This window comes from Paenibacillus sp. JJ-100, assembly GCF_948329825.1.
GTDB lineage: Bacteria > Bacillota > Bacilli > Paenibacillales > Paenibacillaceae > Paenibacillus.
Genome location: NZ_CAOJCM010000005.1, coordinates 57,672 through 115,342 on the forward strand (window position 1 = coordinate 57,672; position 57,671 = coordinate 115,342).

Consider the following 57,671-nt stretch of genomic DNA (forward strand, 5'->3'; position numbering starts at 1 on the left):
TAACATTAAAGTGAGCCACATATGGCAGAGAGAACGTATCGGTTCCATTCGTAATCTCAATATAACCTTGTGCCTCCGTTGCCGCAGTAACACCGCGAGGTACAGTTAACGTCACTGCGATTTCCTCTTCGCCATTCAAGGTGAATGAGGTCTTATCCACTGCAACCGACACTCCAGCTACAGTACGAGTAGGGTTAACGTTTACCGTATATTCGCCACCACTTCCACTCAAAGGCTGAATCTTAATCGTTTTGGTTACTGTTTTCTCATCTGTACTCATGAAGTTTCCATAGTTGATGCTGCCCGTGATGTTCTCTTTCTCAACAACCGAGCCGCTCTCGGTATACCGGGTCACATCCATGACTTTGAGCAAAGCCGCAGGATCAATCGACTTCACTGCCTGGATACGTCCAGCACCCTGATCGAATACGTCGTATTTCGCTGTATCCATAATTTTAGCATTGTTCATTAGAGCTACTTTGACATCAAATGGTGTCCAGTCCGGATGTTTTTCAAGTAACAGTGCAGCCAGTCCCGCTACGTGCGGTGCAGCCATACTTGTACCGCTCTTGCGATCATACGCTTGCGCATAATCGGCATCCGGTTCATCTTTGCCGTAGGCAGGAATCGTCGACAATATGCTGGAACCCGGTGCAACGACATCCGGTTTAATATCCAAAGTTACTTTCGCGGGCCCACGTGAACTGGAAGAACTCATTTCGTCGCCAGGCGTCTGACTACGCTCAAAATCATTAAAACTTACTTTCATAGATTGACCAGCATCCAATTCAGCCTTAAGCACTTCGCCAATTTCCTTCGACATGCTGAGTGTCGGAATCAGGTCGAAGTTGTCCCCAAGACTAACGCCAATTGGACCAGGAATATTGTTATATACAATAACTGCTACGGCTCCTGCTGCTTTGGCATTCGCAACTTTCTCGACAAATGCAAGTTCACCGCGCTGGATCAGAGCCACTTTACCCGTGAAATCCTTACCTTCAAAATCAGCAGGCTTACCTAGAGCTGCATACTCAACATCGTACCGATCTGTAAGAACCGTTTCGGGATCAGCCGCAAGACTCCAGCCCATCACATCGAGACGATATACCGATTCAGTAACAGCAAGTGGTGTCTGCTCCACTTCCGCTGGTATTGCTGGTGCAGTTGTTCCCTCTTCTGTATTAGATGATGCAGATGGTGATGCCGCCTCTGTTGCTTCTGTTTCTTCTGTAACTGTTGCTTCTGTTGCTGGAGCAGTTACTGTAGCATTCTCCGCATCAGGGTCATTACTGCTATTCGTTGCAGGTGGAACCTCTCCCGCTTCATCATCCGATACGATAGCCTCCACTCTATCTTCAGGCTCACTAACCATTGTGACGTCAGGACGCTGCGTTTCAGCTGCATTTCCCAGTTCAGGGATTTGCGAATCATTTTCTGGAGTTGGCTGTTGCTCTGGCGCCGTATCCTCACCTTCTGCACCTATCCAGAAATGGCTGTTCGCCGTAATCACCTGACTAGGACCTGTAGAGTTACCTACAGTAATGGCCATAGCAGATGCACCTGGTGAACCCAGCGTATAACGGTTAGGGCCACTGTTACCACTAGATACAACGGCTGTTACGCCAGATAGCATCGCATTATTTAACGCAACTGAAGTAACATAGCTCGGATCGTTATTCTCGGCACCGAGTGACAAGTTAATAACGTCCATTCCATCCGCTACCGAGCGGTCAATTCCGCCAAGTACCCAAGCGGTCTGTCCGCTTCCATACGGTCCAAGAACACGGTAAGCATAGATATCGGCTTCCGGAGCGATCCCGACAACACCGTAATCTCCTGCTTCGCGAGCAGCCACCGTACCCGAAACATGTGTACCATGTGACGTATAATATGAACTTCCGTTGGAGTTAAACTCAGGCTCGCCTGATGTTTTCCACTCCTGATAGGTGGCTTCATACGGATCATTATCGTTATCTACAAAATCCCACCCGCCCTTGTAAGCTTCACGTAGATTAGGGTGAGTGTAATCAATTCCTGTGTCGATGACGCCCACTTTCACACCTTTACCTTTATAGCCCAAGTCCCACACTTCAGGAGCTCCAATAAATGGTGCTGTATCTTTCATGTACGGATTCACTTCGTCTTTGTCTGGGCCCAGTGTCACTTCAAGGTCTGGGTATACACTGACAACGCCTGGTATTTGAAGCAATTGTCCCAATTGGTTCCCCTTGATCTCAAGAGCTACACCATTAAGAGCATATGCATAATTGTCCAACACTTCGTGTTTAATTTTTTTCTGAGTGAGGCTATGTACAAAGGACTGTTGTTGTTGTTCAACCTGATTCACAGCCTTTGATTCCATAGAGGAGGTGAATGATTTCCCTGAGAGGGTTGATTCGCCTTGCGCTACAGCAACTGGTTTATTGGAAAGTTCAACGATAACCCGTGTACTTTCTCCTCCAAGACCTTTCAAACTGTTATCCAGGAAAGGATCTGCAGCAATTCGAGATTCTCGTTCGGCAAGGATTTCTCGCCATTGTTTGGCTTCCGTACTGTTTAACGTGTTATCCAGCTGAATTACGGAATTAGCAGAAGTTGCTCCAGCCGCGGGCAGGATAAGGGAAAAAACCATAAGGATACTTATTAACATAGATATCAATCGTTTATTCAAGGTTATGCCCTCCTTCTTCGTATGAATACCTCACCAAATGGGATCATGTTGCCTCTCGCACTGCAATACGTTTCGACTAATTCACCGCCAATCTGCATATTGTTTGACCCCCGGTAGATTATTCTACCAAAATATCACATTTTCCTTCTAAATAATTACATTATGATATAAAAATTGCTTATATAGTTCTTAAGAAGGAGGAAAAAGCCACACCTCTCTAAACTGAAGAAAGGCATGGCTTTTCATCTTTTTTGTTTGATCCTACTCAACCTTAGGCTTAAACGCTAACATACGAAGACGCTTGTAATCGGCATAGATCACACCGTTTTTATTCAGCTTTGGACTCACGATCTGGCTAATTTCCACACACCACTCCTCAATCTGCTCCAAGCTAAATCCCCGGAAATAGTCACCGCCAAAATGAGTCAACCAGTCTATAATTCCACGATCACCATCTGCAAGTTTAGTAGGACGGTCATAATGATATGCTTGTCGAACGACAAAACCTCTATCCTCCAGAATGCTGCTGTATTGACCGATCGTTGGAAAATACCACGGATTACGTTCGGAAGCATTGATATTCGTGTGTCGATCCATCACGTCTTCGATCGCTTGTACAATGATCTGCACGTTCCCTTGACCGCCAAATTCGACTACGAATCGCCCTCCCGGCTTCAGTGCATGCCACACACAATCAACCACCTTCCGAGGGTTGCGCATCCAGTGCAGCGCAGCATTCGAAAAAACCGCATCATACAATTGTTCTGTTACAAATTGCTGACCATCCGCTTCCCAGAACTTCAACTCCGGAAACTTTCTCCTTGCCTGTTCAAGCATATCCGGGGATGCATCCATACCCGACACTTCTGCTCCAGATCGGGAAATTTCATGCGTCAAGTCCCCGGTTCCGCAGCCAAGGTCAAGAATGGCTTCGCCTTCAGCAGGTCGAAGCCAGGAGATCAGATCTTTTCCATATTCCGATACAAACGCCAGTTGATTATCGTATTCTTCAGCTTGCCACTGATTGATCGATTTCATCTGCTCCACCGTCGCTTTCACTGTTAATGTATTCATTGTGGCACAGATCGATTTATTACTAAAATACATATAATCTATCCCTTTTATAGGTAAAACCAATTAGAGAGGGATGTTAAGTCTTTAGAATCAAGACTGCGATGTATATGCTAACGAAGCTTATGCATTGACGAACCATTGGGGTTCTCATCCCTAGAACGCAAAAAAAAGCTTCCCGAAGGAAGCTTCTTTCATGACGTCCCAGGAGGGATTCGAACCCCCGACCGACGGCTTAGAAGGCCGTTGCTCTATCCTGCTGAGCTACTGAGACAAATATGTATTATAAAAAAAATCGGAACGTTCTCTATTATACTTCTGTTTTCAATATTTATCAACTGTTTAATAATAATTTAATCATCTATTCACCGATGAGGCCATCCATTTCGCTGAAAGGAATAATTAAATTGAGAGTCGAATAAGTTATTTGGCATACATATTGACGTTCTATGGAAGGGGAGATTGGTTATGAGGCAACTTTTATCATCATTATCGTACTTTAGCATTTTCTTTGCTCCGTTTCTATTTCCTATTATTGTCTGGATTGTAGCAAAAGATGAATATATTGCGGGACACGCAAAACGTGCTCTTTTCACTCATGTATTTCCGTTTATTGCGGCAATTCCACTGCTCTATTTCTTTGTAACAGCTCAAAGTTTAGGATCAGCCATAGGGTTCGTTATCTTGTTCTTTGTTATTTATGGCCTAAGTTTTGTATATAATGTGGTCAAAGGAATTCAAGTTTTGCGTGAATATTACTAACCTGCCGACAGCGGGATATAGGCCATTTTTATCAAAAAACCGCCATGCTATTAAAGTACACCCCTAGACGAGACTTTGGAATAAACTTATGGTTTATTCGATGAACCTCCAGAGGGTGTCCTTCGCATCATAGCGGTTTTTTCTATTCTTTCTTGCTCTTATGTTCTTCTTCTTACCTTCTTACTGAGTTTAATGCAAGATTAGTTATGGGCAAGTTGTTCAACCGTTAATTAACCTTGGCCAATCAAATACCGCTGGAGCGTAGGACGAAGCAATCCGAATGCAAACAGATCACGCTGAAACTGGGCTTTGTCCTCTTCTACTGTGATGCCTTCGCTATTTTCAAATGCCGTTTCTGTTGCATCTTCAAAGGCGGTATGCATGTTGTTGTTATACCAATCGATCGCTCCATCCGAATGATTGCGAACAATCCGTACCACTTGTAATTCATTCCCCGGTTGAGTGGAGGCCACATATACAAGCAATGACGGGTCTCCTGCATTCCCTGGCTGCACTTCAACCTCAGCACAAGATAATCCATCTACTTCAGTCAATCTGCGTATTTTCGCATCCTGAATGGCATACATCGATATCCATCTCCTTCGCTCTATTCATGTACTTTGTTTAATCTGATGCTTGGTCTCCGGTGTACCTAACCGATAAATTTCCCGATATACTTGCTGTAAAACTGCTTCATAAACACGGTTCACATCCTGTTCCGGTGTATCCGGCCAAGGAAAAACCATTCCCGGAAAGGCTTCTTCTTCCTTTTCCTGCATAAGATATAGTAATCCAAGTAAATGCTCAGCTTCCTGAGGAGTCGCCTGAATCACCCATTCATACGATGTAGCAGACGAATCCGTTAAGACGGAGCGTCCCGTGACAGAAACATAATAATTCATCCTGTCCATTCCATAGTCTCTCCTTCACAGAGCTTAAGGCTGATATCCCTAGATGTAGTTTCCGAAGAGGACAGACATTTTATGCCTACATTCGGCATATATTTGTTACGACTTCTGACGAAAAAGACACCATTTGCTAGCTGCTCTCGACACTTAGCAGCATACGGATGAACGACTCGACCAAGAAAGGATGAACAAACCATGTGCGGTATAACCGGCTTCGTACAGTGGAATCGGGATTTGACACAGGAATCGGAGCTGCTAGTCCGGATGACGGATAGCTTATCGAACCGCGGACCCGATGCTTCAGGTACATGGATTTCCAACCCTTGTGCGTTTGGACATCGCCGCCTCAGCGTTATGGATCCGGAGAACGGGGCACAGCCCATGCATGCGTTACAAGGAGACACCTCCTATACCGTTGTGTATAACGGAGAACTATACAATGCACCCGAATTAAAGAAGGAACTGCTCCAGCGCGGGCACCATTTCCGAACGCAATGTGACACAGAAGTACTTCTCGCCTCATATATCGAGTGGGGACCAGCGTGCGTTGAAAAGTTTAACGGTATTTTCGCTTTTGCCATATGGGATGGCGGACGGGAACAGGTCTTCATGGCCCGAGATCGTCTCGGGGTGAAACCTTTGTTTTACAGTAATGAAAAGGATGCCCTCATTTTTGGTTCGGAGCCAAAAGCTCTTCTTCTTCACCCAGATGTAGAGGCTGTAGTAGGACCTGAAGGACTCGCGGAAGTATTTATTGTCGGGCCTGCACGCACACCGGGACATGGGGTGTACTCTTCACTCCTTGAACTGAAACCTGCCCACGCCCTCATTTACAGCCGTAACGGTATAAAAACTTATGCCTATTGGAAGCTGGAGTCCGTGAAACACGAACATAATCTAGAAGAGACATCAGCTGAAGTGCGCCGTCTGTTACAGGACACGCTGGAACGCCAGCTTGCTTCTGATGTTCCTGTATGTTCCCTTCTTTCCGGAGGACTTGACTCCAGTGCTTTATCTGCTCTGGCAGTCGATTATTACAACCGGACGGGGCAAGGTCAGGTTAGCACGTACTCCGTTGATTATGTGGATAATGCCAAACACTTTCAGGCACACGCCTTCCAGCCCGGTGCCGATGGGCCGTGGATTCAACGGATGGTGGATGAGCTTAAAACCGATCACCACTGGATCGAGATTGAAAATGGAGAGCTTGTGCACGCACTGACTCAGGCTATGCTGGTAAGAGATCTGCCTGGCATGGCAGATGTGGATTCATCCTTGTATTTGTTCTGTAAAGAGATCAAAAAAGGAGCCACCGTCGCGATCTCTGGCGAAGCTGCAGATGAGGTATTTGGTGGATATCCTTGGTTTCACCGAGATGATATGTTGAACTCAGGCACGTTCCCTTGGTCTGTCGCCCCTGATATGCGTGCGGGATTGTTATCTCCAGACATTCGTGAGTGGATTAGACCGCTGGACTATCTTGCAGACCGATACTCAGATGCTGTTGCGGAAGTTCCATTATTAGATGGGGAAACAGGAAAAACAGCTCAAATGCGCGTGATGTCGTACTTGAATATCACACGTTTCATGCCTACACTGCTGGACCGCAAAGACCGGATGAGTATGGGGGCTGGCCTGGAAGTACGTGTACCATACTGCGACCATCGTTTAATCCAATATGTATTTAACATTCCCTGGGAAATGAAAATAACAGGTGGAAGAGAGAAAGGTATTCTGCGAAAAGCGCTGGAAGGTGTACTGCCTGACGATGTGTTATATCGCAAAAAAAGCCCATATCCCAAAACACATAATCCACAGTATCTTGCAGCAGTCAAACAGCAAGTGCTTGAAATACTTGATGATCCAACATCACCGATTTTACCGTTAATCGACAAAACGCAGATTCGAAGCCTTGCGTCCTCACCAGATGCCTCCTCGAATCTGCCATGGTTTGGACAATTGATGTCTGGACCTCAGCTGTTTGCTTATTTGACTCAGATCAACAGCTGGCTTCGAACATATAATGTTGCTATCCGATAACTAGCTTCCCTTTTGTCCTTAATTTAATCTATTAAACAAGACTGCCCATACACCGAATCCATGGTGTATGGGCAGTCACTTGTTTTTATAATTGAAGCTCTTTCATACGATTGCGATTAACTCTCCGTAGAGAAGATCAAGAAACTTTAAAACGAGCAACTGACTGTTGCAACATCTCCGCCATAGATGACAGATCATTCGCAGCCGATGCGATCTCCTGCATTGCGGACAACTGCTCTTCCGTTGTGGCACTCACTTCCTCAGTTCCTGCAGCAGCATTCTCGGTTACCTCCATAATTGACTTCATCGAGGCATTAATCTGTTCTACGCCAGCATTCATCTGTTCAATCGAAGCAGATACCTCCTGGGTCTGTCCTGCAACGCTACTCACCGATGTTCGAATCTCTTCGAACGTATATCCTGCTTGATTCACCAATTGAATACCTTCCTGGACTTCAGAGGATACCACACTCATAGAGTGTGCTGCATTTCTCATCCCCGTCTCAATAGAGGATACCAGCGTTACGATTTCTCCTGCTGACTGCGCAGACTGCTCAGACAATTTTCGGACTTCCGTAGCCACAACCTGGAATCCTCTTCCGTGTTCTCCAGCTCTCGCAGCCTCAATAGCCGCATTAAGGGATAGCAGATTCGTTTGCGCAGATATTTCAGAGATTGTATCCACCATTTTTACAATATCCACTGAGTGTTTATTCAGTTCTTTAATTACTCCCTCAAGGCTAGAAACAGTGTTTTGAATGGAGTTCATCTGTCCAACTGCTGAACGAATGGATTCACTTCCGGTGATCGTCTGAGCAGAAGCTTCTGCAGCGTGCTCGGACACAACGGTTGTATTTTCAGCCACTTGCCGAAAACCTGCTGCCAGTTCATTCATCGTTTGTAGCCCTTCGCTGACCATATGAACCTGCGCATCCGTTCCTCCTGCAATCTCCCCCATTGTCGTGGCTACTTGTTCATTGGCAATGACAGTCTGTTCTGTACTTGCAGTCAACTCCTCCGAAGAGGCGGCTACACGCTCTGCGCCGTCACCTACCTGATGAATCAACGTACGCAAATTCGCAGACATCACATTGAATGCCTCAGCCATTTCTCCGATTTCATCCCTGTTTCGTACCTTGAGTGGTTCTCCTGTCAGATCACCTTCAGCAATACGCCCTGCTGCCCGTGCAACCGACTGAACCGGCTTGGAAATTAATCTCCCCATTAGAATGGCAATGGCTAAACCAATAAGAATAGAGACCACGCCTATAATAGTGATCAACCGAAGGACACTCGCTGTCTGAAGATTAGCCGCAACCGTACCTTCATCCATCGCTTTTTGCTGGTGGTTTTCCATGGACTCCACAACTTCCTCAAAACTTTCAATAAGTGGAGGAGCTGTCTCTTCCATGAGCCGGGACACTTCTTCCACTTCCCCCTGCTTCGTCAGTGACATGATATTTTGTGCTAAATCATTATACTCGCTCATCATCTTTTCAGAGTCCGAAATATATTGTTTCATATTGGAACTTGTCACTGTTTTTTTCAAATCATTGCTCAAGTTTATGTAATCTTCATACGCTTGATTGAATTCACCCTCATTTTCCGCCGTAGGTTGCATGATATAGTTCCTCAAGGCAACCTGTTGCGTTTTCAGATCAATCGTCATATTTTTGATTTGCAGTAATTTTTTTGTGCGATCATTAATTAAATCGGTATATGTTCTCTCCAAGCTTACCAATTGAAAATACGAAATGGATGTAACTGCTACCAACAATAGTAGAACAGATGAAAAACCGATAAGCAATTTTTGACTAATAGACAACCTTTTTTTCACGTTAAATCCCTCCTGAGTTCAATGCAAGCAAGTTTTAATTAATTCCTTTCGCATTCAACCCTCCTTTAGTAAGTCCAAAGACCTATTTGGTGGAATGTGTAAAATATATAAACAAATACACCTTTTTGAAACAGGTCTTTACTCCTATCTATACTAACCCAAAACGAACTAAACTTGAATCAATAAAAATCTTAATTTCGAAATAAAAAGAGTCAAGACCCACTTACCGGATTTATAATACTTTTCCTCCCAATCATCCAAACAAAAAAGCACCTTTCAGTATAGCTTGTAAACCAACCTTTCGGTTCGACACAAGCTATTTCTGAAAGATGCATTTATGAATGAATGAAGGCTACTGGGTTTCGCTCCAGCATACCTGTACCAAACGTCTCTCTGAACGGAGAATCCTGCATATGAATATAACCGATATAACATCCGCATTTTTTCATGCGGCATGGTCTGTCTGCTGATAAAGCATGCAAACCGTCCCGGTAGAGATGCCCGATGATCCGTCGATCCTTATAACACCGTTTCACATGTCCCGACCCTTGAACATAGAACACGTCCGAACCCGCAGCACAGTGTTTACCCATACTCTCATAATCGCGCAAATTCCCTTCAAACAACGGGTCGATCCCCTTAAGGAACTCAATTTCTTCCGGAGCGTAATATTGGGGTCGATCTTTGAACGCATTAATCCACATATATACTTCACTCGGCAGGGCTTTTCTCATCGACTCTATAGCTGGAAATGCACTACGCAGTCCAACTGTACCCACACTAAATGACAGTCCCATCTCACGCAAAGTCATACATTGGTTAACAAAGGACGACTCCTTGGTCTCCCGAGGATGGTAGGTCGCCCAAAAAGCGGCTTTATCCACATGCAACTCCCGCGCCCAATCCAGTTTGACAGACAAGTTGGTCTGAATTGCCACCTTGTCCACATGAGCCATATGTGACAACTCAACCATCGCTTCCCGGTACCAGCGCCGCACCAAGGCTTCACCGTAAGGGTTGAAAAAAATAGAGAAACGGTGTCCCTGATCTTCCTGTTCTTTGACCCAGTGTACAAACTGGCGCAGTTGCTGTTCATCTATGCTTAACGTTTCTTTCGAATCGACTGTTTTGCTAAAAGGACAATACGGACAATCGTAGTTACAGGAGGATAACTTCCCCCGATAGTATAAGGTCGCTCTCATGAGAAAACAAACCCTTCCATCTGCTCACGAATTTCGGCAGATATAAGCCAGTCCCCAATGGCATCAGAGTATCCAAGCCCTTCCTCTGTCAGACGCAACATTCGTTCCTCTGCTTGAACATCGAAGTATGCCATTCCTTCTTCCAGCAATTCGTTCAACCACGGGTAGTCAGACATCACTTCTGTTCCAAATCTCTCCTGATAAGCAGACAACATAAGTCCCTCCCGATGCAGCAGTGCTTTTAATATAAAACGACGCCTTTGCTCTTCACGGCTTAACACAATACCATAATCTGCGACGTCATACCGTTCAGCGTTTACATAATCCGCAATGATGCTCTGTGTTGCCTTGTAGGTCACACCGTACTTGGAAGCATAATGTACCTCGCTCGTATAGGAGCGCGCACCACATCCAAGTCCAACCATGCCTTCTTCCTGACAACTGTATGGTAACAGTGCTTTGACAGAAGTTTGTTCCTTAGCGAATCTGCGCATCGAATATTGCGTATATCCTTTGCTTTTCAACAATTCACGTGCCGCTCGGTACAGTTCCATTCGAATATCAGGGCCTTGACGCTGGATGTCTTCAGGCTTCACAATCGTATTCTCGCGCGTGTACAAAGGATAGATAAATACTTCACCCGGATTATAGGCGAGGACACGTTCAAGCGAATAGATCCACGTATCCACAGTTTGACCTGGCAGACCATAGATCAGATCGAGATTTAGTAGTGGAAAATCATGTCGAACCAGCTTTTCCAGTGCTCGCTCTACCTCCTGCGGCTTTTGCGGACGGTAGATGGCCGATGCCTCTGCTTCAATAAAACTCTGTATTCCCATACTGACACGATCCACTCGCCGTTCTTTCAAAATACTCAACTTCCCGTCCGTAACGGTGTCAGGTGAAGTCTCCACCGAAATAGAAGCATGTGAAGGATCTAGTCCCATCGTATGTTCAGCAATGTCAAACAGACGATTCAGCTGTGTCTCATTCAACAATGTCGGTGTTCCCCCACCAATGGCAAACCTCGAATACGGTCTACGCGATGTAATCGGCGCCCACTGCTTCGCTTGACGCTCTAGCGCATTCACATACTGTTCATGGCTATCCTGCCGTTTGTCAGGCAGCGTGAACAGATTGCAAAATCCGCATCGTGCCGCACAAAAAGGGATATGCATATATAAAAAGTAGGTATCTGTATCTTCCTTTTCCCACAGAGATCGCAGCTCAATCGGCGGATTCAGCTCACGATAAGCTGTTTTATGTGGGTAGGAGTATAGATAAGAACGGTAAGGGAATTTTAGCACATCCCGAAGACGTGCTGTTGATCCGGAGCCAGATTTCGGAAGACCTGTTGTTATACGTTCTGTATACTCACTCATCGGCTTCCTCCTTATAATATAAATTCACGGTAAGGTACAGTCCAAACGACGTCGTGTGCGAGGCGGTGACCATGATACCCGTCCTCACCATAAGCGGTGCCATGATCCGAAAAAGCCAGGCAGAATGTTGGACGTTCTCGCGCTCTCATGGCTTCAAACAATGGGCCTAACGCCTTGTCCACATATCGTAATGCTGCGCGCTGCGTCTCCACCGAGTCCTCTCGTGCTCCCTCAACAAAGTAACGATTGGGGCCGTGAATGGCTGAAACGTTCATGAAAAGAAATAGTTTCTCATCAGGGGCCGTCTTGTTCAGCAGCTTCAAGGCATGGTTCACCTGATGCTCTGTCGACCTTGGATTGGTGACCCCAAAATTCATTCGCCAATAACTTTGCTGAAAATAACCAGGCAGCACTTTGGCCAGCGGATTCTTCTTTGTAAAAAAAATGACACCGCCGATGCAAATCGTACGATACCCCTCGGCGGCAAATCCGGAAACGATATCCGGAGTGTCAAACAACCAGGTATGCGGATGCGTTTTAAGTCCGGTATTTCGAGAATGAAATAATCGAATGTGAGATGACTTGTCTGTATTTGCAGGTGTAGGCATGAAACCGCCGAAAAAAGCATGATGTGCAGCATATGTAAAGCTCCCCGGGGTATGCCGTTTCTCCCATGATCCAGAGCCACACAGATTAGGGCAATGCGGCTCCTCCAGCTTGGCAACGTCATATCGCAGCGTATCCAGTGTAATCATTAATATGTTATGGGAGCCCACAATGGTGTTCATATCAGGCATGTCTAACAGGCTCCTTTCGCAAAAGCTCCATTTCCCATTCATAGGGGGTCAACTCTTGATGTTTAACTCGGTATAACAAATCCCCGAACGGATTCACATCCAGCACGTATGCCCGAGGATTCATACCGCTGGTAAGCATTACATCAATGCCTGCCGACCATGAGTCAGGGAACGCCTTCATTGTATCCAGTGCTGCCTGCTGAATCATCGACATCCTTGACTCATCCAGCCCCGCTTCAGCTGGCAGCATCCGCTCATTACGCAGATGAAGATTGGTGATCGGTGTGCGGCTAAGACGCATAACCGAATGACCTGCCTCTCCCGCTGCAATGAGTTGACGAATGTCATACACGCGTTGATGCAACGCTGCTTTGGGCATCCATCGTTCAATCTGTGCACCTTCAGCACAAAGCCAGTCCATCAACGTACGAATCTCAGTATGACGGGTATACGTTCGGAGTTTCCCCTCGTTATAAAAAACAGTTCGTCCCTGGGAGGTCTCCATACCCACGGTTGTCACGGCTATCTCCTCGCCTGTCCGTGGATTAACCTGATAAGCGACAATGCCCGAGGCAGCCGAGCCATAAGCAAGTTTGACAAATACCCGATGCATTCGCGAGACATTCATCGCTGAACGCAAAATCTCCCAGCAGTCAACAGGTTCAGACGACGGCAATATGGGCGGTACCTGTATCCCACGTTGTGCCAGATGCAACTGACATAATCTTTTATCAAACATCACGGCAATCTCAGCAGGATCATTCCAGAAGAGAACGTCGGGCCATACTGTACGCGCTTCACGTCCAATCCGTACAAGGAACTTTTTCCAACCTCGAAACCATTGGGCAGGTGCATAGATCCTCCCCCACTGCTGTTCCAATGTGAGAGCTGCCTCAGCAGAGTACATCTCAGAACCTACCTTTTGCGATTCAGCTGATAGATCATTGGGCATGAACAGCGTTGATCCGTTGAGATTCAATGCTGTATTCCCCGCTGCGTCATGGTAGTCTGCTGCTCCGAGATATAACAGTTCTCGTTCAACATTCCAATCTTCCCCTGGAGCATCGATCCGAATAAGCAGATTCTGTAGGTTTAACTTCACAATATCAGCCAGAGTGCCTCCCTGTCTCCAGGTACGGAGCAGCTTCTCATATGGCAACACAATTGCAGGTCTCATGCCCATTCGTTTTCTAGCTTCTTGCAGCCCTGTCGTTCGTCGATTCCCCGGATTCCCAATTAACAACAATGGCTGTTCATCCAACATCGGTTATTCCGTCAACATTGGAAAACGCCAGTCGTCTTCATCACTTTCCTGCTGGTCACTAATATCCACAGATAGACCTGACTGCTTCCAGCGCTGCATCATTTTGTCCGTCATGTAGTGATAGCTCAGGTTCAGATGTTTTAACTTTTTAACTTTGTCGCTTGTTAGTAACGCCTCCGCGCCCTCATCGGATAATGTGCCTTCCGAGAGATCCAACACTTGAATTTGATCCAGGATGGGTGCATCGGCAACTGCCTTTGCAATCTCATCTTGAATTTCGCTGTTTTTCAAACCTAAATACTCCAATTTAGGGAAGCGCCCTTTTTCAAGCAAAGGCAACACGTCTTCCAAAGCACCATCGAATCCGTAATCTTCAACACCCAGATACAGTTCGAGCTTGCGCAATTCAGGCAACTTAGCGGTGGCAATGGAAGACAACACGTCCTTAGGCAAGCCACCACAGATGATAATCAATTCTTCCAGCTTGCTGTGCTGAAGTGGTTCGATTTCCAATCCGCTACTCCCTTTGATCACGAACGAGGTCAGATTAGGGAATGCTTGCAGAATTGGTGCGAGATTCGTCTGAATAATCCAGGAAACTTCACATTCTTCGGACTCCATGTCTCCGATAAAAAGTTGTTTCAACGCCGGGAAACTTGGAGCCAGTTTGATCAATGTATCCTTGAACTCCTGCGGAGAATTTTCATAGGCTTGTCCCCAATCTCCAATGATCAGACTTTCCAGCTCTGCCGCTTCTGGCTTCGCTGCCAAATCTTGAAGGAGTGCCTCCATTCGAATCCCTTCTTCATAGTCATCGTACGATACAACCAGCTTCACTTCTTGCATGCATATCCCTCCTGTATAAGGTTCAATCATCAATTCACTAATTTGAATGTTAACCGATACTCAGCATAACTTGCAACATCTTCCAACCCTAGTCCCAAAGCCCTTCCTAATCGTGCAAACCACCTCTTCATCTACATAGGAAAAAGAACATACGTTCCTATTATTAAATGCCATATACATGAATATTAAATAGGTACATCGAAGGAACTCACACGCAGAACTCATAACGCATATAAAAAGACGCTAACGGAATGGTATCCTCTTCCACAGGAATGAATACCGCATTTCCATTAACGTCCTATATGCCTTAGCTGTCCCTCTTGTTTGCTTCACACGATAAGGTCAAGAATTGATACTCAGATGAGCTTATACCGATATGCTAATCTTAATTTTCTATCCTTTTAAACGGGAAACAAGCGCTCGCAGCGCATGCCCCCGATGACTGATGGCCTGCTTTTGTTCTAGCGTAAGTTCAGCCATTGTCTTCTCGTATTCCGGCACATAAAAGAGAGGGTCGTATCCGAAGCCGCCTTCACCCGCCGCATCAGCTGTAATCCAGCCCTCAGCCGCACCTTCAACCTCATACTTGTCTCCACTTGCCGGATCATACAGTACCAATGCACAGACAAACTTTGCCGGACTGAGCAGTGGCTGTTGGGAATCCTCACCGGATTTGAGCGCTGAAAGTGCATCTAGCAGCTTCGCATTGTTCTGTGCGTCGGTTGCCCCTTCACCTGCGTATCTTGCGGAATAAACTCCCGGCTCACCATTCAGCAACTCCACACAAAGTCCTGAATCATCTGCCAGAACAGGAAGCCCGAGGGCATCACCAACAACTTTTGCTTTTTTCCATGCATTCTCGGCAAAGGTCACGCCGTCTTCTACGACATCCGGGAGCTCCGGATAGTCGAACATGCTTTTGACCTCTTTTCCCAGTGGAGCAAAGGCATGAGCGAATTCCCGTACTTTCCCCGCATTCCGGGTAGCGACAATGATAACTGGACTATCCAGACTCATGTTACGCCTCACCCAATCCGCGCGAGCCTATTTTGAGTGCAATCGGTCCGAGAACTTCTTTTTGGCGCTCGATCATTTGCAAAATCCCCTGCTCACCAAGCTCCAGCATCGCGTTCAATTCACGGCGGTCGAATGGCGCTTCTTCACCTGTTCCCTGAAGCTCTACATATTTGCCGCTACCGGTCATCACCAGATTCATGTCCACCTTCGCTTTGGAGTCCTCATCATAGTTCAGATCCAGCACCGGCTGTTCTCCCACAACGCCTACACTTACGGAAGCAAGGAAGTCTGTAATCGGGAACACCTGCAGCTTGTGTTGCTGGGCAATCTTGTTCACTGCGAGTGCCAGAGCAACAAATGAACCCGTAATGGAGGTTGTACGTGTGCCCCCATCTGCCTGAATGACATCACAGTCCAGCGTAATCGTACGCTCACCAAGCGCCTGCAGATTCACGACCGAACGTAGAGCACGGCCGATCAGTCGCTGGATCTCCATCGTACGGCCGGTCAACTTACCCCGATTCGCTTCACGCTGGTTCCGAGTATGCGTCGCCCGAGGAAGCATAGAGTATTCCGCTGTAACCCAACCTTTGCCTTGTCCTTTCATGAAAGGTGGTACACGTTCCTCCACCGTAGCCGTACAAATTACCTTTGTATCACCGACTTCAATCAATACAGAGCCCTCGGCGTATTTATTCGTGTTAATTGTTAAATTCATCGGGCGCAGCTGCTCGCTAGTTCGTCCGTTAGATCTCATATTTTCTGCCTCCTACGACTTAAGCATCCTGTAATGTTGAACTTGTTCACTCATGCAACAATCAAGCAACAATCTTTTATATTTTACCAAAGAGTTTCCTGAAAAGCACCCTCAGGTCTCTTCGATTCTCCATCAGATTGGAATTTCATTAATATACTCCGGCTTGGACACTGGTGCGCTGTAATCGCGGTTATCATCACCTTTGACCGTTTTCTGTCCATTCCATTCAATCTGCACCTTGGCATCTTGACCCGGTGTATTCTCCGCAGTTGTCAGAACAACGGACTGCAACAATTCACTAGGTACAATATCCCCTTCTGTAAACATGTCATCCTTCAATGCAACCGTCACTGTTCCATCCTTAGATGTTTTAACAGACTGCAATTCCGTTCCACCTGTCATCACTTCTTCCAGCTCGCCATCTTTAGCCGGGCCTTTGATTAACTCATGTAATGCCGCCTGAACACGGTCTTCACCTGGCGTTACAAGTCGTGTTACGGGAACATAGTACTGTACACCAGCAGGGGATGCGGCTGAAAAATAAACCGTTACTGGGCTACTGTTCGTGGTAAAGGATTCGCCCAGATCCAGATTAATACCTACCGCACGATTCAGCGGTTCGGGCAGAGGAGTACTGTTCACAGGCATTTGGCTTAACTTTTTGCCATCGACCCAGATCTGTACATTTTTGACGTCTGGTGTACCTGTCAATGTCCACGTCACCGCTTCCAGCATTTTACGCTCATCTTTGGCATCATATTTGGCAAAGTTACCCGTGAACTCAACAACAGCCAGCTTATCGTCTGCGTGTATCGTTACATTCTGCACAATCGTACCTTGTGGCAATACACCCTTAAAACCTTCAGGTAACATTCCAGCATAGGCTCCGCCTGTTACTAACGTATCCAAAGCGGTCTTGGGGCTGCTTACATCCGTTCCAGACGGAAGTGTTAGCGAAACTGGGGCAAGCATTCCCTGTTGGTCTTGCAGATATACGGTTGTGAGTGGAAGAGATGGAAGCTTTCCATTACCTTCGGCCGCTTGAATCATAGCGGCTTCCTGGATACGTGGCGGCGGATCAATAGCTTCTGAAGATTGGGCACCAAACATACCGCAACCAGTCAGAACGACAGGAATACTCAATAAAGCGGCGGCTGATGCCTTACGTAAAGATGGAATCTTTCTCATGATCACGTTCCCCCTCATCATTTTTACAGTTTGTACTACCATGTATACGAGCCTTTGATCAAAAAATAACTACTTTTTACACAAGCCTTTACTGGAGTAGACCTGTTCATAGGTTACAAACATAAAAGCAACGCAATTGGGTTAATGACGTATGTAGGTAATAAACGCATTGCTATATAAATTGAACGATTTTTTTACACGTTAACGGAGAGGACAGAAAAACCTGGGGATAACAGCGATTGGAAGGTTATTCTGTCATCGGAGTGTTCCCGTGTAAATCTCTTCGTTCAATTTATATTAACATCAGAGGAGGAATCGCCCATGGAACATCTGGAGCAAGAGAAAATCCCTTATAGTCTGAATAGCCGCAAAGTTGCGGAAGCCACGAGGGAATGGTTGCATAAACGGGGCGTGACGATCCCTGAGATCGCAGAACTGGTTATGCTTCTGCAGAAAAAGTATTATCCTGGACTGACAATGGAGGAATGCATCGAAAATGTCGAGATGGTTCTGAAAAAACGCGAAGTGCAGAATGCTGTCCTGACCGGCATTCAGCTTGATCTGTTAGCAGAAAAGGGACAATTGCTCTCTCCCCTGCAAGAGATGATTGAAAATGATGAAGGTTTGTATGGCGTGGACGAAATTCTGGCCTTTTCGATTGTGAATGTATATGGCAGCATCGGATTCACGAATTATGGATATGTGGACAAGCTGAAACCCGGGGTACTCGAACGGTTAAATGACAAAAGCCATGGACCTGTGCACACATTCCTTGATGATATTGTAGGTGCTATCGCATCTGCTGCCAGCAGCCGAATTGCCCACCGCAAGCAGTCCGAGCTGGAAGAGGCGATGGGAGAGAAGCCTGTCAGTGACGATAAAATGTAGTGATGTTGATTTTGTGAAGTTCGTTTACTATTAAAAGATCAACATAAGTTCCTCTACTATACACATCAGTAAACTCAACACAAAAGCTTGCCCACAACTGGGACAAGCTTTTTCCTATTCTTCAATAGGTTTAACTTCAATCAACCTCAATGAAGACTACAATTACATGTTGTTGACGTTCAGATCTATATTGATTAAAGGTGACAGTGGCATCGCTACAAAAATGTATAGGATCTCTTTTCTATCCTTAAGGACTTAGAAAATCTATAACAACTTCCCTGCTACTCGTAACGTTTCTATATCAAGAAATGAATGGCAAATATTTAAATCAGTAAAGTGGAGTTGAGAATCACATTAAAAAGTTTATCATTACTATATTTACGATCTATCTTCTTTGTCTGCTTAATTTTGTGGTAGTAAAATTTTTTGGAAGTTTCGAGGCTGTTCAAAAGAGAATGGAGGATGTACTTCTGCAAAGAGAATTGTATGGTATATGGAACATTTCACTAGAACCATTCCAGTCCATTACTGCATCGGTTTCTTCTTACATTCGTGATCCAGGTTTCGGGGTAATCACTCTATTTTTAATTGGAAACATATTGATATTTGTACCATTAGGCTTTTTATTACCCTTACTATTAAAAAAACCTTCTTACATTAAAACCATGCTCATTTCATTGGGCGTCATTGTTAGTATTGAAACATTGCAGTTGGTGACTTGCCTTGGTATTGCAGATGTAGACGATGTGCTCTCTAACATGATAGGTAGCACAATAGGGTATGCTGCTTATTATTTTATAGAAAAAAACATGATTATAAATAAATACAATAAGCGAATCAAGCCAAGAATTCCCTCGGTGTGATTCGCTTCTTTTTTTAGCATACCGATGCCTACTAAAAAGAGAAATACATTTCCCAATCAGCTATATTAAAAACTTATTACAAAAAGCGGCCTATGCCGGCCGCTTTTCGCATCTGATTCTATTCATTTGGGATGGTCTTGTCTCGCAGTTTCGCAGTTCCAACCAGCCCATAGACTTCATTCCATTTGTGATGCGTCATCGATTCGGATGCGGACCGTTTGGGTCCAATCGTGATCTGGGGTCCTTTGTGTTCCCTCATCAGACCGCACAATATGGTGATGCCTATGACGCTGAGCCCAGTAAATACATACATCAAACGCATGATAACGTTCCCTGAACCACTTTCCGTAAGCATGCCATGAATCAACAAACCAGCGAACGTCGGGTACGATAGCACCCGGAACGTGGAACACCATTTCCGCCCCAGCTTGTTGCGAAGATCACTGGAAAACAATACAATCAACAGGCCGTAGAAGGCTAATGTTCCAAGTCCAAGGCTAATCCGATGGACCGAGGCGGTGAAAGGAATTAACAGCTCACGCCAAGTGAATGAACTATAATGATCTAGATATAGCGTGAGTAGATGTATCATTCCAACCCCAAAGGCAGGCCAGATTATCCGTGTACGCCACTGGAGCATGACGGCTCTGGGTTCGCCCTTTGCCATCGGTATCCTTCGAGCAACACCCAGAAATACGCCTACAAAAAGAAGAAAATAGGCCACAACACCGCTGATTCCAATGATATTCCACGTCGGCAGGTAATCTACGATCCACTGTGCCATAACCGGCTGCCCCCCATGTGTTAGACTTGTTTACCTTCTATATCAGACTGAAACGATGATCCGGGTCGAACCCGAGCCAGCATTCCGCAAGTGTCGCTGTATTGCCTCTAAAATAAATTTGACCCTCTTTAGTAATCCAGAGTACGTCGTGCCTGTCATAATGACGATTGAGCCATTTTACGGCCTCAACACTGCCCAAGATACATACCGTTTTGGCAATAATCTCGCACTGAGAGGTATGCTTCCCAACCACCGTACATTGCAAAATGTCTGTGTCCGCTGGTTCCATGGTCCGGGGATCAATTAAATGATGGACTGTACCTCTATGGTCACACTCCGCCTGCTTCGGAGAAATGCCAGATGTGGCAACAGCTCCATTCCGTATCCGAACTTCTCCGGAAAGGTCCTGCTTGTGTGGAATAGGGCTGGTCACCTCAATCCTCCAAAATGGATGATCGGCCGTTCCCCATACCTGGATATCCCCGCCTGCGTTAATCATTCCCGCATCAATCTTCATCTTCTGCTGAAGCCAGTCTGCAACTCGTTCGACAGCCCATCCCTTCACAATTCCTCCGAGATCAATCTCCGTTCCCGGGTCCAGATGAACCATTCGACTGCCCTCTCGTTGTATCCAGGTGGGCCGACTGTAGTCCAAGGTTTCTTGCTCTGCGTTAGCCGCGTCCATTTTTCTTGCACCGATCAGACGATCCAGCAATGGCCGATGAGATGCTCTCTTCGACAAACGAAGGGCTTTGGAGATGCCTGGCTGAAAAATGCCCTCTGTCTGCCCAATATATCCGTAAGCCAGACTAAGTACTTCATCCATCGCTGCCGACACAGGCATCCACCCTCTACTATGGTTCAGACGGTTCAGTTCACTGTCCACTACAAAACGACTGAAGCGCTGCTCCTGCATTTCAAACCAGCTTTTCACGAGAGTTGCCGCGTGTTCCGCTTGTTCTCTGTCTGCACAGAGTTGAACGTCAATGTTCGTGTTCATGGCACGAAACTCGAAATGAAGTGCACGAGAAACCTGCTCTGTACGACTCATGATGCACCCTTATGTGACTTACTATTGTTGTTGTTATTTTTATTATGGTTATGGTTAGTCCCGGAGTCTTTGATCTTCTCCTTTTGTGCCGACTGCTGACTCGGAGAATCCAAACGTTCACGATTCACGTGCTCATCTGGTAACGCTCGGGATGAATCCGTCTGCGTAGAGACTACCACTCCTGAATCTGCTTTATTCGCTGATGCATAAGCAATATCAAAAGCATCCGAAGTTCTTACATATTGAAAGAGCGCAGCCACGGTCAATGTAGCTGCCGCTGAAGCCTGCCATCTCCGCCACTCGTTCCGTTTACGTCTTGCCATCGCTCATCCCTGCTTTCTATTACGAATTTATATAGTTATATCTTAGGCAGGCTGGCTTAAAAGAAGATGAATATACCGTTAATAGCGGCTAAAGCTTTGGAATAGATCGTGATTATAAAAAAAAGAGCAAGGATACACTGGCATCCTCACTCCTGGTAATAATCCGTTTGATTATTCATATTCGTAAACGCATGGTATTTTCCCAAAAAAAGAAAGTTCTTGTTCACTTCAATTCTACTGATGATATTGAAAATAAATAATGCCGTCCGGCTGCTGCACTTGTCTCGCCAAGTCACGCCGGATGAGTTCCTGCAAGTGTGCCAGCGTCTCACTCATTGCAAAACGCAGCTGGTGGGTTCCTAGCCGTTCACCAAACAGGTGCAAACATATATCGTACGCATGAGCGGGACTATCCTGCAGACGTTCACTCAGCTTCGCCAGACGTTCTTCATGGTGAGCAAGCAGTTCCGCTGTACGCTCTGTAAAACGGGTAAATGGATTTCGGTGCCCCGGATAGGCTCGCTCCACCGTCAACTTATTCAAACGAGTCAAACCATCCATGTAGGACAGTAACGGCTCCGGATCGCTCCCCGGCTGCAAGCTGACATTAGGTGAAATCTGTGGCAACACCGCATCTCCGCACAATATTTCCCTGGATTCAGGTGCATAGAACGACAGATGCCCCGGAGCATGTCCCCCCGTCTCCACAGCGATCCACGTTTTGCCTCCCATCTGCAGCTGATCACCATCCGCAATGTGTGTTACCTCTGGAAGCGGGGTAATCTGTGAAATAAACGTATGCATATGTTCTTTAATTTCAACCGTCTTATACTCCGGCATCCCATGTGTACGATAATACTCAGGTAACCTTTCAGCTATGATCGCTCCAGGTCCCCACATATAATCCGCTTCCTCCTGGGAGCGCGCCGACATCAACACGGGTACACCGCTCATCTGCTGCATCCATCCAGACAATCCGAGATGGTCTGGATGATGATGGGTTAATACAATTTGGTGAATGTCTTGTAATGTCAAGCCAAGTCCCTCTAGTGCGTCACGCCATTCCTGCTCTGTCTCTGCTGTTCGAGGGCCGGGATCAACAAGGGTCACCTTGCCATCTGGTTCGGTTAAAATATAGCTATTCACCCATCGCAGCGGAAAAGACATCGTAATCTGTATACGATGCATGCCTTCTGGCATAGTTAATTGTTCAGCTCGTGTGCGTTTCATCGTCACCCCTCCTATATATGTAACCGACCAATCGTTCACCTTTACAGACGATGTCCTACAAAAATCATGCGTGGCGAAGTCTGTTCATCATATTCCTCTTCATCGTAACCACCATGAACCTGATCCACCTGAAGCCCTGCTTCCTGAATCATGTCGCTAAGCTGCTTGCGGGAATAGAGCTTGACACTTTCCTTATAGATGCGCGGTTCAGCCCCAGCTGCGATGTCTGTGATCCGAATCTCCTTTTGCACAAAACCATCCTGAATTCTACGAAATTCCTCAATCCGCTGCCCCTCATCCTCCCGAGCCGAGTGCGGAACCAAGTGTTTCTTCACGTAAGCTGTATTGATAAAATCAATAATAAACTGGCCTCCCGGCCTTAAAAGGTCATGGATGGCACGCAGCACTTTTAACTGCTCCACATCCTGTGGAAAGTATCCAAATGACGTGAACAAGTTAACGACCGCATCAAATCCGCCCTCCAATGGAGGTTTGCGCATATCGGCATGAACCCACCTAACCCGATGTTCGGTATCCAGTTCCCGAGCTTCCTTAAGAAGTACATCTGACAAGTCAACTCCTGTCACCTGTAACCCGGCGTCTGCAAGCGCAAGAGAATGCCTGCCCATGCCACAACAAAGATCCAGCACTTCCGCCCCCTCTCGGAGCTTGAGCCAATTAATCATTTTATGTACTTCCTCATACGCACCGTGTACATCCCGATGTTTATATACAAGCAGATAATCTTCTCCAAAACTCTCTTCGTACCATGCGGTCATGAAGCTTTTCGCCCTCCATATTGTCATCAGCCCATCTACGCCCCTACGTTGATCTGCTGGATACACCAGTGGATTAATCTTAATCACTACGCTTGTATGGGGCTGAGATTAGGTCATTTCAAGTTATTGTAACGTTTTATGTCGGAAACTCAAAATAGCCGTCTACCGCCTCATTGAATGCCTCCAACACGCACGATATAATGTTACACATGTCACACCCCTGCGAATCGGTTAAATATAAATAACAGGAGGTGTTCTTATGATTCGTATTGGACTCACCGGATGGGGTGATCATGATGACCTCTATCCAAACCGTACCAAAGCAAAGGACAAGCTCAGTCTGTACGGACAATATTACTCTACGGTAGAGGTAGACAGCTCCTTCTATGCCGTGCAGCCCCGGGACCGGATGGCCCGCTGGGTCGCGGAGACACCCGAGTCGTTTTCATTTATCGTGAAAGCTTACCAAGGAATGACCGGACATCTGCGTGGCAAGCCGTACTTTAACAGCACGTCCGAGATGTACAAAGCGTTTCGGGAATCACTGGAGCCTGTCATGGAGGCTGGCAAAATGCAAGCGGCCTTGTTTCAATTCCCACCCTGGTTTGAATGCAGCCGGGACAATGTGAATGAACTGCGGGAAGTGAAGCTCCGTATGGAAGGCATTCCGTGTGCCATTGAATTCCGCCACCAAAGCTGGTATGAAGACAGCATGCGTGAACGCACGCTTCATTTTCTTAGGGAACAAGGATGGATTCACAGCGTCTGTGATGAACCCCAGGCAGGGCCAGGCTCTATTCCTATTGTGCCGATCGCAACAGATTACCAGATGACGCTGGTTCGTATGCATGGACGAAATGTATCCGGCTGGCAGCAAAACGGTGCACCAAACTGGCGTGAGACACGTTATCTGTACCGATACAACGAACAGGAACTACTCGAATGGAAGGGTTATCTGGAACAACTGCAGGAGCAGAGTGAAGATGTATTTGTTATTTTTAACAACAACTCCGCCGGAGACGCCGCCGCCAATGCACACATGATGATGGAGCTGCTTGGCCAGCCTGTCACACCTTTCCCTGACCGCACTGAGCCTGAAAAAGAAGAAGGGCCGGAGCAGCTGGAGCTATTTTAGATATTTTATACAAAGATTATCTTCGAAGGATAATTCAATATCCTAACGTTAAATGGGTAGAGAGGGAGTAATTAATTTAATTATCTCCCTCTCGATTCAAGTATGATTTACACGGGGGTATTGAAACTTGAGAGTATAACTCATACGGGGATCGTGAGCGTATAGTTCATCTTGTCTTAGTCCCCCGATTCATTCGGCACTGGGTGCGAGGGTAAAAGAAAGACCTCGAGGATTGCTGCCCCAAGGTCTAATTACCAGAAAGAATACAATGTTTATCTATACTTCCCAAAATACTCATCTGAAAATTCACCATCAACTGTATACTCAACATCATAATAGTACTGTTGAATTTCTGTCTCTGGATGAAGTAGTTCAAGACAAACTCTAAAAAATGGATAAATCCGATCGTGGTTATTAATATATAGCTCTGTGCACTTATAACGAATAACATAATCTTTTAGCTTCATGTTATTTGTTAATTTCTGCTCCTCTTCTTTCAAAAAATTTGAATCACTGTTTAATAATAATTCTTCAAATAATTTGATTGATTTTTTTTTAACATCTTCAAAAATATAAGCATTATTAAAAGCTTTCTCAAGTTCTAATAGATTCACTTTTTACCTCCCATTACTTCTTCCCACTTGTAATATAATCAAACACTAAATTACCTTTATCATCCACTCTACCATATACCCTTACATGATTAGGAGCCTTCGCTACTTTTAACTTATACGTGTACAAGTTTCCTTTATGGCTCAGTTGCTCATTTTTAGAAAGGAAGATAATACCGTTATCATTCGAGCGAGTATTTGCAAGACCTTTTTTCATTGCACGATTAAATTGCTCATTAAGACCTAGTTTTTTTAACTCTTGATAGGTGTCTCGTTTAATCCAACGAGAATCAGGTAGACATGAATTATGCGTCCAAACTCTATGGTTAGATACAAAATACGAATGATAATCCTTTACCATAAAATTATAGACAGTCTTATGTTCTTTCTTAACCTCAATATTCTCAATGATCAATTCCTTATTGTCCGAGGTTAACAGGACATTCCCCACCACAAGGTTTCGTGCTTCCACCCAGCCTTTGCCGACAATCCAATACGGATGCTCATCAGTCGTCGTTATGACTTCGCCACCAACAGTAATATTATACGTTTCTTCAACATCGCGTTGGAAGAGCCATTCAACTTCCTTGTAAGCCATCTCACCAGTTTCATCATCCTTGGCGAGAACCTTATCTCCGACTTCAATGTCTTCGATATTCTTCTCACCTTTGTCTGTTAACACTTGGGTTCCCGCTGTGAAACAATTGCAATCCTTTGCAGCTTTTTTAATCAGTTTTTTTCCTGCAAATTTTATCGTTTGCTTCACTACCACTTTCGCTATTCCTGGTATTCCTCCACCAAGATCGTATACAACACTGTCGTCTTCAGATGCACAATCAAAACAGCCTGCAACCAGTTTCTTTGTTTCAGTATCATAATAAGCCATCTGTGCATCTAATTGGGCTCTTGCCCACTTTCGTTGTCCTGGATTTCCTTCATACCATAGTCTTTCCAGATAATCATATTGATTTTGGAGAAACACGATTTTGTTCCCACTAGGGTCCACATAAATCAACGGATTATTATGCACATACGTATAAAGATTCTGACTCAGAGGATTCGTCAATTCCCCTTCATACGTATCCTCACTGATGAACCGCCCAACACTAGGATCATACCAACGCGCTCTTAGGTACTGAAGTTCAGTTACGTCATCCCAATACTCACCGGCATAACGCAGAGCGTTCGGCACTGTTTCCTCTGTCGTTTCCGGATTGCCCCAAATGTCATACGTATATCGATTCAATATGTTACCGGATGCGTCCCGAATTTCGGTGACATCCCCGTGGCCGTTGGTTACGTAGGACTGGAGCTGGTTTTCTCCAGCGATCTGCCGGGCAGTCAGTTTGCCAGCAGCATCGTAGACATATCCAGTCGTGATCTGCACCGCTCCCTCGCTATTTACCGTGCCTTCCGCCAGCAGCAATCCACGATCATCATAGTAATAACGGGTGGTCTGACCTCCTGTGCTACGCTCGGTCATCAGACCGTCTCCATTGTAACGGTAGCTTACACTCTGGTCGTTAACCACGGCTCCCGTCAATTGGTTACGGGCATCGTAAGTATAGGATGCTGATGCAGGCGGACTCCACTCTCGTTCACTCTCCAGACTGCTCCGATTATCCCGCACATCATAGGTGTACGTTTCATTATACTGGCTGGACGTTTGAATCCGGTTCAGTTTGTCATAGGTGAATTGAGAGGCGATTCCCTGATCCGTTTTGCTGGTGATATTCCGGTTGTTATCATATGCATAGCTGTAACTCGGACCGTTTGTCCCATTAAACGTATGGGTGAGTCCATTCAGGTTCAGGCCATCGTAGGTATAGACTTCATTCCAACCCGACTCTGTACTTTTTTGTGCCAGACTATTGTTACCTCGGTACGTATAGGTGAAGCTTCCAAGGGGTGTCTCACTTCCACTTGTTAAGCTCAGCGATGCCGGAAGTACAGCGGCCCCTTGATATGTCATATCCAGGTTGAGCGTATAACTTCCTTGCTGGAAGCTCTGACGTGTACGCGCGCCTCGTGCATCGTAACCGAGTGTTAACGTTGCTCCATCCGGGTACGTCATTTTCTCCAACTCACCGACTGGTGTGTACTGATATTGGGTGCTTCCGATAGCATCGGTCATGCTTGTTCTCCGGCCCATGGCATCATAGGTGTAAGAGATCGTTCCGTCACTGGCCTGGTTTTCCATCAGGAAGTTCCGGCTGTTGTATACATAGGTGCGTTCTTGCCCTTTGCGGTCCAACATCTTCGTGACATTGCCATTCGCATCATACGTATATGTCGTGACTTGCCCCAAAGGATCGGTTTGTACGAGCAAACGGCCAATTTCATCATAACGTTTATGCATGATCTTACCATCTGCATAGGTTACTTGAGTCAGATCACCACCGAGGTTGTACGTATAACTTGTCTTTTTATCCTCTGCATCCGTTACTGAGACGAGACGGGACAAAGCATCATAGTCGCTGGTGGTCACGTTACCATTCCCGTCAGTGACGGAGGTGACATTGCCTACGCTGTCATACGTGTACGCGGCCAAAACTACGCTGTCGCCGGCCTTAAGTTCTTCCTTTTTGATCACTTGCCCCATCTCATTGTAGGTCTCGCGAATCCGGTTGTTTTCCCCATCGGTAATGGTCACCGTTCGCGAAGTATCATCATAAGTCATTTCGGTAGTGGACGTTCCATCCTGCTGACGAACAATTCGATTGAATGCATCATAGGAATAGGTCATCGTTTGTCCTACTGCATCCGTCTGGGCGATCATTCGGCCATACGCATCGTACGTATACGTCGTGCTGCCTCGTTCATCTGTTTCGCTGGCTAACCTGCCCAGCGGATCAAAACGATATATCGTTTGTCCAAGATCAGGTTTCGTTACCGTTATGGTATTATTCACATCATCGTAAGACAAGGTCGTCATGGTTCCATCCGGATTCTCCTCCGAAATGATCCGTCCCAGCTTGTCATAGCTTGTGGTCGTTATATTCTGATTGCCATCGGTATAACTGCTCATCTCCCCAAAGGAGTTGTAACCTGCTTGCAGCGTAATTGTCGAATTATTCCCTGCAGCATCCGTTACCTGAACCTCCTGCTGGGTAGGCAACATAGACTTGTAACCGAACTGCTGTCGAACGATCGTATCTGCTGTATCCCCCTTCAGTTGGTACACAACCGGGTTGCCGAAGTCATCGTATTGATAATCCGTCTGTTGCAGAAGATTACCTTCACTGTCCCTTATAACAGACTGTGTCAATGATCCGGTAACTGAATCGTAACTATAATTGGTTGTTGCTAGTTGATTATTACCGCCTGTTTCAGTCCTTTGAGTAAGGACAATGACTGGAGATAAGTCATACCCGCTTAAAAACTTCATTTCGTAGGTGGAATTAACCGTAGCTCCAAGGGGATTCGTTTGGGAGATGACCTGCCCCCAATCATTATATTGGAGTGACGTCACCGCTGCACTGGACCCCCCGCCTGTATCGTACGATCGTTCTTCAATCCTGGTTGGCACACTCCGATAAGCGGACTCATTATACATGTAGGATGTAACCCGCTGTTGATCACCTTCTATGGCACGGGCGTTGATTTGGGTGTTATAGATCACGTCCGGTTTGTTAAATGCGACAAATTGTTTCTTGAAACTGTAGTCCGTTCGGGTCAGGCCGTCCTCCACCGTTGTCGTGAACGTATTGTCTTCTCCATATACCGCGCCAATATCACCGCTATAACTCACATTGATTTGACTGGTTACTTCCTGTCCTTCTGGAGTAATGTAGAATACTTTGCGTTGCTCATATCGAGGCTGGGTTTCAACGCCCACTGAACCCAGCTTTCTCAGTACAGTCTCACCGAACGTGTATTGTGTCATCGCTTTGGTTGGATGCTCAATGGAAGCCAAAACGAGCCAGTCATTCCATCCCCAATAGACCTGCTGATTTTCTCCCGTATAATCCTTGAAGGAATCAATCAGATTGAAGAGCAATCCATTCCAACGAAGATATCCGTATTTTGTTATTCTACCTTCTGGATCGATGACGTGATCAAGTATGCGCTGAGTACGATTGTTGCTCGTCACATTACGTGTTTTATAAGTAACGACCCGATCATTAAAAGAGACTCTTACCTCGTTCGTGCCATATGAGAAATCCATGGTCTCAACTGGCTGCCCCTTCCCAGCCCGGGTCATCACAAAGCTTAGTACGGTGCCGTATTCGAAATTCGTGGTGTAATAAAATTCAATGGTGTTATTGTACTGATTAACCATCTGCAGAATGTTACCAGCCTGATCAAAATAATGAACAATACCGGTATTGTAATCGTTTAGAACATAATGTGCTTTTTCCCCTGAAACGTAGAGATCAGAGTGTACAGGTCCAAAGTCCAGATTATCCCACGGATATCCTGCTAAACCGCCTCTTTCAGAATCGGCAAATGTGCCAACGCCAGGAATGTGTACATACGTTCCACCACCTTCATGCTTCACATAAGGCAGATCCCAGGTCCAGCCTTTCCCAATCGGAAACTTTTGCTCCTCTGCTGTCGATTCAGTTATATTTTTAAAATCAGGGTTAACCCTTGCATCAATTCGGTCTTTACCCAATGAACTGTCATATTTGCGCCGCAACGTAAAATCAAAACCGTTTGGCCCGGGCATCACCAGATCTACCACACTAATGTTAAGTGAGCCGTCACTCGTGGATATGCTGTCATCCACTGATCCAATTCCATAAGGAGCCTGATCATATTTGATCGCTTGACGCTGTAAGGCAATATCATCATACCCGTTGGCCGCGAGCGCAAATGCTTGAGGTAATGCATACACCTCTTCTGTCACCGATGAAGGCTCTGATGTCTCACGATCATCATAAGTCACCTGTGTGACGGATGGCTCATCCACCCGGCCCAGTGAACCAGGTTTAATATCATGGGTCATAGCTTCTGGACCATCTTTTAAGGAATAGACCTGGGCATCTGGATATTTCTCCTGTATGTACGCTTCATAGGAACTTCCTTGTTCCTGAGCAAGCAAGCCCTGATAGATTTCATTCAATTTATAGCCTTTGCCAAGTTCAAAAATGACCCAATCCCGTTCGACTTTAAAACGTTCAGACACCGTTGTAATGGTAATCAGATCATTGGAATCGACTGTGCTTCCCAACGATGGGAGCAGTGCGCTATCACTGTAAACACCTTCTGTCACACTCCGGGTATCCCGCAGTGTATCACGCGATGCAGAAGCTACCGCACGCTGTATGCCAAGTTCCGGCGGAAATAATATGGATGCCAAAAAGGTGAAAACAAGCAGAATTGACAGCCTTCGTTTCATATCATCATTCTCTCCTCGTATGCGTTGTTCTTTCAAACAGGACTAATAAAGATTCGCCATGGATCGTTGGTCCCTTGTTTACACTTTGATCTCTATGGATTACGCCTCATCGTTTACCGATTGGCTACATCTTGAACAATTTTCAACAGATTCCCGTTCGTATCATACTGGTATATGTATACCTTCCCACTAGCTGTGGTCACAGAAGTTAGCCGATTGTTGGCATCATATGCATAGATTGTTTTCCCTGCTGCCTCTACCGGAAAAGCCATACACAGTAGCCCCAAGACTAACACACTTGCTCCCGCCCATTTCTTCCATTTCGGTGCTCTGGATTTGATGTTCAATGTACTTCCTCCTCTATCAATATGATTGGCAAACTCCTAAATTATAGTAATTTATTAGACGGCAATCTACAAAAATATGTATTTTAATCCATAATTCTTAGACAATTAATCCATTAGTACTAAAAAAAAGACCATTCGAGGCAATTTATCACCTCAAATAGTCTTCCAGCCCTTTTATATGAACTTCACTATATCTTCTCCATTCCTTTCTCTTCGCGACTGAAACTCTCCCTGTACTGCTGATGCATCTTATATGCTTCAACACCTGCCAGCAGCACAATGCCAATACCGTGAGTATCATTGAGATTCCAGCCGAGATCATCGCGGTAATAGAGGGTGGTAAACGAGTAACCTGACCCGCGACAGACACCATAGATGTTGCCTTTGTAATCAATAGATAACCGGGCCAAGCCTTCCCAGCCTTTTCGTACGGCCTCCCGATAAAGCCCCGGCTGCTCCAGCCAGCCTTCACGAATGCCGCGGGCGTAAGCGTAGATAAACATGGCGGTGCAGGAGGTTTCCTCATAGGAATCTGAACGATTCAGTACCTGATGCCACAGCCCATTCTTCCCTTGCATCGCCAGAACCCCGGCACACATTTCCCGATAGAAGGTTAGCAGATCTGGCCGTTTCAGATGATCCTGCGGGAGAATGGATAATAGCTCGGTTAAGGAAAAAAGCACCCAGCCGTTTCCACGTCCCCACGGAATGCCCGTTGCCTTACCCCGCACAAAATCATAGACATGGGACATGATCTGCTGATCAGGCAGGTACAGATACTTTTTGAACATCAGAAACTGATTCACTGCATCGTCCCAACAGGACATATCCCCCGTCAACTGACCATATCGCATTAGAAAAGGCGTGCTCATATACAGATCATCACACCACATCGTCTCCTGCCGCATCTCTCCGCTGCCGCGAACACGGTAAAATGCGCCATCTTGGAGTCGTTCCTGCTCATAGGCCATATAGTTAGCAATCCGGTCTGCTGTCTCTCTTCCCCCGCGAATCTCACCGAGCTCCATCGCTGCCAGCAGGGTTGAACCGAATGAGCCGCAGTCATCCAGACTGTCAATGGCCGACAACTGATTGTTAATGCCTGCTGCACCATAGACGGTCCGGTCCCATAATCCATATTGATCAAAAGCCGTACTTAGTCCAATATGCTCGCGCACATACTGGATATAATCTTCGCGTCCAAGCTCCTGACCTGTCTGGAGCAGACCCATCAGTGTGACCCCAAGGGGATAGTTCCATTTCCCATAATGGGTATTCTCAAGGTACAGACGAACATGCATTGCTGGCAGATCTACACGCCAATAGACACCCTGTGTCCCATCTTCAAATACGGTGTCCGTAACGGCAATATCTGCTGGAGCAGGCTCCGTACCCGGAATGAAAGGCCCAGTGTAAAGCCACACATCAGTGCATCCAGCTACTGGACGTGCCGGCCTCAACCTCCATCCTGCAGCAGCCGACGAATCACCATCAGCATCAGCAACAGTTTGCTCACCTTGTTCAGCTTCTGGATGCTTCAATGTAAAGCCCCAGTTCTGCTCGTCCGCTTGATCTAACTGGCCTTTTATGACGAGATCCCTTGTACCGTATCGCCTCGGAAGCTCCACACAAAAATTCCGGCTATCCGATGCAGCGTACATTTCTGTCCCATCCAGATAGAGTGCGAGGGCACCTTCATGATGACCCTGCAAAATAACCGGTGCCGTCCCCGGCACGGTAACATCAAGCTTGCACCATGCATAAGCAACAGCAGGCTGAGCTGTGCCATATATTCTGGCAAATGCTCCCTTACTTCGTTCCTCATCACTCCATGACTTGCGGGGATACCAGATGAGTCCTGTTTCTTCCTCGGTCATGCCATCACGGGGGAGAATCGATAGCAGTTCATCTACGGGCTCAGAGTAGAGCCATCCTTCCTGACCTTTGCGATCCATGCCGGGTGTTAGGAAATGCAGCGGGAAATTTTTGAATGAACCTGTACCAAAAATACCACCAAAGCCTACATCTGTTTTCACAAAACAGAGTAGCACATCATTCCATCCTTCCTTCACTTGCAAGGGAATCGGAGTTCGTCGCTCGGGAAACAGCTCCTGAAGCAGCTCCGACTTAAATATCTGTTCCCCGTTCACATAGATCATCACCGGACTATAACAGTTGAGACTTGTATTGAATGTTGCCTGCCCATCGCTCCACAGCTTGCCCCACACGTATACATACTGACCGCTTCGCGCTTCCTTGCATCGATCTGTCAGATCGAGTTCGTACCTGTAATCTCCCAATCTACGGAAGCCCTCCTCGTGACAGGCTCTAAATATGAAGGAGTGCTGCGGATGATCGCCAATATATCGCTGGGCCACTGTTTTCAGCACATCCGGGATGGAATCAAAATGATAGACCTTGTTTGCAATCGCCTCATGTTCATGAAAATACCGAATAGTCTTCAGCTCCTTTCCCATTCTATACTTGAATCCGCTCGCCAAGACGCAGTGTCTCCCCACCTCTGACCTCAAGTACCTGCTGATCTGCGGTAAACCATACCGACAACGCAGACGGATTATGAATGATTGACCTGTCTGCCGAGCATTCCAGCCGCTGAACGGCTCTCCAGTATGCGATAATCTCGCCATTGGTGGCGTACCAGATATCATCTCTGCCGCCAATCTGCTCACCGAACTGTTCGATGATCTCCCAATTATCGTTGTCGTTAAACTCATAGCTGTGACCCCAGATATAGAGCAGGAGTGGCGTGCCTGTTTTGGTGTGCTGAATAAAACGCTCGGTATAGGACGACAATGCATCGTTATGGTGACAGGTCGGATGCCATTCCAGTGGCTGCTCAGGTAAGGTAAATCGTCCGTGAGATTCGACAGTACGCGCATAGTCGATACCCAACCACGCCAACTTGGTGCTGAGCGCACGATCGTATCCTCCATTCGGATAGGCCATCCCGCGCACCGGGTAACCTGAAAGCCGCTCCAGCGCTGCCCGATCCTGCATGATTTCTTCAGCCAGCAGCTCATTCGGCACATATGGCAATGTCGGATGGGTAACCGTATGCACAGCTACCTCATGACCTGTATACAATGTGGCGACTTCCTCTGCCTCAATACGCCCGGCCTTGCCCAGCAAGCCTGAGTTGAGATTAAAGGTTGCTTTTAACCCATAACGATTACATATATCCACCAGTCTTCTGTCATGCACTACGCCATCATCGTAACTAAGCGTTACCGCTTTCATCACTCCACCCGGATACCGATCAAACTGGATACGATGCCCCACTTGCTTCCCCTCCTTCTTGTTGCTGTTTCTGTTTCTACCTCTGTTTCTTTTATGTCCTCACCACGGTTGTCGCTGCACGACGTCCTGAAGTCGATGTTCTTTTCCGTCAAAATACATACCTTCCAGCAGACCAATCAACGTATTGGTCACACACACTTCAATCTCGTTGTCTCCCGGTCGCAACCAGATTCCTTCGCCCTGCCAGCGATATGGAGACCAACAGCGCACACCGAGACTGTGCCCGTTAATCCGCACCTCTGTAACATCCTGCACAGACCAATCCCTGAATTCCACTTCAAAGCTGTGCACTTCTGTCTCGACTTGGTCCAGCCAGAACATGCGTTTATAACTCATCTCCCCGGCAAAGTGGGGATACAGCGGCAGTGGCTCTGGTCCGATGCGCTCTGCGACGTGCGGTTCAGGTACAAGTGAAGCTGCACCTTCATGATGATATTGAACCCCGAATTCCCCTCGCAGATACAGTGGATCAACAATCCCATCCTCATCTCGGGTGATCTCCACTCGAACAACTAGTTCATTAAGGCCCCTGTGGAGCATCTCTGCTACGTTACAGGCGATATTCGTATGATCCGTAATTTCAACTGGTATGAATTGTTCTCTCGTTACCGTATGACCGTTGATTTCCATCGTCCATGCTCCCGAAATGGCAGCACGATCCATGAACAGCAGACATTCCGGCAGTGCTGTCCTCAGCTCAAACGTTGCAGTATATCGACACTGGATCGGGTAGGCTACGGAAGCCTTTTTCGGTGTACCAAATACTTGTTCAAACTGAAGGGGTAGTGGGTGCTGCGCTGCAAAGGCTGCGGTCAGATCAATAAACGGCTTAACGCTGGTCTGCGGTATCTCCAGAAAATCACCGTTCACATTGGATGCCTGTACTTGAAACTGTCCGATACGCAAGTTATTAGACTGTACCGCCTTGATCCGCCAAGGTCCTTCACTAGATAGCACTATTTTATGGGTAGTTTCCGCTTCAGCTCCTGCATCTTCACATTCTGGAGACCTACAGCCAGCCCTCGATTGCAAAAGGAACCGGACCGCATGCGCTTCATATGGCGCTAACGTAAGGGGAATGCACCACTGGCCTTCAAGAGATGTAGTTGGAATTACCTCCTGTTGGCCAGTCTCTAGGTTTAGACGTTCAACAAGCAGTACGCTGTCTTTGTCGTTGGACACCCCCACGCTGTACCTCAGCTGAAGCTGTTCGCTATTGATCCTCATCTGCCCTTCATAACATTCTCCCTCCTGATTGGACAGGAAAACAATAAATTCTCTGGCAGATAACTGCCGAATCTGCATTAGCAGTGCTGTACTTTCCTCTACCATGGTCCAGCTGACTACCTCAGGCACAACCTTCTCCAGCAGTAGCGAAAGTCGTTCTAATGGAAGAGCATTCTCGCCTTCGCTTCCCGCCTCGTACGGAAGAAAATAAGTGTTACCCCGGTTCTCACCGGACTGACCATTTTGATCCGCTGTTCCAAAAAAGTCAGTCGCTTCCTCTCCCGCCGGGCTTCCAGGCTGGATAGCGATATGAGGCAGCATTCCCATCGAAATAACAGTGCCTCCTGCTGTAACCAATCGCTCGATCTGTTTCCAGGCAGCGGCCTCCAGATTGAGCATAGGTGGCAGAATTAACACCTCGTAACAGGCAGCACCGATCTGAATAACCCCATTTGTCACATCTGCTTCGGCCAGCAGTTCCGGGTCAAGGTGGTCGTAATCCCGTCGCTGCTGCAGCAGATGAGCCGTGATTCGCATCCAGTCCTGAATTAGCTGATTCAGCTTCATCCGTTCTGCTTCATCCTCGCCGCTATAATCGAAACCGTGCAGCGGGTTGCCCATCAGACTCCAGAAGGTGGTCGTTGGATCAAGCACGGCGATATGGATCATTGCTGTACCTGAGCTCATGAGGTAACTCAGGCGGCCTGTATAATCGCCCAACTGTCTGAAATGCTTCCAGTACGGATTCTGTAGAAACTGGGAGGGTGGTGCATCATGCTTGGTCAGGCCACCAATGGTATAGAAAAACGCATGAAAGTTATAAAAATTAGTGCCCATGGCAGCCATTCGGTCAATCATCCATTTGGCATCCTGCAAAGTCATCGACCAGCCGACACTGTGGAAGCATTCAATCATATTACGGCTCCGTCCCAGCTGACGGGCAAGTGAACTGACCATTTTCGGATTATCACGCAGTCTCTGACCATACCGCTCCAGAATCCATGACAACGAACGGCCCATTTTCTCATGTGCCGAATCCCCTCCGGGCATATGGCTGTACAACTGGGTCGTCATCCGCACCCCCGGCACCTCTGCTGCATACTGAATACCTGCCGCTTCACACCAGTCATGCACCTGCTTGTGATATGATTCCCGTAGTAACAGATGCAGCGACTGAAAATAGTCATATCGAATCACAGCGGCATTCGGCGCATCAGAATATAGCAATGCGGGCAAAGATTCGAGCAGGCTGTAACCACAGCGTTCACCGAAATAACGTGGCAACTGCGGTGACCAGGGCAGCCTGCCCAGCGGGGCAATTTCATCCGAGAACATGCCCTGTATTACACCGCTCTCAAAATGTTCCCCCACAGCATGCTTATAACGTTCATGAGTCAGCTGGATAAAATGGCTCATCGCCTCCCTGTGACACGGGTCCACAAAATGGCCGTAATACTTAAAGTCCTCAATCTCCTTTTCCTGAAAAACAATGAGCTCCCAATCTCCTTCCGGCACATCCCATAGCAGGCGAAATGCGGTTTGGTACGTGAAGAAACGTTTGCGGTTATACGATGTGAGCCCCGTCTCCTGGTAAACCTGATCCGTCTGGATGTTACCGATGAAACGACGCAGGTCAATGGATGAATGCCACTCACGCTTACCCTGTACATCCCGCCGAACCGCCTTCGCCAGTAGAATACGCCCCCATGGGAGCTGCTTCTGGGCAACTTCCCCCCCACGAGCAACCACATGATGATGGATCAGTTCACGCTGCTTCGCTTCCGGAAAATCCAGTGTCACCTCTCCCCCAGCCATCCCGCTTGGATATGGATATTCGTCATACAACCAGACCTGCATGCCACGAGTGGCGGCTTCGCTAACAGCGATACGCACCTTGTCAAACCACGCTTCGGACAGATAGGGAACTTGCAGACCTTGACGGGGGCAGATAAAGAACCCGCCCACGCCTTGTGCATGCATCTCTGCAATCTGCCGTCTGATCTGCTCTTCCTGCATCTCTCCGTTCCAAAACCAAAAGGGATGCACCCGATACTGTGGTCCGGGATGTTCAAATGCATTACGGTTCCACTCCATGTCATTTGCCTCCCTGTTTGTTATAACCAGCTCATTCTTCATTTCAAGGCAGCGTACAGCTCATTCATTTCCTTCACATACTCGTCTCCACCGCTGCTTTTCCATAAAGCCACCGCATCTGCAAATCCTTTTTCATCGATCTGTCCTACAATATATTTGATCCGGGCATCATTAATGATATTGTCCAGCTGCGGTCCTTTCTGAGCATATATATCCGAGATCAGCGGCTCGCCTGGATTAGCGACAACGATCTGCTCATTGGCTTTCTGTACCTGTGCCACCTTCTCCCGGACAGGGGTTGGCTCGACGCGAAGCGTTTTGTCCTCAGGAATGAACATCAGCATCTGATTCAGCCCTTGTACATCCCGCAGTGCGAGCTTGTCGGTTGTTGGAAGCACATAATCTCCTTTTTTCTCATACTGCTTGCCCTCAATACCGTTCCCCAGCAAAGCCTGCAATTCAGGCTCGTTCAATTGATCCAGGAAATGCAGCACCTTCTTGAGCTCTTCTTCGGTTTTGACACTGCTTTTGGAGATCGCAATCATACCCGAATACCCCGAAGTTGGCATATCCCGCAGCCCCTTGGGCCCCTCCATCGCCTGCAGCACATCTACGCGTCCTGTTGCGTTCGGGTCCTTCTCCAAAATCTTCTGATCCATACGCTGTGCATTATCCGCTACATCCACCATGACACCCGCTTTCCCGTTCACAAACGGATCAGGCAGCTTCGTCGGGTCCATCACGGCAAAGTCCTTGTTGACCAGACCTTCGCTATAGATTTGTCTGAAAAATTTCAGTGCCTCCATATACTCCGGGGTCTCATGTGCAGGGATCAGACCGCCCTTCCCGTCATCGCCCCACTTGTTCGGAGCTCCGAACCAAATCTGCATATTATCCCACGGGCCAGTAAATTTGCTCGCGACCAGACCATAGGTGTCGTCTTTACCGTTTCCATCCGGGTCATCCTTCGTAAACGCTCTGAGCACATTGTAGAACTCTTCAATGGTTTTGGGTTCCTGCAGCCCCAGCTTTTCCAACCAATCACTTCGAATCGTCACACCGTTGCGCCCCAATGCACGTGCCCGGTAGATGCCGTATGTTTTGCCATCAATGGAAGCATTGTTCTGGATGATCTCATTCATCTTGCTCAGGTTCGGATAATCCTTCAAATACGCGTCAAGTTCCCAGAATGCCCCTGTCCGGGCCGCATTAATGAAGCTAGGCGACTTGCCCAGCACTACCATAATCTGAGGAAGCTTGCCCGATGCCAGAGTAATGTTGAATTTATCCTCATAGGAACTGCTTGGCACCCACTGGAGATCAACATCGACTTGAGTGAGCTCCTCCAGCTTCTGAATTACCGGGCTGTTCGCTGGCGGATTCTCCGCTTCAAAGTTTGGCAGCATAACGGTAAACTGTTGCTTCGTGCCTGCTCCCGATGTTCCTGATCCTTCCTTGGATTCAGTGGAGCATGCTCCCAAAACGGTGCCGAGTACGAGTGATGCTGAGAGCAGCCAAGCCCCTTTTTTCAACGCGTTCATGTGTACCATACGTTCTCCCCCTTGGTTTTAACCTTTGATAGAACCTAACATGACCCCTTTAGCAAAATGCTTCTGCAAAAACGGATATACCAGCAAAATAGGGATGGTGCCTACAACGATTACCGCCATTTTGATGGACTGCTCGGGCGGCTGCACAAAGTTCGGGTCCATATTCGCCATATCACCAACGCTAGCCTGAGATAACAGTACAATCTGTCGCAGCATGACCTGCAACGGCCATTTCTCACTGTCCGAAATGTACAACAGCGCCGAGAAGAAATTGTTCCAATGGCCTACAGCGTAGAACAGGGCAAAGGTAGCAATGACCGGTTTGGACAGCGGCAACACGATCCGCCACAGGACACCCAGATCCGAACAGCCGTCGATACGGGCCGCTTCCTCCAGCCCGGGCGGCATTTGTTGAAAAAAGTTTTTGACAACAATCAAATTAAAAGCGCTAATTGCGCCAGGAAGCATCAAGGCCCAGTACGAATCGAGCAGCCCCAATCCGCGAATGACAAGGTACGTTGGAATCATGCCGCCGCCAAATAGCATGGAGAAAATGACCATATTCATCAGCACATTACGGCCCCAAAAGTCACTTCTGGACAGCGGATAAGCCATCGTAAGTGTGAAAAACAAATTCACCAGTGTACCTGCGACGGTAATGAACACGGATACACCAATGCTGCGAAATATAGTAGAGGACGAAAAAATATACTCATAAGCACTGAAGGAGAACACCTTCGGGATCAGAAAAAAGCTTCGTTCTGTAATTTCAGCCTCCGTGGCAAACGAATTCCCTATAATATACAAGAAAGGAAGCACAGTTAAGATACCCAGAAGGCCCAGCATGACATAGTTGAACACATCAAATACCTTACCGGCAGAGCTGTTGTATAAACGGCTGTTCACAGGCGTTCCTCCTTCCAGATGATTTTGACACTATCAATAAATGCCTGGATGACCGAACTTTTTCGCCAGTTTATTGCTGCCGAGCACTAGAATGATGCCCACCACCGATTTAAACAGCCCAACAGCCGTACTGTAACTGAATGCACCTTGGGTAATGCCCACGGTGTATACATACGTATCGAATACATCAGCCACATCACGGTTCAACGAATTGGTCATCAGGTAAATCTGTTCGAACCCGGTATCCAAAAAGTTGCCCAGCCGCAAAATCAGCAAAATGACAATCGTCGTACGGATCGCAGGAAGTGTAACATGCCACATACGCCGCAGCCGTCCTGCTCCGTCCACAATGGAAGCCTCGTACTGCTCCGTATCGACACCTGCAAGAGCTGCCAGGAAAATGATCGTGCCCCAGCCCATCTCCTTCCACATCATTTGAATGATAATCAGAGGCCGGAATGAGCCCGGGCTGGAGAGCACATCGACAGGCTGGCCTGTAATCCAGGCGATCAGATCATAGAGCACACCGCCCTGCGGGGTGAGAAACACATAAGTGATGCTTGCAATAATCACCATGGATACGAAATGGGGCACATAGACCAGCGTCTGAATGGTTCTTTTGAAGAAGGTCACGCGAATTTCATTTAATAACAGGGCAATAATGATTGGTGCCGGGAAAAAGAAAATCAGATCATATAGTGCCAGAAGCAGTGTGTTGCGAAGCAAGCGAAAGAAATCCGGGTTAGAGAAAAAATTGGTGAAGTTCTCCATCCCGACCCACTCGCTCTGACGAATGCCAAGGAAGGGCTGATAATCCTGAAAGGCAATGACGATACCCCACATCGGTAAATATTTGAAGATCACAAAATACAAAAAACCGGGAAGCACAAGCACATATAACCATTTGTTTCGTTTAATTTGCCTCTTCCAGTTGGACTCTCGTTTCACCTTTTGTAAGGTGACGTCCGCCTGAGTAGCGATCGCTGCCTGACCAGCTTCATGTCTGTTCATGTTCCCGTTCATGGTTCCCCCCCTTGTGTCTGTGATTTAAATTGTAAGCGTTATCAAAGTTCTGGTAATCAGACTATACAGCAAGCGATTTGCAGGCAACCTTCATTTTTTGCTGTGACTGTATAACTGTTGATAAAACCCGCTATAGCGCCATTTTGGGGGTAGCTTGCACATTTTATAACGGAACGCATTGCACTTTTTTGCCGATTTCTCTTTCTTTGTTTTGAGTAAGAAAAGATGAAAAACCGGTATCTGCGTCACGCAGATATCCGGCGAGGAATAAAGCAGCTATATCCTGACATCCTTCCGCTAATAAGCACTTCTCATTGAACCTCTCCCCTTTAAAACCATTGCTCCCGGTACTGGGATGGGGTGATGCCCTCCTGTTTTTTGAAAATACGATTAAAGTAACTATGTTGGTATCCAACCGCTGCCGCGACATCGTTGATCCGCATGGTTGTTTCACGCAGCAGTTGTTTGGCTGCATCCATGCGAATACGTGTGACATAATCAATAAAGTTACTTCCTGACACTTGTTTGAAGGCTTTGCTTAAAGCGTATGGGGTCATCTGCTCGATGTCTGCACAGATTTCCAATGAAACATCGCTTGCATAATGCTGTTCGATATATCTCATCGTGCGCTCAACAACTTGTTTCAACGGCTCTTGGGAGCGTGAGTGCATCTCTTGTATATATGGTAAAAAAACATCCTGAACCATCCACTCCCGCATCTGTGCCGGCTCGCGGATCGCAGACAATTGTTCATACATGTTGCTACCACCAAACAATGTATAAGGTGTAACCCCTGTCTGCAGCATCATATGTTGGACACTACCAAGTAATTGCATCATCATCTGATGGACCTGAAATTCAGTGCGTCCCGCACCCGTAATCTCAGACATAAAGGTTATAAGCGCTTGCTCCGCCTCAGATAGATTCACCAGCCGCAGCGCCTGAATGATCTCACGTTCCAGCCCCAGCGGATATGAAGCGCCCTCATCGTTACGAAAACACTGCTCATCCTCCAGATCGAGAATCTGACTACCCTCTTCTACGCGGCGGTATGCTGCGGCCTGCTCCATCTCCACAAGCTGTCCGGGCAATTCCAGCAGCGCATTCACGGGCCTGCTGACCATCAATGTCACCTTCAATTTTAGTGTGCGCGCAATGACGTCTACCAGTTCCTCTGCCCATACGAGGGTCTGGGCTTTGATCGATTCAGACGCAGGAGCGATAATCAGCATCGCCGAAGAGAGGTTGTGAAAATTCATCACACTGACCTGACTGAAATACGCTCTCGCAACCTCCTGAATGATATTCACTGCGGCAAAGGTTACTAACCCCTTATCCTGACTCCCGAATCGACCCTGCAACTGGTCATATCCCGTAAAATACATCTGTACCAGCAGAAACTGCTTGTCTTCCAGTTCAAAGCCCAGATGAGACATTCGCTGGTGCAGATCCTCTTCGCTATAAGCATACATATGTCCCTGGATAAGCTGTAACATGAAGCTGTTCCGCAGATGCGGAAGCTGCTCCTGCAGCTGGCGATGTGCCGATACACTCCGCGACGTCAGCTCGTGCCACTGCTGCTCCAACAGTTCGAACTCATCCCACTTGGTCCCCACGGTTTCTTGGTCGCTATCCCTGTCACTTCGCACAGGCATAAGCAGATGCAACATACGGGCAACCGGGGAATATATCTGACGTGAGGCGAACCAGGACAGAAGCAGCCCCAGTATAAGACTGCCCGCACTGGCAGCCACGATGATCTGGGACACTAGCTTGACGGGAGACGTGACCGCATCCAAAGGTGCAGCCGAAACATAGGTCCATGCCGAATCAATCCGATCCAACGTCCCGTACGAAACAGAGTAGGTCTGATTCTCATAACGAAATAGAAAGGAACGACTGTCCTTGTGAAGGTTCATCTCTTCTTTGAGCTGTTGTTCAAAAGCAGCATGCGGCCTGTTATTGCCCGAATCGCCTGATGTGAGTGTACGCCCTCTTTCATCCATCAGGAAGGTTACCCCATCATCATATGGAGTAAGCGTTTTCAACAAACTCGAAATTTTTTCATTATCCAAGGTGACGATCAGAGCACCAAACGGGTGAATGCTTTCCCCGGGTATTTTATGAACGAGCACCAGTGGATTTCTCTGAGCCGTATTCAGAGATTTCTCTTGGTCTTTGATTAAAGACTGCTCTTGATCTGTATTTAGGCCCTTATCTTGATAAGCCGCTACTCCTGTGTTTGTCTCTTTCTTGCTGCCGGGTCGCCAATCCGTCCAATAGACATGGTTGCCCATGGTCAGATAACGTTGATAAGCTGCTGGAAGCGAGCTGTCTGTCAATTCGGTATACTCGCGGTCAAACAGAATTGGCTCGGGTTCCTCCAGATACAGTTGTACGGATTGTATTAACGGATGAGAGCCCTGCAGTACATACAATGTCGTTACGATCTCCTGCGTTTCCTTAAAATAATAAATAAAATCCAGATTCCGCAGCGCATTGCCAAACCTGGGTTCAAATGCCCAATGAGATAAGTTCATCTCTAGGTAAGCGAGCTGGTCGTCCACATTTCTGGCACGGTTCTCAATCTGGCTCTGATGCATGCGATTAAATTCATTTTCCATCCGTCCAACGACCAGCTGGTACATCACGATACCCGTAATCAATCCAGGAATACTGACGATCAAAAGAATGAGTATCAAGCTGTTTCGGTAGAAACGGCCCTTGTGCCTTGTCATTCGCCATTCAGGCCAATCCTTGAGTCTGACGGTCATGAAGTATTCTTCAACTCCCTGTTCAATAGTTAAGTAAAGTTGTACGCCGCATGCCTGTCTTCTATTTACTATCGTTATGATCATCCAATCTTCACTGAGAAAAAATGGATAACATCCGTTTTCTGTATTATACGCACAATTCTCTTTTTATTGAACACGTTTCAGATGGTCATTTTTTTAACCAATGTTTTATTAACATGACAAAATGGATTACAATAGACTGAAAGCAGATTTGAAGGAGGCCTTTTAGATGAAAGAACAAGCATATTTGGAGCAAAACCGGGACAAACATCTGGCAGAACTGAAAGAATGGTTATCCATTCCAAGTATTTCTGCCATTTCTGAACATAAAGTAGATGTTAATCGTGCAGCACAATGGGCAGCCGATGCACTCATACGTGCAGGGATGGAAAATGTAGAAGTTATCCAAACGGCTGGTCATCCTATTGTATATGGAGATCATCTGCATGCTCCGGGTAAACCGACCGCCCTGATCTACGGACACTACGATGTACAACCTGTTGATCCGCTGAACCTATGGGAGACACCTCCTTTTGAACCAACGATTCGTGACGGCAAATTGTATGCCCGGGGTGCGACGGATGATAAGGGGCAAATTTTTATACATATCAAAGCCGTTGAAGCGCTGCTTGCTGAAAATAAAGAGTTGCCTATTAACGTGAAATTCTGTATCGAAGGTGAAGAGGAGATCTCCAGCCCGAACTTACCAATCTACCTGAACGACAATACGGACAAATTGCGGGCGGACATGGTGCTCATCTCGGATACATCCCTTCTGGAAAAAGGAAAACCGGCCATCTCCACGGGCCTGCGCGGCCTTTGTTCCATGCATGTGGACCTGTTCACCGCCAACACCGACTTGCACTCAGGCTCCTTCGGCGGTGGTGTACCGAATGCACTTCACACCCTTGTTTCCCTCTTGGCTTCACTACATGATGACCAAGGTCGCGTGAGTGTGGATGGGTTCTATGACGGTGTTCTACCCTTGTCCCCGGAGATGAGAGAAGAGTTCGTGAAGCAAGGCTTCAATGAAGAACAGCTTCGTCAAGATCTCGGACTAGAACAATTATATGGCGAAGAAGGATATTCCTTCGTAGAACGAGTAGGCGCTCGTCCGACACTGGAGCTAAATGGTGTATGGGGCGGCTTCCAGGGCGAAGGCAGTAAAACGGTTATTCCCAAAGAAGCTCACGCCAAAATTACGTGCCGTCTGGTCGCAAATCAAGATCCGCAGCATGTACTCGATTCCATTGAAGCTCATCTGCGTGCACATGTACAGCCAGGTGCGACATTACAGATCAAACAGATCGAGAAAGCTTTTGCGTTCAATACCGATCCATCTGACCCAATCCTGCAAAAAGCTGCAGATGCCTATGAAAAAGTATATGGCGTGCGCGCTCTTTTCACCAAGGATGGCGGCTCCATTCCGATCGTAGAGAAGCTTTCCCGTGTGCTGGGCGTACCTGCGGTTTTGATGGGCTTTGGTCTGCCCGACGAGAATCTGCATGCTCCGAATGAACATTTCAACTTGGAGAACTTCGATAAAGGGTTGCTGACCGTAGTGGAGTTTATGAAAAGCTTGGCTTAACGGTTAAAACGGAATGTGGGGCGCGTGTGTGGACGTTCCGGTGGCGAATCGTTCTTCCGATCGCTGTTATTGCCAGATTTCATTGAATTCCCTTGTTCCAAGGAAGAAATCCGGCAATAAAGGCGAGCGCTACGCTTCTCCAGAATCGATTTCGCCTCCTCCACTACGTTAGCGCTCCCGTTGTTCATTTTAAAGATGAAGCCTACCTTTTTGGGAGGTAGTGCAATAAGAAAAATGGAATGAGGGGCGCGTGTGTGGACGTTCTGGTGGCGAATCGTTCTTCCGATCGCTGTTATTGCCAGATTTCATTGAATTCCCTTGTTTCAAGGATGAAATCCGGCAATAAAGGCGAGCGCTACGCTTCTCCAGAATCGATTTCGCCTCCTCCACTACGTTAACGCTCCCGTTGTTCATTTTAAAGATGAAGCCTACCTTTTTGGGAGGTAGTGCAATAAGAAAAACGGAATGTGGGGCGCGTGTGTGGACGTTCCGGTGGCGAATTGTTCTTCCGATCGCTGTTATTGCTCGCTTCAATAGTGTAAAAAAATTAAAAAAACGATGGCCTACACGGTCATCGTTTTTTTATATTTTCGTTTGTACAGGAATTCTAGTTCCTACGCGAACAAAATATATAAACTACAAAATCGCCTAACTGGCGACCTTCTAGTTGGTTCTCGGAATGACGTTGTCATCTCCCAGAGGCATATAAGGTTTGAATCAAACGAACAAAGAGGCCTAAAAGGCCTCTTCGTTGAGTACAACTTTACGGACGGAATGTCGTGAATTTCAGCATGTGCACCAGTTTGGAGAAATGTGTAATTTCCAGATCTACGTCTCTGGTATCTGTGCCTGCCATGGCCAAGTTAGCTCGCAACGTTCTGCGCGTATTCATCATACCTTCAATGAGCTTCATGACCGTATTGCGTCCACGATGGTCCACAATCATGTATTTTTTGCGTACATCGAGCTCGATCCATAGGATGTTGTTAAACGTAGTGAACAAATGTTTGCGGTACTGCTCCATATCCGTCTCATTGTAATGCTCGCCATAAAAAGCATAATATCCGTGAATGTGCAGTTTCTCCGCAAGCACGGGGATAAACGGATCATGTTCCAGCATGGCTTTACGTTCCATGTTCATGCCTCCGTAATGATCCGAAGATCTCATTTTTTGAGATCTATTTTAACATATTGTTCACTGCATTTCCTCTCAAACGCCGATTTTTCTACCCTTCACCCATACCGTATCAATGTCCAAGTTCTCGTTCAGCAAAACAATATCTGCCTGCTTCCCTTTCGCGAGTGAACCTGTGCGGTGATCTATACCAAGTAGGCGTGCAGGCGTCAGACTGGCTGCCCTTGAAGCTGCTACCAGACTCAGCCCTACTTCCTGTACGAGATACCTGAAGCCGCGAACCATGGTCAAGGTACTTCCAGCCAAAGCCCCGCCTTCCTTCAAACGAGCCTCGCCGTTCTTGACGATCACGGGCAGGTCTCCGATTTTATATTCACCGTCGTCTAGCCCGGCTGCTGCCATCGCATCCGTAATCAGCACAAGCTGATCATTTCCTTGTTTCACTTGAGCAAGGATTGAAATTGCGGCTGGATGCACATGTATACCATCTGCAATAATTTCAGCACTGATGCGAGGATCACTCAGCACAGCTCCCGCTGTTCCCGGATTACGATGATGCAGCGGTGTCATCGCATTAAACATATGCACCGCATGATGCAGTCCGTATTCTACTGCACGCTGCACATCCTCATAGGTAGAATCTGTGTGGCCAAGGGCGGCTGTAATCCGCTGCTCTCGGAGCCAGGAGATGACCTCCAGCGCGCCTTCACGTTCCGGCGCCAACGTTACTTGACGAATAAGGCCAGGGTACTGTTTCTCCCATTCCTGTAGCCAGCTGACATTCGGGAGCACGATGTGATCCGGATTTTGCGCACCAGGCCACTTCGGACTGAAAAAAGGTCCTTCCAAATGCACACCCTCAAGCTGGGCATATGGCATGTCCCCGGAACGGTAGCGGTCTACTTCTGCCAGAACATGATCCAGACGCTCCTTCGGAGCCGTCATTGACGTTGCCAGCATCGCCGTTGTTCCCTGTGAACTATGAAAAGAGGTGATCTTGTCCAGCACTTCTGGACTGGCATCCATGAAATCTTCTCCGTTGCCACCATGTACATGGATGTCAATAAAGCCAGGCACAATCAGGCCCGCCCTCTTGGCAGGAAGTGACCTCGCTTCTCGGCGAATCAGTTCAGGTAGACCTTCCGATATGCCGGCATATACAATTTTCCCCGCGCGCCAAGCGATCAGACCGTCTTCCAGCAATTCATTCGCAAGAAGCAGTCTGCCGCGGAGCAAGGTTACCTTTTTTTCCAATTCACCGCTACTATTCATAGGGTTGGCTTCGTTCATCGAACCAGGCTCCCTGCCGCACGATCCAGCAAAACAACCACATTCGGATGACACTGTAGCAGCGATGCTGGACAGGATGTTGTGATCGGACCCATGAATGCTTCACGGATAATCTCCGCTTTTTCCTCTCCACGAGCAATGAGCAGGATCTGTTTCGCTTTTAAAATCGAACCCACTCCCATCGTAATCGCTTGCGTTGGAACTTCATCGATGCTGTCAAAAAAACGGGCATTGGCCTGTCTTGTCTCTTCCTTCAGGTCTACCACATGAGTGATTGCCGTCAATTCCGTTGCCGGTTCATTAAAAGCGATATGGCCATTATGACCGATCCCTAGGATCTGCAGATCCACAGGCCCCAGATCCTCCAGACGCCGCTCGTAATCCGCACATTCTGCTGCCAAGTCTGACGCCTCTCCATTCGGCACATTCGTCCGAGACAGATCGATATCAATGTGATTGAATAACTGCTCATTCATGAAACTGCGATAACTCTCACGATGCTTTGTAGGCAAACCTACATACTCATCCAGGTTAAAAGAATGAGCCTGAGCAAAGCTAACCAGACCTTTTTGATGCATTGTAATTAATTGTTTATAAATACCTACAGGTGAACTTCCTGTGGCAAGTCCAAGGACTGCACGAGGTTTCGTTTGCAGCAAACTGGCGATCAGGCCTGCACCTGTCATGTTCAAGTCTTCTTCATTTTCAAAAATATGAATATTCATCTGTTAAGCACCTCCGAAGTAATGGTAACGATAGGACTGTACATTGTGATACGACTGCTCTAGCTTAGGGATAAATTGATTAAAGTCCGCACTTAACATACCTGTGAACAAAATATCAATCACATGCAGTAGCGCAAGACGTGAAGCCATGTCCCCGCGCCGCATCCCCTCTTCAAGAGAGGAAGTAAAAAGTGGAATATCCGACACTGACGCCAGGGTGTTACTACCGTAAGAAGTCAGCGAGATGGTGGAAGCTCCGGCTTGTTTCGCACAAGTCAAGGCATCGATTGTCTCCGGAGTTTCACCTGAGTAGGATACGGCCATTGCCACATCTCCGTGCCTCAGTGAAGAAGCAGATGTAATCTGCATATGTGAATCGGAAAATGCGGTACAGCTTTTACCGATTCGCACCAGCTTCTGATAGAAATCCTGTGTTACGATGGATGAGGTAGCAACACCGTACAGATCAATACGGCTGGCCTGACATAATAGCTGCACCGTTCGTTCCAGCCTGCCTAAATCCAGTAAACGTGTAGTATCTGCAATGGAAGCGATATGATTCGCTTCGATGGCTTCAACGATTTTGGATAACGAGTTGCCTGCGACTATATCCTGATAGGCCATGTCGTTCGGTGAATGCGACAACTCGGCGGCGAGTTTCATTTTGAGGTCAGGAAATCCTTTGAAATGGAATGATTTGCAAAAACGGGTCACTGTCGCCGTGCTCGTCCCGCTCTGTTCTGCCAATTTGTTAATCGTCATTCTTGGCACGTCAGACGGCGATTGTAAAATCACTTCGGCAATGCGTCGTTCTTGTGACGGCAAATGGTCCAATTCTTGTTGCAGCGCATGTAATATGGCTGTCATAGACACCTCTTTGGAGTGAAATTTTTTTTTGATAATCATCCAATTCTAAAGAAAATAATTTTCACGCCTTTATTGTAGCCAAGATCCTCTAGTAAAGCAAGTGGATTTTCGCTTGAGCTGCTATGAGCCATAATGTGTACTAAAACAGACCTATTCAGATTCAGATTACGCCCAACCACTGGACACAGTAGACATTAGTTATGCCTTCTTGAATGGAAACGAGGGCATAAATATAAATTCACATTATAACAAAAAAGTATTACATTTTAATATAAGCCATTTTTATTACATTTAATATAAAAAATATATTTTATACCAAATTGATGAAAATTGCAATTATTGATCATAAAGAAATATGACACAAAAGTTGTAGTCTACTGCATTTGATACTAAAAGGAGATCATAAATTGGAGTTTTTCACAAACATAAAAGCCTTTCTCCATGCTTCATACGGAAGGATAGAGAAAGGCTTTTGTGTTGTCTGTTTAACTGTGGTTCGCAACTAAATCTTCAGTTCTCCGAGCTTGATTAGCTCTACAACTGCCTGCGAACGACCCTTAACATTGAGTTTCTGCATCACATTGGAGATATGGTTACGCACCGTTTTCTCGCTGATGAATAACTGCCCTGCGATGTCACGCGTTGTTTTGTCCTGAACCAGTAATTCGAATACTTCGCGTTCACGGTGGGTCAACAAAAATTTACTTTTATGATGATCGATACCCTTCAATGTTCACCCCTCCTTGCTCGGGTTGTGTTGGTGTAACAAGGTTAAGGGGATACAGTCAACTCATCTTATGTAAGGTCAAGGGCGTTGGTTCAGTTTTAAAAGAAAAATGGGCTGCCTTTCGATTCTGTCTTGTCCACGGTTATAACAAATATGCCTTTGCCGTAGAAGGATCTCCACTGACAAAGGCATATTCACAATTACTTCGTCTTATCGATTCATACGATTCAGCATGCCGCCACCATCATGATTACGATTCATCACGCCATCATTCAGAATACCGTCACGTTGATTCGTACCGCCAGCGTTGGTTGGGAAGATGCGCTCGACCATCGACTGGAATGTATCGATCATGCCACTTACCGGTTTACCGTTTCGCAGATCGGCCGCATAGTTTTCAACTTGACCTACGAACTCCGGATTAGCCGAAACATATACGTTCTCCACGTTTGGTGCAAATTGCTTGATTTTCGCTGCAATTTTACCTTTGATCTCTGCCGGTGTGTTGTCATCGGAACTATCCATCATACGTGGACGCTCACTACGAGTACCATACTGGCTTTCGTTCATTGAACGCGCTCTACCATTCTCGGTCAGACCACGCATCATTCCAACTGTGCCCGTACCCATTGTGCCATAAATGCCACGATCATTGCCCATATGGCTACGGTCTGTTGCTGAACCGGTGTTCAGCCCTGGAGCAATTCCGCTTGTGCTGTACGGAGACCTTGTACCTGTGTCCCCATGTACACGCAAACCGCCCATATCCTGATTCATGCTTCCACCGCGCATCGTATCACTAGCATAGTTCCGCATTGTACCATTCAGACGGTTACTCGTATTCCCTGTCGATTTGCTGCCCAGCTTACCTGCATGTCCATTCGCCAGACGTACAGCAACATAGGCGTTACGATCTGTTAACATGACATGAGCGGACTCGACTTCTTTCATCTCTGTAATGCGCTTTGCCAGCTCATCACTTGATCTCAGATCAGTCACATTGTGCATCCGGTAACTTCTCGCACGAATACCATCCATACCGTTAGTTTCAACGCCATAACGATTAATCCCATGTGCTTGCTCACGAACACTTTGTGTATGCATGTTGTTATCGCGATTCCCACAACCTGTCAAGCCGGCCATTACAAAAATTGCAGTAGACAATGATAACGTAATCGCTGTTGCCTTTTTGACTGTTGGCATGTAATGTTCATCCTCCAATGTGGTTGGTTTGGTTCACATAGATAGGATGTGCCTCTGGTCTGATCGATATGCTGAAAGGATATGGTACTTCAACCTTTGAATGGACTTGCTTTGGGACATTAAAAATGATTCAGAACCTTTTTGCGATGCTCATTTTGCCGACTCTGTGGATTCAGCAGACTCCGAGGACGTATTCGATGATTTAATCGTATCGGAGAACTTTTCAACCTCTTCCACATTGGCGGCATCTAATCCGTAGGCCCATTGGCCATCCGGGGTAACCACCCAGATGAGATTAGGCTCCGCAGAGGTAGTCATCATACGATACACCGCTGTACTCCCCTCTGTACTCTCCTCGCCTTGCAGCTCAACCAACAATGTGGAGCGAGGTATAGCCCCCTTCAATTCAGACGCTTTACGCACGTCGTCGGCAGCGGTAAGATTTTTAATCTGGCTGATCAGGGATATCGCCTCTTCTGCCTTAACGGAATTACCATTTAACGTCCATGTACGACCAGATGCCGTGTTCCCTTCTGCGGAAGCCTTTAGCATCCAACTTGCTGCTTCGCCTTCCCATTCCAGCGTGCCTACATTGGATTCATCCAGATTAAACGGAGTTGTATCCATTAACCCCTGGCGTGTGAGAGCCATATTGGTTACAGCTTCATTTTTCACCGCCACCACAGCCCCTGAATTAACCTGTACATAATGTGTATCCCCCGTTGGTAACTGGCTGCCAATGACAAGTTTTAATTCTCGTCCATCCTTTAATCGGATATCCAGACGTGTAGCTGTATTGTCCAAACCGTACTTGCCCATATCCTTTGGCGACTCTTCAACAACCATCTCCTGATCCGCACTACTCAGCGCGTCAAGCCAACTGCTTACGCTGTATTCATTCAGCGGATAGTCCTTCGGTTCAGTCATATGCCAGTTACCATCCTGTACTTCGAGTGTTGAAACGACAGTTTTATCTGCACCGGGCTGCTCTTTGCTTCCTTCATGCAGCGTGATTGCTTGGATATCCGCAGATGAAATATTTAGAAGCTTGGCTTGCACCGCCTCTTCTTCCCGAAAATAATTCTGATTCGCGGCATACACCCAACCTATAATTAAAATAGCGACGACTACTATTGTTGGTATTAATTTTTTCATACCCGTCTGCGCCTCCACCACAAGAATACACCGATGACTACAAAGATGAGCGGGAACACCACAATCGCTGCAAAAAAGATCGTTCTCGCCTGCTTACCATTCAGATATGCAAGCTCAAAACCTTCTTGTATACGTGGTCTGATCGTGAGATCATCTTCTTTTTCACTCAAATAATTTACTGTGTTCAAAATAAAATCCCGATTGCCGCCACTCGCAATTTCCGAATCCTGCATGAAAATAGAAGACCCCAAAATGATCGCTTTCGGCTTGCCATCCTTCGTATCTACGGCATAGCCAAGTTCAACAGGACCTTGGACGTCCACAGCCGTATCATTATTCGTTTCATTTTGGAGCAAACCGCCAATATCCTTCTCCCCGTAACTGTCACTTGAGGAGTACATCAACGGTGATAACTTATATTTATCCTGTTCCTTGCTTGATAGTGCAATCGATAGGGACAGCATAGGATACAATTTGTTTTCAGCAAGTTTATCGGTGATGGCATGGCTGCCATATTCCGGAACAACCCACAATGGTCCCATCGTGCTGGCTTGTTTATTGTCCACCATAACCGCATGCTCATCCACCACACCATAATCTGCGATTAGAGCATCAATGTTTTTCCAGCTGGATTTCATATCTTCCGCAAATCCAAGAGAGACCAACAACTTACCTCCATTTTTCATGTATGTGCGAATGGCTTTCAACTCAGCATCACTCACATCACGCTGCGGCCCGATGATCGCAAGTACATCAGTATCTTCTGGAACTTTACCAGCCTGATTCAGTTGCAACTCCTCTGTTGTGACATTGTTCTGCTCCAATGACGATCGCAAAGCACCCATCTGGTTCAGACTTAACTCTTCATGTCCAGTCAAGAACACCATTTTTTTGCTTTCTGTAGTGGAGAGATTCATCAGTGCCTGAGTCAACTTCTCTTCGCCCGTAAACTGATATGACCCATCCGTTCCGTCCCCATATGCAGTAAACAAGCTAGCAATGTCAACAACCTTATACCTGTCTCCCTGTTCCAGTACAATAGAGCTACCTGTAATCCCGTACTTGGAGGCAAGCGCAGGTTCCTGCGTCAGGTTATACTGCTTCATTTTCAGCTTATTGCTGCGTTTGGTGTATTCCTCGATCATATCCGTCACTTCGCGATTCAAGACAGTATTGTTTGCATTTTCAACGATTAATACGAGGATATTGACGTCGTCTTGGACATTTTTGATGGCCGTCAGTGACTGGTCGGATAATGTATACTGTTTATTTGAAGTCAGGTCGAGCTGGAAACCGCCAAGTGAATTCAGGAACAGGGTTAGCAAAATAAAGATGCCAATGACCGCGACAGATAAAACGGTACTATTGGTATGACTTAACCATTTTTTCATGTTCTCACCTCCACCGTTTCCGTTCTACAATTTGAATACTTAACAGTAAAAACACACCTGTAAGTGTGACATAGTACAGCACATCAGGTCCGCTGAGCACACCCTTGGTAAAGCTGTCAAAATGTTTCGTCAGGGCAAAGGGATCAAGCCATTTCTGCAATGCAGACCCCGTCTTACCTCCGAATGAATCAATCATCCACAAAACGAGCAACATAATAAAACCTGCCACCGCAGATACCATTTGATGTTGAGATAACGTAGAGGCAAACAGCCCAATCGCCATCATGCTACCGCCCAGGAAAAACAAGCCTAGCGCAGACAGCCCGACGGACGTCAGATCCAATGTTCCATAGAACGACATGATGAATGGATACACCAGACTGCAAAGTATGAGCACGAGCAGTATAACAAGTGAAGCCAAATATTTTCCGAAAATAATCTCGGTTACTCGTGTCGGCGAAGTCAACAGCAACTCGTCCGTTCCCTGCCTGAACTCTTCTGCGACGAGACGCATCGTTAACAGTGGCACAACAAAAAGCAGCATGGACAATGTATCCCCCAGTACAAGACGATAGTCCACAATGCTCGGCTGATAGTATACAAAGCTCGAATAGAATAACAGGCTGGTCATCAGCACATATACGGCAAAAGCAAAATACGAAGTTGGCGACAGAAAATAAGCCTGAAGCTCCTTGTTACAGATCGCTAGCATCCGTTTCATTTGCTTCCCTCCTCTGAGTCGGAAGTGGAATCCGAAGAAGCTTGCGGCTGAGTATCGTCCGTATCCTTGTTCTGTACATGTTGCTCCATAGAGGCCGCGGTCTCTTCCGTTCCTGTTGTCTCTGATGTCGTTAATTTCAAGAAAATCTGTTCCAGACTGAGATTCTCACGTTTCATCTCCAGAATTGGCAAGCCTGCACCCGACAACAGATAAAATAGTTCTTCACGGAAATCCTCTGACGTTTCCCCTGTAAGCCGCACTTGAATCGTAGATGGTGCATTAGATATGGCATCATCCAGCCTCCCCGACTCATTTATCGTTGCTCCTGTACTACCCTCAGAAGCCGATGGCGTAGAAGCACTCGCAATGACTTCCGTTTGCGCCTTCTCCCATGGGGTCAACACTTCCAGCAGCTGTTGCTCCGTTGCCTTTACTTCAAGCGAAACTTTGAAACGGTCCCCCATAGCAGATCCAAGATCCTGCGGAGAACCATCCAATACAAGTCTCCCCTGATTAATAATCAACATTCGATTACAAAGTGTACTGACCTCAGGCAAAATATGCGTGCTAAGCAGCACCGTATGGTTTTCACCAAGTTCCCGAATCAAGTCACGGATTTCAATAATCTGATTCGGATCAAGTCCAGACGTCGGTTCATCCAGCACCAGCAGATCAGGCTTATGTATAATCGCCCCAGCTAGACCCAGCCGCTGCTTGTACCCTTTGGACAATCCACGAACCAGTTGTTTTTCCCTGCCTTGCAGACCCAGCCTGCTGACCATCTCACTAATCCGGAGTTTGATCTCTCGTGCCGGAACGTCCCGTAGATTTGCAACAAATTTAAGGTATGATTGTACGGTCATATCCGGATACAGCGGCGGGGTTTCTGGTAGATACCCAATTTTGGAGCGAACACTCCGTCCTTGATCATGCACCGATACTCCATCAACCAGAACCGAACCAGCAGTAGGATGCAGATAACCTGTAATCATACGCATCGTCGTTGTTTTACCAGCACCATTGGGTCCCAAAAACCCGACGATCTCGCCTCGCTCCATGGTGAAATCCAATTCGTGTACACCGCGCTGGCCTTCGTACACTTTGCTCACCTGTCTCACTTCGAGCACGTTCTTCATCCTTTCCCGTTAAAAAATACCCGTGTGGCAACATCGAAAATACAACACGGGAAGTTCCTTGTATGATACGAGATGTATCCTAGCCCTAGCTTAAGATGACTTAAAATACAGCTTAATTTTTTTTGTCTAAATTGTGAACTTTCAATATTATACCCACACCTCGCCCTGGTGTCACACGTACCATACAATACAGGAGAATGAGCTCCTGACCAATAGTCAGAGGGTGAACCGTGTGAAAGTATTGTTTACATTTTACGTTCCCAGTGGCGGGGTCGATACCCTTAACAGGCTGCGGACCGCTGTACTGAAGCGCCATGGTATCGAGGCCCATCTATTGTATCTGAATACAGGTTCGGGTCTGCAAAATAGCAGCAATACACGTATTTTCACCGCATCTAGCGATCAGGAAATTCATCATCTGATTCATACTCAGCATTATGATGCCATTGTCACCACTTCCGATATTGCCATGCCTGGTCGTTTGAGGGGCCTCGGATATACAGGTCGTATTATTTTTGAGGCACAGGGACTTGGTACACGGGAACAAGCACTGGAAACGATCCAAATGGCCGTCCCTTACCTTCAGGCTCACTGTGATGCCGCTGTTCTGCCGCCAACCGATCATCTACTGGATATGTTCATTCATATTTGCCCATGGCTCCATCGCTTTGTCATTCCCAATATGCTGGACACAGATACCTTTGCCCCACTCTCGGTGGACACTCCACCTTACCCGGTTCTTGCGTGGGTTGGACGTTTAGAACATAACAAAAACTGGCGGGAATATCTCGAAATCTGCCGTGCGATTATCAAAAAGAAACCAAAAGCTCGACTATGGCTCTTCCATGACCCCACCCTAGCTAATCCTGAAGATGAAGTCATGTTTCGACATATGCTCGCCGAGTATGGATTGCAAGACCGCATCGGCATCTTTGTCAATGTTCCCCACTCGCAAATGCCAACCTTCTACTCTATGGTTGCAGCATCAGGGGGGATCATGCTCTCGACTTCTTTAATGGAAGGTTTCGGTTACGCCGTAGCCGAGGCGATCAGCTGTGGATGTCCTGTACTCAGTACGGATTCGGATGGCGTTCGTTCATTTATTACGCACAATAAAACCGGTAAATTTTATCCGATTGGTAATGTAAAAACTGCAGTCCACGAGGCCATGGACCTCATGAACAACAAGAAACTACGCGAATATATTCGGATTCAAGGAAGACAGCATATGAACCTGTCCTTCTCACCAGATCGATACGCTACCTCTTTCCGCGAAATGATGACGGCCTTGAGGATTTTCCACTGAGCCGGTATAAGTGACATCGAAAAGAGGACATTCAAAAAGGCAGTCCAGAGCGTAAGCGCTCCTGAACTGCCTTGGATCGAATTTCTTTTAATGCCCCATCATCATCGCTGGGTCTGGCTGCTCCCCAGTCTGCAATTCCGGTTCAGCCATGCGCTTTGGTTTACGCAAAATCAGACTTAACAGGCAGCCAAGCAGGGCAATACAGGCAGCAAGGAAAAACGTATCATTGAACCCACTAACCATCCCATGCACGATATCCATCTTTCCGGTGCCCGTGGTGTTACTAGTCACACGAGAGGTTAGGAACCCGGTAAGACCCGCAACGGCAAAGGAAACAACCACCTGCTGCGCAGCAGCTGTCAGTGGGGTCACACGCGCAACCAGTTTACGCGGTGCTGCGTTCAGTACATGTGTATT

General features: G+C 46.9%; 47 protein-coding genes and 1 tRNA gene (2 of these 48 cut by a window edge). 7 read left to right on the forward strand and 41 right to left on the reverse strand.

Annotated elements, in window-relative coordinates; translation table 11 throughout:
- The 3 genes from PQG66_RS18470 to PQG66_RS18480 form a co-directional block, all read right to left on the reverse strand.
- Positions 1-2,671, reverse strand: the 5' portion of a protein-coding gene (locus PQG66_RS18470) for a S8 family serine peptidase (RefSeq protein ID WP_272039269.1). It extends 1,334 nt beyond the left edge of the window; the window shows 2,671 of its 4,005 coding nt (coding positions 1-2,671); the start codon lies at positions 2,669-2,671; its stop codon lies beyond the left edge, outside the window.
- Between the two features lie 261 nt (positions 2,672-2,932).
- On the reverse strand, positions 2,933-3,745 hold the full coding sequence (locus PQG66_RS18475; protein ID WP_272039270.1) for a class I SAM-dependent methyltransferase: 813 nt from the start codon (positions 3,743-3,745) through the stop codon (positions 2,933-2,935).
- Positions 3,746-3,942: 197 nt separating this feature from the next.
- A tRNA-Arg gene (locus PQG66_RS18480) sits at positions 3,943-4,016 on the reverse strand.
- A 194-nt stretch (positions 4,017-4,210) separates the two neighbouring features.
- Between PQG66_RS18480 and PQG66_RS18485 the strand changes: the two genes are divergently transcribed.
- Positions 4,211-4,504 carry a DUF4870 domain-containing protein gene (locus PQG66_RS18485; RefSeq protein ID WP_272039271.1) on the forward strand — a complete coding sequence of 98 codons (294 nt, stop codon included), beginning with the start codon at positions 4,211-4,213 and terminating at the stop codon, positions 4,502-4,504.
- A 230-nt stretch (positions 4,505-4,734) separates the two neighbouring features.
- On the opposite strand, the gene PQG66_RS18490 is transcribed toward PQG66_RS18485, so the two are convergent.
- Together PQG66_RS18490 and PQG66_RS18495 are read right to left on the reverse strand one after the other, a co-directional pair.
- Positions 4,735-5,091: a hypothetical protein gene (locus PQG66_RS18490; protein ID WP_272039272.1), complete on the reverse strand. Its 357-nt coding sequence runs from the start codon at positions 5,089-5,091 to the stop codon at positions 4,735-4,737.
- A 24-nt stretch (positions 5,092-5,115) separates the two neighbouring features.
- Positions 5,116-5,415 carry a hypothetical protein gene (locus PQG66_RS18495; RefSeq protein ID WP_272039273.1) on the reverse strand — a complete coding sequence of 100 codons (300 nt, stop codon included), beginning with the start codon at positions 5,413-5,415 and terminating at the stop codon, positions 5,116-5,118.
- 192 nt (positions 5,416-5,607) lie between these two features.
- Between PQG66_RS18495 and asnB the strand changes: the two genes are divergently transcribed.
- Positions 5,608-7,452 carry an asparagine synthase (glutamine-hydrolyzing) gene (asnB, locus tag PQG66_RS18500; RefSeq protein WP_272039274.1) on the forward strand — a complete coding sequence of 615 codons (1,845 nt, stop codon included), beginning with the start codon at positions 5,608-5,610 and terminating at the stop codon, positions 7,450-7,452.
- Positions 7,453-7,588: 136 nt separating this feature from the next.
- Here asnB and PQG66_RS18505 read toward each other — a convergent pair whose 3' ends face one another.
- The 9 genes from PQG66_RS18505 to PQG66_RS18545 form a co-directional block, all read right to left on the reverse strand.
- Positions 7,589-9,289, reverse strand: coding sequence for a methyl-accepting chemotaxis protein (locus tag PQG66_RS18505; RefSeq protein WP_272039275.1), 1,701 nt, complete (start codon positions 9,287-9,289; stop codon positions 7,589-7,591).
- Positions 9,290-9,624: 335 nt separating this feature from the next.
- On the reverse strand, positions 9,625-10,491 hold the full coding sequence (locus PQG66_RS18510; RefSeq protein ID WP_272039276.1) for an STM4011 family radical SAM protein: 867 nt from the start codon (positions 10,489-10,491) through the stop codon (positions 9,625-9,627).
- Positions 10,488-11,873: an STM4012 family radical SAM protein gene (locus PQG66_RS18515; RefSeq protein WP_272039277.1), complete on the reverse strand. Its 1,386-nt coding sequence runs from the start codon at positions 11,871-11,873 to the stop codon at positions 10,488-10,490. The genes PQG66_RS18510 and PQG66_RS18515 overlap by 4 nt, the downstream gene beginning before the upstream one ends.
- An 11-nt stretch (positions 11,874-11,884) precedes the next feature.
- Positions 11,885-12,670 (reverse strand): STM4013/SEN3800 family hydrolase, encoded by a 786-nt coding sequence (locus PQG66_RS18520; RefSeq protein ID WP_272039278.1) that lies wholly within the window; start codon positions 12,668-12,670, stop codon positions 11,885-11,887.
- A complete protein-coding gene (locus tag PQG66_RS18525) occupies positions 12,663-13,934 on the reverse strand; it encodes an STM4014 family protein (RefSeq protein WP_272039279.1) in 1,272 nt (423 codons plus the stop codon). The genes PQG66_RS18520 and PQG66_RS18525 overlap by 8 nt, the downstream gene beginning before the upstream one ends.
- Before the next feature lie 3 nt (positions 13,935-13,937).
- On the reverse strand, positions 13,938-14,780 hold the full coding sequence (locus PQG66_RS18530) for an STM4015 family protein (protein ID WP_272039280.1): 843 nt from the start codon (positions 14,778-14,780) through the stop codon (positions 13,938-13,940).
- Positions 14,781-15,173: 393 nt separating this feature from the next.
- Positions 15,174-15,797, reverse strand: a complete 624-nt coding sequence (locus tag PQG66_RS18535; RefSeq protein ID WP_272039281.1) for an XTP/dITP diphosphatase — start codon at positions 15,795-15,797, stop codon at positions 15,174-15,176.
- Position 15,798: 1 nt separating this feature from the next.
- Entirely contained in the window at positions 15,799-16,554 is a 756-nt protein-coding gene (gene rph / locus PQG66_RS18540) for a ribonuclease PH (RefSeq protein WP_272039282.1), read from the reverse strand.
- 132 nt (positions 16,555-16,686) lie between these two features.
- A complete protein-coding gene (locus tag PQG66_RS18545; protein ID WP_272039283.1) occupies positions 16,687-17,742 on the reverse strand; it encodes a GerMN domain-containing protein in 1,056 nt (351 codons plus the stop codon).
- A gap of 321 nt (positions 17,743-18,063) precedes the next feature.
- Here PQG66_RS18545 and PQG66_RS18550 point away from each other — a divergent pair, with 321 nt between their 5' ends.
- Together PQG66_RS18550 and PQG66_RS18555 are read left to right on the forward strand one after the other, a co-directional pair.
- A complete protein-coding gene (locus PQG66_RS18550) occupies positions 18,064-18,630 on the forward strand; it encodes a phosphatidylglycerophosphatase A family protein (RefSeq protein WP_442955128.1) in 567 nt (188 codons plus the stop codon).
- Positions 18,631-19,013: 383 nt separating this feature from the next.
- A complete protein-coding gene (locus PQG66_RS18555) occupies positions 19,014-19,493 on the forward strand; it encodes a VanZ family protein (protein WP_272039502.1) in 480 nt (159 codons plus the stop codon).
- A gap of 118 nt (positions 19,494-19,611) precedes the next feature.
- Here PQG66_RS18555 and PQG66_RS18560 read toward each other — a convergent pair whose 3' ends face one another.
- From PQG66_RS18560 to PQG66_RS18580, 5 genes are all read right to left on the reverse strand, one after another.
- A complete protein-coding gene (locus PQG66_RS18560; protein WP_272039284.1) occupies positions 19,612-20,277 on the reverse strand; it encodes a hypothetical protein in 666 nt (221 codons plus the stop codon).
- A 37-nt stretch (positions 20,278-20,314) separates the two neighbouring features.
- Positions 20,315-21,328 (reverse strand): FAD:protein FMN transferase, encoded by a 1,014-nt coding sequence (locus PQG66_RS18565; protein ID WP_272039285.1) that lies wholly within the window; start codon positions 21,326-21,328, stop codon positions 20,315-20,317.
- A complete protein-coding gene (locus PQG66_RS18570) occupies positions 21,325-21,651 on the reverse strand; it encodes a hypothetical protein (RefSeq protein ID WP_272039286.1) in 327 nt (108 codons plus the stop codon). The genes PQG66_RS18565 and PQG66_RS18570 overlap by 4 nt, the downstream gene beginning before the upstream one ends.
- Before the next feature lie 234 nt (positions 21,652-21,885).
- A complete protein-coding gene (locus PQG66_RS18575; protein WP_272039287.1) occupies positions 21,886-22,881 on the reverse strand; it encodes an MBL fold metallo-hydrolase in 996 nt (331 codons plus the stop codon).
- Between the two features lie 41 nt (positions 22,882-22,922).
- Positions 22,923-23,660 carry a class I SAM-dependent methyltransferase gene (locus tag PQG66_RS18580; RefSeq protein WP_272039504.1) on the reverse strand — a complete coding sequence of 246 codons (738 nt, stop codon included), beginning with the start codon at positions 23,658-23,660 and terminating at the stop codon, positions 22,923-22,925.
- Between the two features lie 259 nt (positions 23,661-23,919).
- Here PQG66_RS18580 and PQG66_RS18585 point away from each other — a divergent pair, with 259 nt between their 5' ends.
- Positions 23,920-24,795 (forward strand): DUF72 domain-containing protein, encoded by an 876-nt coding sequence (locus tag PQG66_RS18585; protein WP_272039288.1) that lies wholly within the window; start codon positions 23,920-23,922, stop codon positions 24,793-24,795.
- Between the two features lie 272 nt (positions 24,796-25,067).
- On the opposite strand, the gene PQG66_RS18590 is transcribed toward PQG66_RS18585, so the two are convergent.
- The 10 genes from PQG66_RS18590 to PQG66_RS18635 all read right to left on the reverse strand — a co-directional run bounded on the left by PQG66_RS18590 (position 25,068) and on the right by PQG66_RS18635 (position 44,073).
- On the reverse strand, positions 25,068-25,409 hold the full coding sequence (locus PQG66_RS18590; protein ID WP_272039289.1) for a hypothetical protein: 342 nt from the start codon (positions 25,407-25,409) through the stop codon (positions 25,068-25,070).
- Between the two features lie 13 nt (positions 25,410-25,422).
- Entirely contained in the window at positions 25,423-30,750 is a 5,328-nt protein-coding gene (locus tag PQG66_RS18595; protein WP_272039290.1) for a polymorphic toxin-type HINT domain-containing protein, read from the reverse strand.
- A 113-nt stretch (positions 30,751-30,863) separates the two neighbouring features.
- Entirely contained in the window at positions 30,864-31,097 is a 234-nt protein-coding gene (locus PQG66_RS18600; protein ID WP_272039291.1) for an RHS repeat domain-containing protein, read from the reverse strand.
- A 188-nt stretch (positions 31,098-31,285) separates the two neighbouring features.
- Entirely contained in the window at positions 31,286-33,574 is a 2,289-nt protein-coding gene (locus PQG66_RS18605) for a glycoside hydrolase family 88/105 protein (RefSeq protein ID WP_272039292.1), read from the reverse strand.
- 1 nt (position 33,575) lies between these two features.
- Positions 33,576-34,355, reverse strand: coding sequence for a polysaccharide deacetylase family protein (locus PQG66_RS18610; protein WP_272039505.1), 780 nt, complete (start codon positions 34,353-34,355; stop codon positions 33,576-33,578).
- Positions 34,356-34,454: 99 nt separating this feature from the next.
- Complete coding sequence (locus PQG66_RS18615; protein ID WP_272039295.1) at positions 34,455-37,736, reverse strand: glycosyl hydrolase; 3,282 nt, start codon at positions 37,734-37,736, stop codon at positions 34,455-34,457.
- A 38-nt stretch (positions 37,737-37,774) separates the two neighbouring features.
- Positions 37,775-39,277 carry an extracellular solute-binding protein gene (locus PQG66_RS18620; protein WP_272039506.1) on the reverse strand — a complete coding sequence of 501 codons (1,503 nt, stop codon included), beginning with the start codon at positions 39,275-39,277 and terminating at the stop codon, positions 37,775-37,777.
- Between the two features lie 27 nt (positions 39,278-39,304).
- Positions 39,305-40,132, reverse strand: coding sequence for a carbohydrate ABC transporter permease (locus PQG66_RS18625; protein ID WP_272039507.1), 828 nt, complete (start codon positions 40,130-40,132; stop codon positions 39,305-39,307).
- Between the two features lie 93 nt (positions 40,133-40,225).
- Positions 40,226-41,215: an ABC transporter permease gene (locus PQG66_RS18630; protein WP_272039296.1), complete on the reverse strand. Its 990-nt coding sequence runs from the start codon at positions 41,213-41,215 to the stop codon at positions 40,226-40,228.
- Positions 41,216-41,544: 329 nt separating this feature from the next.
- Positions 41,545-44,073 (reverse strand): AraC family transcriptional regulator, encoded by a 2,529-nt coding sequence (locus PQG66_RS18635; protein ID WP_272039297.1) that lies wholly within the window; start codon positions 44,071-44,073, stop codon positions 41,545-41,547.
- A 166-nt stretch (positions 44,074-44,239) separates the two neighbouring features.
- Here PQG66_RS18635 and PQG66_RS18640 point away from each other — a divergent pair, with 166 nt between their 5' ends.
- Entirely contained in the window at positions 44,240-45,598 is a 1,359-nt protein-coding gene (locus PQG66_RS18640) for a dipeptidase (RefSeq protein WP_272039298.1), read from the forward strand.
- Here the strand turns inward: PQG66_RS18640 and PQG66_RS18645 are convergent.
- From PQG66_RS18645 to PQG66_RS18695, 11 genes are all read right to left on the reverse strand, one after another.
- A complete protein-coding gene (locus tag PQG66_RS18645; protein WP_272039299.1) occupies positions 45,595-45,786 on the reverse strand; it encodes a hypothetical protein in 192 nt (63 codons plus the stop codon). The genes PQG66_RS18640 and PQG66_RS18645 overlap by 4 nt on opposite strands.
- A gap of 575 nt (positions 45,787-46,361) precedes the next feature.
- Positions 46,362-46,733, reverse strand: coding sequence for a hypothetical protein (locus PQG66_RS18650; protein WP_272039300.1), 372 nt, complete (start codon positions 46,731-46,733; stop codon positions 46,362-46,364).
- Between the two features lie 75 nt (positions 46,734-46,808).
- A complete protein-coding gene (gene nagA, locus PQG66_RS18655) occupies positions 46,809-48,023 on the reverse strand; it encodes an N-acetylglucosamine-6-phosphate deacetylase (RefSeq protein ID WP_272039302.1) in 1,215 nt (404 codons plus the stop codon).
- Positions 48,020-48,748 carry a glucosamine-6-phosphate deaminase gene (gene nagB, locus PQG66_RS18660; RefSeq protein ID WP_272039303.1) on the reverse strand — a complete coding sequence of 243 codons (729 nt, stop codon included), beginning with the start codon at positions 48,746-48,748 and terminating at the stop codon, positions 48,020-48,022. The genes nagA and nagB overlap by 4 nt, the downstream gene beginning before the upstream one ends.
- A gap of 3 nt (positions 48,749-48,751) precedes the next feature.
- Positions 48,752-49,615: a MurR/RpiR family transcriptional regulator gene (locus PQG66_RS18665; RefSeq protein ID WP_272039305.1), complete on the reverse strand. Its 864-nt coding sequence runs from the start codon at positions 49,613-49,615 to the stop codon at positions 48,752-48,754.
- Between the two features lie 502 nt (positions 49,616-50,117).
- Positions 50,118-50,345: a helix-turn-helix domain-containing protein gene (locus tag PQG66_RS18670; RefSeq protein ID WP_090919235.1), complete on the reverse strand. Its 228-nt coding sequence runs from the start codon at positions 50,343-50,345 to the stop codon at positions 50,118-50,120.
- Positions 50,346-50,552: 207 nt separating this feature from the next.
- Positions 50,553-51,545 (reverse strand): YhcN/YlaJ family sporulation lipoprotein, encoded by a 993-nt coding sequence (locus PQG66_RS18675; RefSeq protein WP_272039306.1) that lies wholly within the window; start codon positions 51,543-51,545, stop codon positions 50,553-50,555.
- 150 nt (positions 51,546-51,695) lie between these two features.
- Positions 51,696-52,700, reverse strand: a complete 1,005-nt coding sequence (locus PQG66_RS18680) for a DUF4340 domain-containing protein (RefSeq protein ID WP_272039307.1) — start codon at positions 52,698-52,700, stop codon at positions 51,696-51,698.
- Entirely contained in the window at positions 52,697-54,091 is a 1,395-nt protein-coding gene (locus PQG66_RS18685) for a GldG family protein (RefSeq protein ID WP_272039308.1), read from the reverse strand. The genes PQG66_RS18680 and PQG66_RS18685 overlap by 4 nt, the downstream gene beginning before the upstream one ends.
- Before the next feature lie 4 nt (positions 54,092-54,095).
- Positions 54,096-54,812: an ABC transporter permease subunit gene (locus PQG66_RS18690; RefSeq protein WP_272039309.1), complete on the reverse strand. Its 717-nt coding sequence runs from the start codon at positions 54,810-54,812 to the stop codon at positions 54,096-54,098.
- A complete protein-coding gene (locus PQG66_RS18695) occupies positions 54,809-55,948 on the reverse strand; it encodes an ABC transporter ATP-binding protein (protein WP_272039310.1) in 1,140 nt (379 codons plus the stop codon). Before PQG66_RS18695 ends, PQG66_RS18690 begins: the two co-directional genes overlap by 4 nt.
- Before the next feature lie 232 nt (positions 55,949-56,180).
- On the opposite strand from PQG66_RS18695, the gene PQG66_RS18700 reads away from it, so the two are divergent.
- Positions 56,181-57,254 (forward strand): glycosyltransferase family 4 protein, encoded by a 1,074-nt coding sequence (locus PQG66_RS18700; RefSeq protein ID WP_272039311.1) that lies wholly within the window; start codon positions 56,181-56,183, stop codon positions 57,252-57,254.
- Positions 57,255-57,341: 87 nt separating this feature from the next.
- Here PQG66_RS18700 and PQG66_RS18705 read toward each other — a convergent pair whose 3' ends face one another.
- Positions 57,342-57,671, reverse strand: partial view of an MFS transporter gene (locus PQG66_RS18705; protein ID WP_334220794.1) — the end only. 522 nt of this gene lie beyond the right edge of the window; the window shows 330 of its 852 coding nt (coding positions 523-852); its start codon lies beyond the right edge, outside the window; it ends in the stop codon at positions 57,342-57,344.

What these genes read in the sequence shown, in the direction of transcription:
- PQG66_RS18615 (WP_272039295.1), bottom strand. Translation starts at nt 37,736, where the DNA reads ATGGAGTGGAACCGTAATGCATTTGAACATCCCGGACCACAGTATCGG.
- PQG66_RS18695 (WP_272039310.1), bottom strand. Translation starts at nt 55,948, where the DNA reads ATGAAGAACGTGCTCGAAGTGAGACAGGTGAGCAAAGTGTACGAAGGC.
- PQG66_RS18690 (WP_272039309.1), bottom strand. Translation starts at nt 54,812, where the DNA reads ATGAAACGGATGCTAGCGATCTGTAACAAGGAGCTTCAGGCTTATTTT.
- PQG66_RS18620 (WP_272039506.1), bottom strand. Translation starts at nt 39,277, where the DNA reads ATGAACGCGTTGAAAAAAGGGGCTTGGCTGCTCTCAGCATCACTCGTA.
- PQG66_RS18520 (WP_272039278.1), bottom strand. Translation starts at nt 12,670, where the DNA reads ATGCCTGATATGAACACCATTGTGGGCTCCCATAACATATTAATGATT.
- PQG66_RS18685 (WP_272039308.1), bottom strand. Translation starts at nt 54,091, where the DNA reads ATGAAAAAATGGTTAAGTCATACCAATAGTACCGTTTTATCTGTCGCG.
- PQG66_RS18640 (WP_272039298.1), top strand. Translation starts at nt 44,240, where the DNA reads ATGAAAGAACAAGCATATTTGGAGCAAAACCGGGACAAACATCTGGCA.
- PQG66_RS18525 (WP_272039279.1), bottom strand. Translation starts at nt 13,934, where the DNA reads ATGTTGGATGAACAGCCATTGTTGTTAATTGGGAATCCGGGGAATCGA.
- PQG66_RS18665 (WP_272039305.1), bottom strand. Translation starts at nt 49,615, where the DNA reads ATGACAGCCATATTACATGCGCTGCAACAAGAATTGGACCATTTGCCG.
- PQG66_RS18595 (WP_272039290.1), bottom strand. Translation starts at nt 30,750, where the DNA reads ATGAAACGAAGGCTGTCAATTCTGCTTGTTTTCACCTTTTTGGCATCC.
- PQG66_RS18515 (WP_272039277.1), bottom strand. Translation starts at nt 11,873, where the DNA reads ATGAGTGAGTATACAGAACGTATAACAACAGGTCTTCCGAAATCTGGC.
- nagA (WP_272039302.1), bottom strand. Translation starts at nt 48,023, where the DNA reads ATGAACGAAGCCAACCCTATGAATAGTAGCGGTGAATTGGAAAAAAAG.
- PQG66_RS18530 (WP_272039280.1), bottom strand. Translation starts at nt 14,780, where the DNA reads ATGCAAGAAGTGAAGCTGGTTGTATCGTACGATGACTATGAAGAAGGG.
- PQG66_RS18605 (WP_272039292.1), bottom strand. Translation starts at nt 33,574, where the DNA reads ATGGGAAAGGAGCTGAAGACTATTCGGTATTTTCATGAACATGAGGCG.
- PQG66_RS18550 (WP_442955128.1), top strand. Translation starts at nt 18,064, where the DNA reads ATGGAACATCTGGAGCAAGAGAAAATCCCTTATAGTCTGAATAGCCGC.
- PQG66_RS18510 (WP_272039276.1), bottom strand. Translation starts at nt 10,491, where the DNA reads ATGAGAGCGACCTTATACTATCGGGGGAAGTTATCCTCCTGTAACTAC.
- PQG66_RS18475 (WP_272039270.1), bottom strand. Translation starts at nt 3,745, where the DNA reads ATGAATACATTAACAGTGAAAGCGACGGTGGAGCAGATGAAATCGATC.
- PQG66_RS18575 (WP_272039287.1), bottom strand. Translation starts at nt 22,881, where the DNA reads ATGAAACGCACACGAGCTGAACAATTAACTATGCCAGAAGGCATGCAT.
- PQG66_RS18560 (WP_272039284.1), bottom strand. Translation starts at nt 20,277, where the DNA reads ATGGCACAGTGGATCGTAGATTACCTGCCGACGTGGAATATCATTGGA.
- PQG66_RS18650 (WP_272039300.1), bottom strand. Translation starts at nt 46,733, where the DNA reads ATGGAACGTAAAGCCATGCTGGAACATGATCCGTTTATCCCCGTGCTT.
- PQG66_RS18585 (WP_272039288.1), top strand. Translation starts at nt 23,920, where the DNA reads ATGATTCGTATTGGACTCACCGGATGGGGTGATCATGATGACCTCTAT.
- nagB (WP_272039303.1), bottom strand. Translation starts at nt 48,748, where the DNA reads ATGAATATTCATATTTTTGAAAATGAAGAAGACTTGAACATGACAGGT.
- PQG66_RS18645 (WP_272039299.1), bottom strand. Translation starts at nt 45,786, where the DNA reads ATGAACAACGGGAGCGCTAACGTAGTGGAGGAGGCGAAATCGATTCTG.
- asnB (WP_272039274.1), top strand. Translation starts at nt 5,608, where the DNA reads ATGTGCGGTATAACCGGCTTCGTACAGTGGAATCGGGATTTGACACAG.
- PQG66_RS18485 (WP_272039271.1), top strand. Translation starts at nt 4,211, where the DNA reads ATGAGGCAACTTTTATCATCATTATCGTACTTTAGCATTTTCTTTGCT.
- PQG66_RS18490 (WP_272039272.1), bottom strand. Translation starts at nt 5,091, where the DNA reads ATGTATGCCATTCAGGATGCGAAAATACGCAGATTGACTGAAGTAGAT.
- PQG66_RS18545 (WP_272039283.1), bottom strand. Translation starts at nt 17,742, where the DNA reads ATGAGAAAGATTCCATCTTTACGTAAGGCATCAGCCGCCGCTTTATTG.
- rph (WP_272039282.1), bottom strand. Translation starts at nt 16,554, where the DNA reads ATGAGATCTAACGGACGAACTAGCGAGCAGCTGCGCCCGATGAATTTA.
- PQG66_RS18565 (WP_272039285.1), bottom strand. Translation starts at nt 21,328, where the DNA reads ATGAGTCGTACAGAGCAGGTTTCTCGTGCACTTCATTTCGAGTTTCGT.
- PQG66_RS18630 (WP_272039296.1), bottom strand. Translation starts at nt 41,215, where the DNA reads ATGAACGGGAACATGAACAGACATGAAGCTGGTCAGGCAGCGATCGCT.
- PQG66_RS18580 (WP_272039504.1), bottom strand. Translation starts at nt 23,660, where the DNA reads ATGACCGCATGGTACGAAGAGAGTTTTGGAGAAGATTATCTGCTTGTA.
- PQG66_RS18675 (WP_272039306.1), bottom strand. Translation starts at nt 51,545, where the DNA reads ATGCCAACAGTCAAAAAGGCAACAGCGATTACGTTATCATTGTCTACT.
- PQG66_RS18635 (WP_272039297.1), bottom strand. Translation starts at nt 44,073, where the DNA reads ATGATCATAACGATAGTAAATAGAAGACAGGCATGCGGCGTACAACTT.
- PQG66_RS18570 (WP_272039286.1), bottom strand. Translation starts at nt 21,651, where the DNA reads ATGGCAAGACGTAAACGGAACGAGTGGCGGAGATGGCAGGCTTCAGCG.
- PQG66_RS18610 (WP_272039505.1), bottom strand. Translation starts at nt 34,355, where the DNA reads ATGAAAGCGGTAACGCTTAGTTACGATGATGGCGTAGTGCATGACAGA.
- PQG66_RS18535 (WP_272039281.1), bottom strand. Translation starts at nt 15,797, where the DNA reads ATGAGTCTGGATAGTCCAGTTATCATTGTCGCTACCCGGAATGCGGGG.
- PQG66_RS18680 (WP_272039307.1), bottom strand. Translation starts at nt 52,700, where the DNA reads ATGAAAAAATTAATACCAACAATAGTAGTCGTCGCTATTTTAATTATA.
- PQG66_RS18625 (WP_272039507.1), bottom strand. Translation starts at nt 40,132, where the DNA reads ATGCTGGGCCTTCTGGGTATCTTAACTGTGCTTCCTTTCTTGTATATT.
- PQG66_RS18495 (WP_272039273.1), bottom strand. Translation starts at nt 5,415, where the DNA reads ATGGACAGGATGAATTATTATGTTTCTGTCACGGGACGCTCCGTCTTA.